This window comes from Calothrix sp. CBUCES-K 9914 (assembly GCF_059640475.1).
The window spans coordinates 1-57,671 of sequence record NZ_JBXXZH010000010.1 but is presented as its reverse complement, the minus strand read 5'-3'; the positions used below and the strand labels follow the sequence as shown (position 1 = coordinate 57,671).

The 57,671-nt window shown below is 38.9% G+C and carries 47 protein-coding genes (1 of these 47 running past the window's edge); 30 read left to right on the top strand and 17 right to left on the bottom strand.

Annotated elements, in window-relative coordinates:
* Nucleotides 1–1,966, bottom strand: partial view of a trifunctional serine/threonine-protein kinase/ATP-binding protein/sensor histidine kinase gene (locus tag AC2JBO_RS03895; RefSeq protein ID WP_496952312.1) — the beginning only. 3,410 nt of this gene lie to the left of the window's left edge; the window shows 1,966 of its 5,376 coding nt (coding positions 1–1,966); the start codon lies at nt 1,964–1,966; its stop codon lies beyond the left edge, outside the window.
* Nucleotides 1,967–2,181: 215 nt separating this feature from the next.
* Between AC2JBO_RS03895 and AC2JBO_RS03890 the strand changes: the two genes are divergently transcribed.
* Entirely contained in the window at nt 2,182–3,036 is an 855-nt protein-coding gene (locus AC2JBO_RS03890) for an Rpn family recombination-promoting nuclease/putative transposase (RefSeq protein ID WP_496952311.1), read from the top strand.
* A gap of 188 nt (nt 3,037–3,224) precedes the next feature.
* On the opposite strand, the gene AC2JBO_RS03885 is transcribed toward AC2JBO_RS03890, so the two are convergent.
* The gene (locus AC2JBO_RS03885) at nt 3,225–4,145 is read right to left on the bottom strand and encodes an undecaprenyl-diphosphate phosphatase (RefSeq protein ID WP_496952310.1); all 921 of its coding nucleotides are present in this window, start codon (nt 4,143–4,145) and stop codon (nt 3,225–3,227) included.
* 44 nt (nt 4,146–4,189) lie between these two features.
* Nucleotides 4,190–5,539 carry an LCP family protein gene (locus tag AC2JBO_RS03880; protein ID WP_496952309.1) on the bottom strand — a complete coding sequence of 450 codons (1,350 nt, stop codon included), beginning with the start codon at nt 5,537–5,539 and terminating at the stop codon, nt 4,190–4,192.
* A gap of 519 nt (nt 5,540–6,058) precedes the next feature.
* Between AC2JBO_RS03880 and AC2JBO_RS03875 the strand changes: the two genes are divergently transcribed.
* The 7 genes from AC2JBO_RS03875 to AC2JBO_RS03845 all read left to right on the top strand — a co-directional run bounded on the left by AC2JBO_RS03875 (nt 6,059) and on the right by AC2JBO_RS03845 (nt 13,515).
* Entirely contained in the window at nt 6,059–6,295 is a 237-nt protein-coding gene (locus tag AC2JBO_RS03875) for an RRXRR domain-containing protein (protein ID WP_496952308.1), read from the top strand.
* 576 nt (nt 6,296–6,871) lie between these two features.
* Nucleotides 6,872–8,686: a group II intron reverse transcriptase/maturase gene (gene ltrA, locus AC2JBO_RS03870; RefSeq protein ID WP_496952307.1), complete on the top strand. Its 1,815-nt coding sequence runs from the start codon at nt 6,872–6,874 to the stop codon at nt 8,684–8,686.
* A 21-nt stretch (nt 8,687–8,707) separates the two neighbouring features.
* Nucleotides 8,708–9,718 (top strand): RRXRR domain-containing protein, encoded by a 1,011-nt coding sequence (locus tag AC2JBO_RS03865; protein WP_496952306.1) that lies wholly within the window; start codon nt 8,708–8,710, stop codon nt 9,716–9,718.
* Between the two features lie 76 nt (nt 9,719–9,794).
* On the top strand, nt 9,795–10,430 hold the full coding sequence (locus AC2JBO_RS03860) for an HAD-IB family phosphatase (protein ID WP_496952305.1): 636 nt from the start codon (nt 9,795–9,797) through the stop codon (nt 10,428–10,430).
* Nucleotides 10,431–10,434: 4 nt separating this feature from the next.
* Entirely contained in the window at nt 10,435–11,082 is a 648-nt protein-coding gene (gene mtnB / locus AC2JBO_RS03855; protein WP_496952304.1) for a methylthioribulose 1-phosphate dehydratase, read from the top strand.
* Nucleotides 11,083–11,107: 25 nt separating this feature from the next.
* Nucleotides 11,108–11,398: a putative quinol monooxygenase gene (locus AC2JBO_RS03850; RefSeq protein WP_496952303.1), complete on the top strand. Its 291-nt coding sequence runs from the start codon at nt 11,108–11,110 to the stop codon at nt 11,396–11,398.
* A gap of 395 nt (nt 11,399–11,793) precedes the next feature.
* Nucleotides 11,794–13,515 carry an alpha/beta hydrolase gene (locus tag AC2JBO_RS03845; protein WP_496952302.1) on the top strand — a complete coding sequence of 574 codons (1,722 nt, stop codon included), beginning with the start codon at nt 11,794–11,796 and terminating at the stop codon, nt 13,513–13,515.
* A 73-nt stretch (nt 13,516–13,588) separates the two neighbouring features.
* On the opposite strand, the gene AC2JBO_RS03840 is transcribed toward AC2JBO_RS03845, so the two are convergent.
* Entirely contained in the window at nt 13,589–14,506 is a 918-nt protein-coding gene (locus AC2JBO_RS03840; protein WP_496952301.1) for a hypothetical protein, read from the bottom strand.
* Nucleotides 14,507–14,751: 245 nt separating this feature from the next.
* On the opposite strand from AC2JBO_RS03840, the gene AC2JBO_RS03835 reads away from it, so the two are divergent.
* Nucleotides 14,752–15,330: a prolyl hydroxylase family protein gene (locus AC2JBO_RS03835; protein ID WP_496952300.1), complete on the top strand. Its 579-nt coding sequence runs from the start codon at nt 14,752–14,754 to the stop codon at nt 15,328–15,330.
* 66 nt (nt 15,331–15,396) lie between these two features.
* Here AC2JBO_RS03835 and AC2JBO_RS03830 read toward each other — a convergent pair whose 3' ends face one another.
* Entirely contained in the window at nt 15,397–16,986 is a 1,590-nt protein-coding gene (locus AC2JBO_RS03830) for a S8 family serine peptidase (RefSeq protein ID WP_496952299.1), read from the bottom strand.
* 105 nt (nt 16,987–17,091) lie between these two features.
* On the opposite strand from AC2JBO_RS03830, the gene rpe reads away from it, so the two are divergent.
* From rpe to AC2JBO_RS03810, 4 genes are all read left to right on the top strand, one after another.
* Nucleotides 17,092–17,799 (top strand): ribulose-phosphate 3-epimerase, encoded by a 708-nt coding sequence (gene rpe, locus AC2JBO_RS03825; protein ID WP_496952298.1) that lies wholly within the window; start codon nt 17,092–17,094, stop codon nt 17,797–17,799.
* A gap of 339 nt (nt 17,800–18,138) precedes the next feature.
* A complete protein-coding gene (locus AC2JBO_RS03820; protein WP_496952297.1) occupies nt 18,139–18,918 on the top strand; it encodes an HAD family hydrolase in 780 nt (259 codons plus the stop codon).
* 161 nt (nt 18,919–19,079) lie between these two features.
* The gene (locus AC2JBO_RS03815) at nt 19,080–20,279 is read left to right on the top strand and encodes a DNA double-strand break repair nuclease NurA (protein WP_496952296.1); all 1,200 of its coding nucleotides are present in this window, start codon (nt 19,080–19,082) and stop codon (nt 20,277–20,279) included.
* Between the two features lie 330 nt (nt 20,280–20,609).
* The gene (locus AC2JBO_RS03810; RefSeq protein ID WP_496952295.1) at nt 20,610–22,982 is read left to right on the top strand and encodes a response regulator; all 2,373 of its coding nucleotides are present in this window, start codon (nt 20,610–20,612) and stop codon (nt 22,980–22,982) included.
* 53 nt (nt 22,983–23,035) lie between these two features.
* On the opposite strand, the gene AC2JBO_RS03805 is transcribed toward AC2JBO_RS03810, so the two are convergent.
* From AC2JBO_RS03805 to AC2JBO_RS03795, 3 genes are read right to left on the bottom strand one after another with little or no spacing between them, the layout of a single operon-like run.
* The gene (locus AC2JBO_RS03805) at nt 23,036–25,402 is read right to left on the bottom strand and encodes a PAS domain-containing hybrid sensor histidine kinase/response regulator (protein WP_496952294.1); all 2,367 of its coding nucleotides are present in this window, start codon (nt 25,400–25,402) and stop codon (nt 23,036–23,038) included.
* Between the two features lie 48 nt (nt 25,403–25,450).
* A complete protein-coding gene (locus tag AC2JBO_RS03800) occupies nt 25,451–25,975 on the bottom strand; it encodes a Rab family GTPase (RefSeq protein WP_496952293.1) in 525 nt (174 codons plus the stop codon).
* 28 nt (nt 25,976–26,003) lie between these two features.
* The gene (locus tag AC2JBO_RS03795) at nt 26,004–28,304 is read right to left on the bottom strand and encodes a BON domain-containing protein (protein WP_496952292.1); all 2,301 of its coding nucleotides are present in this window, start codon (nt 28,302–28,304) and stop codon (nt 26,004–26,006) included.
* Nucleotides 28,305–28,336: 32 nt separating this feature from the next.
* On the opposite strand from AC2JBO_RS03795, the gene AC2JBO_RS03790 reads away from it, so the two are divergent.
* The gene (locus AC2JBO_RS03790; RefSeq protein WP_496952291.1) at nt 28,337–28,543 is read left to right on the top strand and encodes a hypothetical protein; all 207 of its coding nucleotides are present in this window, start codon (nt 28,337–28,339) and stop codon (nt 28,541–28,543) included.
* On the opposite strand, the gene AC2JBO_RS03785 is transcribed toward AC2JBO_RS03790, so the two are convergent.
* Nucleotides 28,506–29,150, bottom strand: a complete 645-nt coding sequence (locus AC2JBO_RS03785; RefSeq protein ID WP_496952290.1) for a hypothetical protein — start codon at nt 29,148–29,150, stop codon at nt 28,506–28,508. The two genes, AC2JBO_RS03790 and AC2JBO_RS03785, sit on opposite strands and share 38 nt — an antisense overlap.
* Nucleotides 29,151–29,405: 255 nt before the next feature.
* Between AC2JBO_RS03785 and AC2JBO_RS03780 the strand changes: the two genes are divergently transcribed.
* A complete protein-coding gene (locus tag AC2JBO_RS03780; RefSeq protein WP_496952289.1) occupies nt 29,406–30,650 on the top strand; it encodes a response regulator in 1,245 nt (414 codons plus the stop codon).
* 182 nt (nt 30,651–30,832) lie between these two features.
* On the opposite strand, the gene AC2JBO_RS03775 is transcribed toward AC2JBO_RS03780, so the two are convergent.
* Nucleotides 30,833–31,069 carry a hypothetical protein gene (locus AC2JBO_RS03775; RefSeq protein ID WP_496952288.1) on the bottom strand — a complete coding sequence of 79 codons (237 nt, stop codon included), beginning with the start codon at nt 31,067–31,069 and terminating at the stop codon, nt 30,833–30,835.
* A 371-nt stretch (nt 31,070–31,440) separates the two neighbouring features.
* Here AC2JBO_RS03775 and AC2JBO_RS03770 point away from each other — a divergent pair, with 371 nt between their 5' ends.
* The 4 genes from AC2JBO_RS03770 to AC2JBO_RS03755 all read left to right on the top strand — a co-directional run bounded on the left by AC2JBO_RS03770 (nt 31,441) and on the right by AC2JBO_RS03755 (nt 36,853).
* On the top strand, nt 31,441–32,247 hold the full coding sequence (locus AC2JBO_RS03770; RefSeq protein WP_496952287.1) for an FHA domain-containing protein: 807 nt from the start codon (nt 31,441–31,443) through the stop codon (nt 32,245–32,247).
* A gap of 42 nt (nt 32,248–32,289) precedes the next feature.
* Entirely contained in the window at nt 32,290–34,536 is a 2,247-nt protein-coding gene (locus AC2JBO_RS03765; RefSeq protein ID WP_496952286.1) for an ATP-binding protein, read from the top strand.
* Between the two features lie 48 nt (nt 34,537–34,584).
* On the top strand, nt 34,585–35,037 hold the full coding sequence (locus tag AC2JBO_RS03760; protein WP_496952285.1) for a response regulator: 453 nt from the start codon (nt 34,585–34,587) through the stop codon (nt 35,035–35,037).
* A 157-nt stretch (nt 35,038–35,194) separates the two neighbouring features.
* Entirely contained in the window at nt 35,195–36,853 is a 1,659-nt protein-coding gene (locus AC2JBO_RS03755; RefSeq protein WP_496952284.1) for a GAF domain-containing sensor histidine kinase, read from the top strand.
* Nucleotides 36,854–36,901: 48 nt separating this feature from the next.
* Here AC2JBO_RS03755 and AC2JBO_RS03750 read toward each other — a convergent pair whose 3' ends face one another.
* The 3 genes from AC2JBO_RS03750 to AC2JBO_RS03740 all read right to left on the bottom strand — a co-directional run bounded on the left by AC2JBO_RS03750 (nt 36,902) and on the right by AC2JBO_RS03740 (nt 40,736).
* Entirely contained in the window at nt 36,902–37,645 is a 744-nt protein-coding gene (locus AC2JBO_RS03750; protein ID WP_496952283.1) for a LabA-like NYN domain-containing protein, read from the bottom strand.
* 980 nt (nt 37,646–38,625) lie between these two features.
* Nucleotides 38,626–38,832: a heterocyst-inhibiting protein PatX gene (patX, locus tag AC2JBO_RS03745; RefSeq protein WP_496952282.1), complete on the bottom strand. Its 207-nt coding sequence runs from the start codon at nt 38,830–38,832 to the stop codon at nt 38,626–38,628.
* Between the two features lie 95 nt (nt 38,833–38,927).
* Nucleotides 38,928–40,736 (bottom strand): FAD-dependent oxidoreductase, encoded by a 1,809-nt coding sequence (locus AC2JBO_RS03740; protein WP_496952281.1) that lies wholly within the window; start codon nt 40,734–40,736, stop codon nt 38,928–38,930.
* A gap of 65 nt (nt 40,737–40,801) precedes the next feature.
* On the opposite strand from AC2JBO_RS03740, the gene AC2JBO_RS03735 reads away from it, so the two are divergent.
* A complete protein-coding gene (locus tag AC2JBO_RS03735) occupies nt 40,802–41,674 on the top strand; it encodes an NAD(P)-dependent oxidoreductase (protein ID WP_496952280.1) in 873 nt (290 codons plus the stop codon).
* Nucleotides 41,675–41,703: 29 nt separating this feature from the next.
* Here the strand turns inward: AC2JBO_RS03735 and AC2JBO_RS03730 are convergent, their stop codons facing one another.
* Nucleotides 41,704–42,552: a GNAT family N-acetyltransferase gene (locus AC2JBO_RS03730; protein WP_496952279.1), complete on the bottom strand. Its 849-nt coding sequence runs from the start codon at nt 42,550–42,552 to the stop codon at nt 41,704–41,706.
* 364 nt (nt 42,553–42,916) lie between these two features.
* On the opposite strand from AC2JBO_RS03730, the gene AC2JBO_RS03725 reads away from it, so the two are divergent.
* Together AC2JBO_RS03725 and AC2JBO_RS03720 are read left to right on the top strand one after the other, a co-directional pair.
* A complete protein-coding gene (locus AC2JBO_RS03725) occupies nt 42,917–43,306 on the top strand; it encodes a hypothetical protein (RefSeq protein WP_496952278.1) in 390 nt (129 codons plus the stop codon).
* A gap of 445 nt (nt 43,307–43,751) precedes the next feature.
* Nucleotides 43,752–46,097: a WD40 repeat domain-containing protein gene (locus tag AC2JBO_RS03720; RefSeq protein WP_496952277.1), complete on the top strand. Its 2,346-nt coding sequence runs from the start codon at nt 43,752–43,754 to the stop codon at nt 46,095–46,097.
* 423 nt (nt 46,098–46,520) lie between these two features.
* On the opposite strand, the gene AC2JBO_RS03715 is transcribed toward AC2JBO_RS03720, so the two are convergent.
* On the bottom strand, nt 46,521–47,381 hold the full coding sequence (locus AC2JBO_RS03715; protein WP_496952276.1) for a M48 family metalloprotease: 861 nt from the start codon (nt 47,379–47,381) through the stop codon (nt 46,521–46,523).
* A 209-nt stretch (nt 47,382–47,590) separates the two neighbouring features.
* On the opposite strand from AC2JBO_RS03715, the gene AC2JBO_RS03710 reads away from it, so the two are divergent.
* From AC2JBO_RS03710 to crcB, 3 genes are all read left to right on the top strand, one after another.
* A complete protein-coding gene (locus AC2JBO_RS03710; protein ID WP_496952275.1) occupies nt 47,591–48,052 on the top strand; it encodes an aspartyl protease in 462 nt (153 codons plus the stop codon).
* A gap of 248 nt (nt 48,053–48,300) precedes the next feature.
* Complete coding sequence (locus AC2JBO_RS03705) at nt 48,301–48,759, top strand: aspartyl protease (protein WP_496952274.1); 459 nt, start codon at nt 48,301–48,303, stop codon at nt 48,757–48,759.
* Nucleotides 48,760–48,767: 8 nt separating this feature from the next.
* Nucleotides 48,768–49,169 (top strand): fluoride efflux transporter CrcB, encoded by a 402-nt coding sequence (gene crcB / locus AC2JBO_RS03700; protein ID WP_496952273.1) that lies wholly within the window; start codon nt 48,768–48,770, stop codon nt 49,167–49,169.
* A 5-nt stretch (nt 49,170–49,174) separates the two neighbouring features.
* Here crcB and AC2JBO_RS03695 read toward each other — a convergent pair whose 3' ends face one another.
* Complete coding sequence (locus AC2JBO_RS03695; RefSeq protein WP_496952272.1) at nt 49,175–50,914, bottom strand: alkaline phosphatase D family protein; 1,740 nt, start codon at nt 50,912–50,914, stop codon at nt 49,175–49,177.
* 441 nt (nt 50,915–51,355) lie between these two features.
* On the opposite strand from AC2JBO_RS03695, the gene AC2JBO_RS03690 reads away from it, so the two are divergent.
* The 5 genes from AC2JBO_RS03690 (at nt 51,356) to AC2JBO_RS03670 (ending at nt 56,868) form a co-directional block, all read left to right on the top strand.
* Complete coding sequence (locus AC2JBO_RS03690; protein WP_496952271.1) at nt 51,356–52,063, top strand: TIGR04283 family arsenosugar biosynthesis glycosyltransferase; 708 nt, start codon at nt 51,356–51,358, stop codon at nt 52,061–52,063.
* A 58-nt stretch (nt 52,064–52,121) separates the two neighbouring features.
* A complete protein-coding gene (locus AC2JBO_RS03685) occupies nt 52,122–52,814 on the top strand; it encodes a TVP38/TMEM64 family protein (protein ID WP_496952270.1) in 693 nt (230 codons plus the stop codon).
* 31 nt (nt 52,815–52,845) lie between these two features.
* On the top strand, nt 52,846–54,420 hold the full coding sequence (locus AC2JBO_RS03680) for a mercuric reductase (protein WP_496952269.1): 1,575 nt from the start codon (nt 52,846–52,848) through the stop codon (nt 54,418–54,420).
* A 163-nt stretch (nt 54,421–54,583) separates the two neighbouring features.
* Nucleotides 54,584–54,838 (top strand): hypothetical protein, encoded by a 255-nt coding sequence (locus AC2JBO_RS03675; protein ID WP_496952268.1) that lies wholly within the window; start codon nt 54,584–54,586, stop codon nt 54,836–54,838.
* A 311-nt stretch (nt 54,839–55,149) separates the two neighbouring features.
* Nucleotides 55,150–56,868 (top strand): N,N-dimethylformamidase beta subunit family domain-containing protein, encoded by a 1,719-nt coding sequence (locus AC2JBO_RS03670; RefSeq protein ID WP_496952267.1) that lies wholly within the window; start codon nt 55,150–55,152, stop codon nt 56,866–56,868.
* A 36-nt stretch (nt 56,869–56,904) separates the two neighbouring features.
* Here AC2JBO_RS03670 and AC2JBO_RS03665 read toward each other — a convergent pair whose 3' ends face one another.
* Nucleotides 56,905–57,429: a tetratricopeptide repeat protein gene (locus AC2JBO_RS03665; protein WP_496952326.1), complete on the bottom strand. Its 525-nt coding sequence runs from the start codon at nt 57,427–57,429 to the stop codon at nt 56,905–56,907.
* Nucleotides 57,430–57,671 lie beyond the last annotated feature (242 nt).

Here is a 57,671-nt window from a genome sequence, read left to right as displayed (position 1 = left end):
GAATTGCTTCCCATAGTGCAGTCGCAGTCTCATTCTGACCGGATACCGTAGATAATATGTTTAAATCAACTAAATCAAATTGATTACCAATACAAGCTGCTAGTTTTAATATATCTTGAGTTGCAGTTGGTAAAGAAAGTAACTTTAATACCATAAACTCAACGACATTATTACTTAAAGGCAAGTTGTGAGCAGCGTCAAGTTCCCACTGCCATATACTTTTTTCGTAATCAAAGTAAATAACTCGCTCTTGATACAATGCATTTAATAATTCACGGATAAAAAACGAGTTACCTTGAGTCTTACTATATATATACTGCGTTAACGAATAAGTTTCATCTACACTACTATTTACAGTATCAGCCACGAGTTGATTTACAGCATCGAAACTCAAAGCGTTTAAAGTAATCGTTTCTATCGTTCCACCCGCATTATAAATATCATCGATTGTTAACATTAATCGATGCGTACTGCTGACTTCATTATCGCGATAGGCGCCGATAATTAATAAATACTCAACAGCTTCGACTACTAACAGATGAATTAATTGTAATGAAGCAGCATCAGCCCATTGTAAATCATCTAGGAATATTACAAGCGGGTGTTCAGGACTGCAAAAAACGCGAATAAACTTTAAAAATACTAAATTAAAGCGATTTTGCGCTGCTGTTACATCTAACTCTGTAGATGGTGGTTGTTTACCAATGAGTAATTCGATATCAGGAATAACATCAATAATGACCTGTCCATTATCACCAACAGCATCCAATATAAGATTTTTCCATTTTATAATCTGAGATTCGCTTAAAGCTAATAACTGTTCGATTAAATCACGAAATGCTTGCACAAACCCGAATAATGGCACATTGCGCGCGAACTGGTCGTATTTACCTTTGATAAAATAACCGTGATGCTGGGTAATTGGCTTTTGAACCTCTTTGACTAAAGCAGTTTTACCTGTTCCTGAAAACCCGTGTAATAAAGCTACCCCCTTCTGAGGTCGGTTCATACGCGCGAATGTTTGTAGCAAAGTATTAACTTCTGCTTCTCGACCATATAATTTATCGGGAATTAAGAAACGGTCGGAGATATCTTTTGTTCCGAGAGAAAATAGAGTATTGCTGGCGCCTACGCTACCTTGGTATAAATTTAAACAAAGCAGTAGGTCATACTTCAAACCCAGCGCGCTTTGATAACGCTCTTCGGGGTTTTTTGCCATTAACTTAGAAACCATCACCGCTAAAGCTTTGGGAATATTTTTGTTAATAGCGTCAACAGGGACGGGTTGCTTGGTAATATGACAATGCGCCAACTCGCTTGGTTCATTACTAGTAAAAGGTAGTTGCCCAGTTAGTAACTCATAGAAAGTTACACCTAAACTGTAAAAATCGCTGCGATAATCGATACCTCGGTTGATACGTCCGGTTTGTTCAGGTGAAATGTATGCTAACGTCCCTTCTAATATATTGCGTTGCAGTTGTTGAGTTTCGCGTAGAAGTAAAGATGAAATACTAAAGTCGGTAATTTTGACTTGCTGGGTGTCTAGATTAATTAAGATGTTGGCAGGTTTGATATCTTTGTGAATAACACGGTTACGGTGTAGCAGGTCAAGAACGGTTGTAACTTGAATGGCAATAGACAGGAAGTGAGGTATTGATAACTGGGTGGATGCTAACCAATCTTTCAAAGATATTCCACCATACTCCATTATTAACGCATAACCGTTGCCATATGTCTCTAAACTGTAGGGTTGAACGATACCGGGAATATCAAGGTTAGCAGCAATGGTATACTGGTTGCGAAAGTAAACTATCTCATCGAAGCTGGGGTCTGGGTTTCGCATTAACTTGATGGCAACAGGCGCCTGGTTACAATCGCGTACAGCTTTATATACAATTGTTCTAGTACCAACATAGATTATTTCTGTAATGCTGTACCCAAGAATCTTAATTGCTGCTGTAACCATTACCACTACCCGTCTTAGATTAAGCTACCTTTACAAAGTTATTATTCCCACTTTAAAAAGATTTATATCAGGTTTATGAAAAATTGGGTTTTAGAATAATTAAGTATTGAATTTCATAAAAATCATCTGTACTTAAAGATTTAGTATAGGCTAGTGCAAACAATACATATTTATTAGATACTCGATTAATACAAGTTTTGGATTTCTCAAATCAAATGAGAACAGACACAATCTTCTACCAATTGTTTCAAACAGTGCCAAGCGTTTTATTTGAACTGATTGGCGAATCAGAATCAAATGTTAACGGTTATGAGTTTACATCAAAAGAAGTTAAAGAGTTAGCGTTTCGCTTCGATGGCATATATTTACCACCACGCAAGGATTTGAAAAAACCCATATATTTTGTTGAAGTTCAATTTCGTAAAAAAAGGGCTTTTTACTGGGACTTGTTTGGAGAAATATCTTTATATCTGAAGCAGTATAAACCTAAACATAACTGGCGTGCTGTAGCAATTTTTGCACGTGAGAGTCTAGATACTGGTAAATTAGCTCAGTATGAGGAATATTTTGAGAGTGGGCGCCTGATAAGGATATATCTGGACAAGTTACCAGAGAAATCCTCATCATCGCTTGGGCTAGGAATGGTAAAATTAGTCGTAGAAGCTGAAGCAAAGGTTGGTGAGAAAGCCAGAGAGTTGATGGAACTAACCAGAACGCAAGTTGCTGATGCAGACGCGCAAGAGAAAATTTTGGAATTAATCGATAAGATATTGGTATATAAGTTTCCGAAGTTAAGTAGACAGGAGTTAGAAGTTATGTTTGGGTTAGATGATTTGAAGCAAACACGGTACTTTCAGGATGTAATGGAAGAAGGTGGTTTGAAAACCGCACGTAAAAATATATCATCAGTTTTAAAGACACGGTTTAATAATGTACCTTCAGATATTGGGGAAACATTGAATAATATTAAAGATTTATCTTTTCTGGAAAGTCTGATTATACAAGCTGTGACTGTTAACAATATAAATGAGTTTCAGCAGTCACTAAAAGAAGTAACAGGTAATAACTAGTTCATGTAGGTTGGGTTACGCAAAGCCTTCACCCAACCTATAGTTTTTAAATACTGCTATACAAGTTTCCGCACGTTAAATATACAGGAGTTAGAGCTTATGTTTAGGCTAGATGATTTGAAAAAAACACGCTACTTTCAGGATGTAGGTGCCTGTTCCACAAGACTGCTCCTGAAAGATTTGTGATTTTAGTGTAGGAAGCCTGCTATTGAACCGACTATTAGTAGGACTCCCATTGCTAGACGATACCAAACGAAAATCCATGTGTTGTGTTTTTCTAAGTAGCGTAGTAGTCCGTATATTGCTAGGAATGCGGAAATGCTAGCAGAAGTAAGACCTATACCCAGAACCATCCAACCGTGTGCATCTAAACCTGCTTTGAATAATGTATGTAATTCTACTGCTCCTGCTAGTAATACTGCTGGTAAACCTAGTAGGAAGGAGAATTTTGCTGCTGTTTCTCGTTCCATTTCTAGAAAAATGCCTGTTGTTAATGTGGAACCTGAACGGGATACTCCAGGTATTAACGCAAATGCTTGTGCAACTCCTACTAGTAAACCATCGCGCGTGTTTAGCTGGTTAAAAGTGCGTTTGTGATGAGTACGTTTTTCTGCGTAAGCTAGTAATAGTGACATTACAATAGATGCGGCGCCTATTACTATTAAACTTCTAAATGGAGAATTTGGTACGTTTAATGACTTTTTGAATAAGGCGCCGAGAATAATTAAAGGTATTGTACCTACTAATATACCAAGTGTAAGTCGAAAGGCACCACTATCAAAATTTCTAGATTCAATTGCCCGAAATGTACCTCCAGCTAATTGTTTAATATCTTTCCAAAAATAAGCGATAACAGCAGCTAACGAAGCAAGTTGCATGGCAGCAGAAAACGCTGAACCTGGGTCTGTCCATCCTAGTAATGCTGGCACTATCCTTAAATGAGCAGTACTGCTAATTGGTAATAATTCAGTAATCCCTTGCACAATTCCTAAAATTATAACCTTAAACCACCCTAATTCTACAAACCCTAAATCTACATCACTATTAGCAGAAGCTGTAGCGATAAATGTATCAATGAAGTTGTTAATCATACAAGTTGTATAAGTCATAAAAATTACTAACTTTATGGATAATCTTACCACCCAATGAATATTTATTTACCAAAATCTTGACCGATTATAACTGTAACGTCAGAATATATATCCCCAATTGAATCAATTTCTACTTCTCCAATTCCCAAAGTATCTCTAACAGCGTTTGCTGCTTCTACATTACCTTTCTGAGCTATAATCTTTGTTTTGGGAAGAGGAAAATTCTCTGCGTCCACTTCATGATTTGAAACATAAGCGCGCGGGAAACCGTGTTCAGTTAGAAATGTTGCAGCTTTTCTAGAAAGTTTAGATTCTTCAGTTCCATTCGATATCGCTAACTTGATTTTGCTTTTTTGAGTGTCGGTAATTTGAGTATCGCTATTAGCTACTTGGTCACTCTTAACATCAAAATAGTTTGCTAGTATAGGCGGTATCCCTTCACGGTTCGCTATCCAATAGCTGAGTTTATATTCACTGCGCTCACTAAAACGACCAGGTAACATTACTAAACTAATGCTTTTACGGTCGCTGTGACTGAGAAACTCGAATATACCTAAGATTTCGCCAATTGAAAAGTCAGTGTCTACATTATTTTTGATGACACCAAGTAATTGCGGTATTTTCGCCACTGTCTCAGGTTTTAAAAGAGTTTGCAACAGTGCTTTTAAAGCTTCCTGCTGTCGTTGAACTCTACCAATATCACCTAGTTCATCGTGACGAAAGCGGACGTATTCTTGAAAGTGCTGACCGTTAAGCTTTTGTTTACCTGCTTGAAAGTCTATATATAATTTCTGGGTTTTATCTACATAATGCATTGGTTTAGCAATGTTAACTTCCACGTCTCCCAAAACATTGATTAATTCTATAAAACCCTCGGTGTCAACCCTGACATAATGGTCAATTGGTATATTAGACAACAAACTACTAACTGCTTTTGCCGCTGCTTCGGCGCCACCTATCACATTAGCATCATTAATTTTGTCTATTCCCTTTCCCGGTAATTCCACAAGTGTATCCCTAGGAATTGACAAAACATTAATTTTATGGGTGTCAGGCATCAAACGTACTAGTAACATTGTGTCACTGTTACCTGCTAATGCTTGAGTATGTGTCGGGTCTTGGGAGTGGGGATGACCGGAGTTATCTATACCTAGAAATAGAATGTTTACAGGACGAGTTAACGTATCGGGAATTAAGGAGTCATTGCTACGCGCGTTAGGTAGATGAGCAGAAATACTTTTTCTAAACGGAGTGCCAGCAAGTATAGATGCTGATATCAAGCTAAATAGAAAACAGCCAGTCACAATACTAACTGCTAAGAACCAAGAGAACTTACCTTTATTTTTCTCAATATTCTCATCTTGCTTACTCTCATCATTATTTACATTTCTTTGCTCTTTTCCTGTTCCCATATTTCATCCTCACACTACATTATGTAGACTCACTCAAGGTCATCAAATACTGGTGTTAAGTTAGTAAAAACTTGTTGTATACGAGAAAACATCTAAGAGTTTATCTATACAAAGCTTCACCAAGAATTTGACTACCTAGATTGTGGATTATTTTTGCAAAAATAACTATAAATTATTCGCAAGTTTTTTTAATCTTGTGAATGGTATAAAAAAAACTTATTCAGTTTCGGTATTGTAATGAAAATTATAATTTGTTAATATTTTTGACTACGTGACCAATGACAGTAGGGTTATGGGTTCAACTACCCCACCCTACGGAGGGTGGGGATTGTAGGGGGTAAGCCTTACGACTTTAAGTGTTGAATAGCCCATTGAGACGCGGTTCTGCAAAAACTACCGGATTCTTCCCTAGTCCGGATTAAATTTCAGCCATCTTATCAATGGTGTTGGGTAGAGCCAAGACATCATAATCGCGTTGGGCAAAGGGACTATTAACTTTACTCGGAGGATTATCTCTCTATGCGAGTACCTGTATTATCGCCTGATGGCAAAGCATTAATGCCGACAAAACCAAGTCGGGCACGTCGATGGTTAAAACAAGGTAAAGCTAAAGTGGTGTATAACGACCTTAGCATTTTTCAAATTCAATTAATTGAACATCCTAAAACTACCAACGCACAACCAATTGCTGTTGGTGTTGACCCAGGCAAACATTACACAGTGCGATTCGTTCCCGTACAAAGTGCGGCTGCATAAGTCGTAATGTATACGGGGTAAGGCTCTCAGCCTCTCGTAATGGTTGAAACAAACCTTAACAACTTGCCAATCATGTAGGTGTAAAACCTACCCCGCAGGTGTAGGCGGTGACAGCACTTCCCTTACGGTAGAGAGTGGTCTTCAATCCGTAAAGCAGGGATGAAAGACGGTATCTGGTAGCCTAATCTGGAAACCCGGCAAGCAAAGAGCCTATGAGTAGCGTAAGCAAAGGTGACACCAACCATCGTAGTTGAGCACTAGTGAAATCAGGCTGATACACTAGAACCAAAAGGTGAAGGATATGGGGCTGGCTGCTTGTGTACAGACCAGTTTACACCCCCGATAAACCCGGTGGACTGCACCACTCTAAAGGCTCAAAGAATGATTAGCAGGAACGAAGTAACCCTCGATAAAGCTCTCGGCTGCCAATAAGTCGAGAAATCAACCAAGATGCAAACTCTGGAAAAAACCAGGCTTATCGAAGGAAAGATTGAGTCTCAAGCGAATGCCTTGCTGTAATGGCAAGGATATGCAGACAGACTCACGATTAAGTGAAAGGAAAGGTTGTAAGTAGCGATGAATACAGCAAAAGCCCACTCAAATGTGAGGATTGCATGGGAAAACGACATACCCTACCCAGTTAGTATGCTGCCAACTTGTTGGCAAGATATCAATTGGAAAAAAGTAGAACGTCGTATTTTTAAGTTGCAAAAACGAATTTTCCAAGCCTCTGCTCGTGGAGATGTCAAAACAGTTCGCGGACTCCAAAAACTGATGCTGAAATCCTGGTCAGCTAAGTGTTTAGCGGTACGAAAGGTTACACAAGACAACACAGGCAAAAAGACGGCAGGTGTGGATGGAGTTAAATCTTTGTCCCCAACAGCACGTATGCGTCTGGTAGGGCAACTCGAAACCACAGGCAAAGCTAAACCAACTAGAAGAGTTTGGATAGATAAGCCAGGGAAAGAAGAAAAACGCCCCCTATCAATACCTACAATGCACGACCGCGCACTACAATCACTAACCAAATTAGTATTAGAACCTGAATGGGAAGCTCGATTTGAGCCAAACTCCTTCGGTTTTAGACCAGGGCGCTCGACCCATGACGCAATTGAAGCAATTTTCATATCCATCAATCAAAAGGCAAAATATGTCTTAGATGCCGATATATCGAAGTGCTTCGATAAAATTAACCACAAACAACTGTTAGAAAAACTAAATACCTTCCCCACCTTACGGAGACAAATCCGAGCTTGGTTAAAAGCTGGTGTGATGGATGGAAAACAGTTGTTCCCAACATCCGAGGGCACGCCACAAGGTGGAGTATGTTCGCCACTTTTAGCTAATATTGCCCTCCACGGTTTAGAAGAAAGAATCAAACAGTTTGCTGATACACTTCCGACCAGAAATGGATTTGGAAAAAGGGACAATCGTAAAGCCCTAAATTTCATTAGGTACGCCGATGATTTTGTTCTTCTACATGAAGACATAACCGTAATCACTAGATGTAAAGAGACAATTATCTCGTGGTTAAGTGACATGGGACTAGAATTGAAACCAAGTAAAACACGGATTACCCACACTTTAAACGGATATGAAAATGAAGAACCAGGATTTAATTTCCTCGGGTTTCATATCAGACAAATTCCGGTAGGTAAGTACCAATCGGGAAAAAGAGCAAAGGGAGTCGGGTTGCTAGGTTTTAAAACCAGCATCACCCCAAGCAAGGAGAAAATTAAGGAACACTACCAACAAATTGTAGAGATAATAAACGCTCACAAAGCAGCCCCTCAAGCTGCGTTAATTAAACACCTAAATCCTGTGATTAGAGGGTGGGCAAACTATTACTCTAGTGTAGAAATTTCAAAAATACTTGGAAAATTAGATTTCTTAATTTTTCGGAAACTACAAGCTTGGGCACGCTTTCGCCATCCAAATAAATCCAAAACATGGATAAACAAAAAATATTGGCAAAGCATTGATAATGACAACTGGGTTTTCGCAACTTCAGGAGACAATCCTCTAACACTAATAAAATATGCCCACACTAAAATTGAAAGGCATATTAAAGTAAAAGGGGAAGCCTCACCTTTCGATGGAAACCTGGTTTATTGGAGTACAAGAATGGGTAAACACCCTGAAATGCCATCTCGAGTGGCATTCTTGTTAAAACAACAAAAAGGGAAATGCGCCCACTGCGGATTACACTTTAAAGATGGAGACATAATCGAAATAGACCATATCACCCCTAAGTCGAAAGGCGGAAAGGATGAATACAAAAATTGGCAACTTCTCCATCGACATTGCCATGATAGAAAAACCGTCAGCGATGGCAGTTTTGGCGCAAAATCTGGCTGTAATAGTGCCAAGCCTAAACCACCCTTAAATTGAGGATAAAGTTGGTTATGAGGTATGTTTGACAAACATCACTTTTTCGAGGAGCGGAATGAGGGGAAACCCTCACGTTCCGTTCTGGAGAGCAGCGGCTCTCGTGAGGGAGTCGCTGACTTTACTGGTATCGGTGTACAGTCTGCCAAGTTTACTCTGTGGCTTACTCATATACAATTACCATTCCAAACGGTCTTTGATAGAATGAAGCAACGACGCATGATGCGGAGAAATCGCAGAGGTAAGCGTATTAACCGCAAATTACCTTTTAAGAAACGCGCGCATCGAGAAAAACGATTTGATAATCGTAAGAAGCGTAAAATACCGCCAAGTATTCGAGCTAACCGCGAGCTTGAATTGCGCGTAATTAAAGAATTATCATCAATTTACCCAATTACCAATGTTGTTTACGAAGTAGTAAAAGCGTCCGGTGATAAAGGGTTTAGTCCGGTGATGGTTGGTCAAAAATGGCAACTGGAAAACCTAAAAAAATATGGTGAGGTAAAACATCTAGAAGGTTGGGAAACTGCTAACATCAGGCAGCAATTAGGGTTGTACAAACAGAAAGATTCTAAGTGTGATGCAATTCCCGCAACGCACGCAGTAGATGGGGTCGCACTTGCCTGTAGCGTTTTCATCAAGTACGGCATGGTTGACAGTCAATCAATGCGATGGAAGGGTGAAGTAAAAGTTACACCTGCACCATTTACTGTGATTCGTCGTCCACCTGTATCACGGCGCCAACTTCACTTGATGCTGCCTTCAAAAGGTGGAAAACGTCGTAAATATGGCGGAACTACTACTCGTCATGGTTTTAGAAAAGGCGATTATGTCAAAGCGACTCAAGGCAAGAAAACCTTTTTTGGTTGGGTAAGTGGTGATACAAAAACGGCTGTTTCCGTGTCTGACGTTAACTGGGAACGGTTAGGTCAGTGTACCAAAAGCAAAGTCCAATTAGTGAGGCGCAACACAGGATTGATTGTGCTACCAAATCGGAAATTATCAAATTTGATGGCATCGAACCATCAAATTTGATTGCTATCCCTAAGAGACCTACATAGTCGAGGTCGGGGTATCTTTCCTTCGGAACACTGCGTGAACGCAAAAAAAGATGAAAAATATAGTTTTTTGTGACTTTGATGGTACTATAACTGCTCAAGAGACTTTTGTTGCTGTTTTGAAGGAGTTTGCGCCTCAACTGGCGGCTGAGTTAATACCTCAAATGTATGAATTGAAAGTGACGTTACGTGATGGTGTGCGTCGCATACTGGAGTCAATACCATCCGAACGTTTGCCAGAAATTATCGAATTTACTCGGTGCCAACCAATGCGCGCGGGACTTCCGGAATTATTAGATTTTCTTCAAGAACGGGATGTGCCGTTCGTGGTTGTATCAGGTGGGTTACGTTCGATGGTTGAAGTTGTATTAAATTCTTTAGTACAACGCACTCACGCTATTTACGCGATAGATGTAGATACGAGTGGTTCGCATTTTCGTGTTGTATCACCTTATGAAGGTGAAACTGAGTTGGTTGATAAAGTCAAAGTTATGGATTTATACGACGCAACGAATATTAAAATAGCAATTGGTGATTCTGTCACCGATTTAAATATGGCATTGACGGCGCCTACTGTGTTTGCCCGTGACCGTTTAGCAAAATATCTCTCAGAACGAAACAAACCTTATATTGCTTTTGATGATTTTTTTGATATTCGCACTGCTTTAATACAAATGTGGGATGCCTAATAAAATGAAGCAAGAATTACTTGATACAGTTAGTACCAATTATGACCCTCGTCCAGAACTTATTGACGCTGCTACTTATTTCCACGCACAAGGTTGGATGTTAGGTACAGCAGGGAATATTTCGGCAAAAATGCCCGATAACAGTTTTTGGATTACTGCCAGCGGTAAGTCAAAAGGAAAACTAACTAGCGGAGATTTTGTACGTGTTTATCCTGATGGTAGTGTAGAGGTGCCGTTGGAAGCATCAATAAAACCATCAGCAGAAACCTCTATTCACTCGTGCATTTACGAACTATTTCCCGATGCACAAGCTTGTTTTCACGTTCACTCAGTCGATGCGAATTTAGTATCGCACTTTGTTGAGGGTGACAAATTACCGTTACCACCTTTGGAAATGATTAAGGGTTTGGGTATTTGGGAAGAAAACCCTAATTGTATGATGCCTTTGTTTGATAACCATTTAAAGGTTCCAAAAATTGCTGATGATATCAAAACCCGCTTTTTAACACAAAAACCCCAAATACCCGCTTTACTAATTCGTAACCACGGTGTTACAGTCTGGGCAAACTCGCTTGAAACCGCGCGTAATTATATTGAGATTACAGAGTTTGTGTTTCGTTATATGGTCGCGGCAAGAAAAGCTGAAATTTAGCTAGATATTGAACTAAGTACTACTTATGACCCTTCGCGTTGTTGCCCGTGTTGTCACGTTACCCGGTAAGGAAAATGACTTTAAAGCTTTGGCATTACGTCTTGTCGAAGCTTCAAGAGTTGAAGCAGGATGCGTTAAGTATGAACTGCTGCAAAATTTAGAGGACTCGACTGATTTTACCTTTGTCGAAGAATGGACTGATGATGCTGCTTTGAATTTACACTTTCAGGCGCCGCATTTTGCAGAAGCTGCTGGAAAACTGGATGGTATCGTTGCTGTGGCACCTGATATTCGTCGTTATGAATTGGTGTATTAATTTATTATTCCATACCATACGCTCGAAGGGTATGGCTACACGAGCGAAGCCTGCCTTCGCAGGCTTCATAAGATGGGAGTTAAGTAATTTTACTGTAATGGTATTTATAATTTGAGCAACCTTGCTGTAACAAGATTGCTCAAAATGGTTCAGTATATAGTTTGGCTTTAGAAGGTTCGCAATATATTCATTTTATAGAATATAAATATTTGAATAAGCTTCAGTAGAAATACTAGAAATTTAATTCTGTCGGGTGCCTTATCCGAGAATATACGTGATACCTCCATTATTTAAGGTCTCTTATGCCAAAATCAACCATTACGGTGATGTTAGCGCCTTCATAACCGTGAAATAATACGTTTATGCGATTATACTCGGCTAGTATATTTATGGTTATGAGTTCTAATATTACATCTGCCGTTACATTTCAAACCAAAACACTACGCTTGCGAAATAGCGTACTCAAAGCTTTGAGTTTCGGTATAGTATCAACACTCGCGACTGCAACTCCAGGATTCGGCGCCGACCGTATAGCTTTTTATTATCCTCCATTCGGTGAGTTTACGATATCTACCGATGATATTGCAACTTATGCGGAGTCCGGTCGCGTTACTGACGACTTTGCTTTTTATCTAAACCGTGTTCCTTCTGCACAACGCGCGCAATTTCGGCAACTACTTAGGACTCGTTTCAAATTGAGTCGAACTTTAGTGTCGCAAGTTACATATGCACAGTTAGGGGAGAGTGTGGTGCGACGGTTGTCTGAGTTGATAATGACGGAAACAAGGGAAGGCAGTTTTTATGCTTTGCGTTCGTCATTGATATTGGGAACAACTGAAAAGGGAGAATTAAATATCGTTGATGTAATTCGTCGCTACCCCTCTAGTACTATTCGTCTCAACCTAACTGAGGGACAGGAAATACTTTCTAATCTTTCTGAGTTAATAAGAACGAGGGATAAGGTTGTTGAGGGTCTAAAAGAAGTAGCTTCATCTCAAACTGCTGCTGTAACTACTGATTTTTCTCAACAGCCAGATTTGCGAGTTCCAGGTAGTTTTGGGTTTAGGGTAGTATCTTTGGAGATGAATGATACTTCTCGAGGTCGCACGTTTCCTGTTGATTTATACTTGCCACAAAATAAAGATAACAGTTCAGGGGGCGCCTCAACTTCCATTAAACCACCATTTCGACTAATTGTTATTTCTCACGGTGTTGCTGAAGACCGCGAAACTTTTGCTTATGCTGCAAAGCATCTTGCTTCCTACGGTTTTGCCGTCGCAGTTCTCGAACATCCAGGTAGTGACGCGAAAAAAATTCAGCAGTACTTTGCAGGTTTAGCAAGTCCACCAGAAGCGCGCGAGTTAATTAACCGTCCTTTAGATATTAAATTCTTACTCGATCAACTGCAACGCCTTAATCAATCGGGTTCAAATTTTGTCGGACAACTTAATGTCCAAGAAGTTGGTGTAATAGGACACTCTTATGGTGGTTATACAGCTTTAACCCTAGCAGGCGCCACAATAGATGCTAGGTCGGTTCTTCAACAATGTAATCCGAATAATTCCTTAAATTTATCAGTATTTCTACAGTGCCGTGCAAATGAATTATTACGGCAGAGAATTCCAATTCCACCACTGCAAGACACGCGCGTTAAAGCAATAATGGCTTTAAATCCTTTAAGTAGTGTTGTATTAAATCAGAAAGGAGTTAGCCAAATTCAAGTTCCTGTAATGTTAATCGGTGGTAGTCAGGATGTGATAACACCAGCAGTTCCCGAACAGGTAATTCCTTACTCATGGTTAACGACGCAAAATAAGTATTTAGGATTAATCGAGAAGGGGACTCATTTCTCAGTGTCAGAAAAATTAAATGCTACCGAAAGTGTTCTACCAGTACCGAGGGGATTAATTGGTCCTGACCCAGCAATTGCCCAAACATATGTTAAAGCATTAAGCGTTGCATTCTTTGAAACCCACTTATCAAACCAGCAGCAATACAGTCCATATTTAAGTGCTTCCTATGCTCGCTATATTAGTAAGGCGCCGGTGAATATAGATTTAGTGCGTTCATTAACGAATGAGCAAATAGAGAAAATATTCGCGAATAATGGCAGGTAAAAAACGTAGGGTGCGTGACGCTACGAAAAAACTTCAACGCAGTTATAGGACTTGTAGCGTCACGCACCGACTATTAATTGTGATTAAATCTATCTAGTAACTCAGAGCGCGATAACTGCTGTATCAAGGGTATAAACTCCTCTTCTCCCAATGCTGACAAAGGTTGAATAATTTGATTGAGTTCGTCATCTAGAGAACCAAACCTAAATTGCAGTAGCTTTTCAAAAAATCTATACAGAGCTTCCTGACGCTCCTCTTGGCGCCCTTCTTGGCGCCCTTCTTGTCTAACTTCTTCTAGCTTTTGCAAATAAATCGGTGATAAAGTCATAATTAAATCCCTGCCCTCTTCTTCTGGGGGTTCTTTCAGTTGTAAGGTAGCCTTTAAACTTAATAGTAAGTTAACAGCTTTTTCCCGTAATGGGTTATTTAGTGGTAATGCTTCTAATTCCTTTATAGCTCGTTTTTGAGTTCCATCTCGACCCAAAAGCCTTAACCATAATGTTTCAGGTATCTCAGGCAGCTGATGAACGGCAATAATTGCACATCTAGTCTTTTTGCCAAGGAAATGTATTCCTATACACCAGTTTTGTTGGTCGAGTTTTGCATTGAATCCATCATCCAGCAATTCTTCCGATGCTGTCGGAGATATAATCCACAACCGTGGTAAGTCATCCATTGATAAGGGAGTTTCTGTTCGTCTGCTTTTTCGCTCTGCTTCGGCAAAGGTGGAGAATAGTTTACCTATACAACTACAAACTTCTAACGGTTGTACTGCATTCCGAAACGGTTCAAATAATGCTGCTGTATGTGCGAATCGTCCTAATAACCCTAATTCTACTGAAGATTCAGGTGGATGGGGAAATGGTGCAAAGTATACATCGATTTCTCTAATTTCTGATGATACTTTTTTGTCTGTCTTTACTTCTCCTACTGTCCCTAATAGTGCTTGTAAATAATTTTTGGAGAACTCGTCGTATGGGAATTGAGTCATTTCATGATTATTTTGAATACACCAGAATTATTTTATATACAAGTATCCGTATAAAGGTACTAAACAAAATAATAATTTAATTGAACATTCCGGTTAAAATTTCAGTTATATTTTTAAATGATGTTTGTATTTTATATTACTTTGGTTGTTGAGGTAAAATAGGGATTATAAGAAGATTGGCAACGGATTATGTAACGGATTTAACGGATAGATTTATCAGTTATTTTTGATACATTTGTATAAATATGAGTAAAAAAGATTTATTTCGTAACCAAATTTTTACGGTAGAGAATTTTCTTTCACCAACAGAATGCGCTGAGTGTATTAATTTTACTGAAAATCTTGGTTACACCGACGCTCCTATTACTACCAACAAAGGATTTGAAATGCGTCCCGAAGTGCGGAATAACCAGCGCGTTATTGTTGATGATGAGGAGCGTGCGGTTTACCTATGGCAGCGCTTATCAGATTATATTCCCAAAACTATTAATAGACGAGGCACCGTTGGATTAAACGAACGCTTTCGTTTTTATAAATATAGTCCGGGTCAACGTTTTGCTCCTCACAAAGATGGTTCCTACTTGAGAACTAATGGCGAAGAAAGCTTTTTAACTTTTATGATTTATTTAAATAGTGCCTTTGAGGGAGGGGAAACTTGTTTTTATTTACCAAACGCTTCTGGTACTCGTACTTTATCTGTTATTCCTAAAACGGGTATGGCTTTGTGCTTTTTTCATGAATTATTACACGAAGGCGCCTCTGTTATTCAAGGGCAAAAGTATGTTTTGCGTACAGATGTTATGTATGAGCAATATAAGTGCTGAGTATTGAGTGCTGAGTGCTGAGTAAAATACAATATTCTTTACTCAGGACTCAGCACTTTCTACTTTCTACTGTACAGTCCACCATGCTAATGCATAGGGTTGTTTTGCTTCGTTGACTTGTTTTGTGTATTGAACGCGAATTTTGTATTTACCTGCATTTGGAACTGGGCAAAATATATGTTCGACGCTATCAACTTCGCTAACTGAGGAACATGCTACCGAAGTGGCGCCGTTGGGAGTGTCTTGAACTAAGTATAAATCTAAATTATTTAAACCTCGGTCGCGAAAGCTTTCTCCATCATCGTACATTTGATTATTATTTTTATCTTCGAGTTCAACTAACCTATCCCAACTCAAAGTTAAAGATACAAAACTATTTGCTTTGAGTGGTTTTGCTAATGGATAATCTACTGAACTATTTGCTGTTATTGTATTGTAATCCCAACCTAAAGCGGGTACTTGTTGGTTCGGTTGCCATTGTCCTGCACTAAATTGTTGTAAAGCGCGCGATGCGTTTAAGTGTCCAGCCCCCATTTGAGCATGAAGTGGTATTTTTGGGTTTTTATAAGCATCTGAACTCAACCAGTCTAAATTCTGTTTGTCAATAATAGTCCGAGTCATCCCTAACCGTAACCCATCACCATTGTCTTTGATTTTATCGGCAGAGTTTAGTAATATTGCTTTCATGACTTCGTGGTGCCGTGAAGCTATACTCCAATTAGGCTGTTTTTTTCTCAACTGTCTATCGCCAAACTCTTGCAACAAAGCTATAGTTCCCGTCACGTGAGGCGCCGCGAAACTTGTACCTGTAACTTTATTTACCTTACCATCAGGATTTAACATCCGAATATTACTGCCGGGAGCGAGAATACCGACCGAACGGCGAACTCCTATGTTAATTTCTTTACCAGCTAAACGAGCAGCTACGCCTTCGTTTGCCGCAGCTAGGTTGGAAACGTCTACTTTTGTAAACATATCACCACGACGCGAAGAAAATGCGACATTCAACGCATTAAAATTATCGGTGGGAATGGGAATACCACCTTTACCTTGATTTCCTGCAATAATGTATAGCGAATTCTGAGTTCGACTCAACCAGTCAATGCACATTGTTAGTAACGCATTGCCATCGAGAACAGGGTCGGGACGGGGGTCACGGTTTAGTGGTTCTCCAAAGCTAAAATTAATCGCGCGCACATCACCACCATTTTGTGATGCAATATGCTGCGCTGCTATACATTCTTCCGGTTGTCCTTGGCTTTTCGTCGAACCAACTGCTGAAGAATAAAGTCTTGCATCGGGTGCAACCCCTGGAAACGCTTTGTCGTTACTTACCATCACACCCGCCACATTGTGTGCATGAGGATCAACACCGCTATTCGACTTTGCTGGCACAGTTCGCGAAAATACTGCCACAGGTGATAAAGCTCGATTATTTGAAACTGCTTTATCGACTCCGAACTTTCCTGGGCGCCCAATTTCAACTTGACCAATGGCAATTTTCCGCCCAGTTAAATTATAGGGAGGTTTATGCAGCTTGAGCGCATCGATTCCATAACTGTCTATTGAACTACTGAATTTAATTGCTAGAACTGGTGTACTCAATAAAGCTGTACTTAATAATCCCCAAAATACCCAGGTTTGTTTTTTCGCCATTTGTCTTTGTGAATGGTTAATGTAGGATGAAATTATGTAGATGAGCATAGGCTCATATTTTGTTACAATGCATACAGAAACTGAACGCATCTTAAGCCACTAGCCATGACCCATACGCCATCCGAAAAGCCCATTGTAATTGCTCCGTCTATATTATCAGCAGATTTTAGCCGTTTAGGAGAAGAAGTTCGTGCCGTTGATGAGGCAGGAGCTGACTGGATTCACGTTGATGTAATGGACGGACGTTTTGTTCCTAATATAACCATAGGTCCGCTGATAGTGGAAGCGATTCGTCCAGTTACAACAAAACCACTCGACGTTCACTTAATGATTGTTGAACCAGAAAAATACGTTGCTGATTTTGCCAAAGCTGGCGCCGACCATATTACGGTACACTGCGAGCATAATGCATCCCCGCATTTACACCGTACCCTTGGTTTGATCAAAGAGCATGGCAAAAAAGCAGGTGTAGTTCTGAATCCTTCAACTCCGCTGGATTTTATTGAGTATGTGCTTGATCTTGTTGATTTAGTATTAATCATGAGCGTTAACCCTGGTTTTGGGGGTCAAAGCTTTATTCCTGGGATGGTGCCCAAAATTCGTAAGTTGCGTCAAATGTGTGACGAACGCGGTTTAGACCCTTGGATCGAAGTTGATGGTGGACTAAAAGCGAATAATACTTGGCAGGTTTTGGAAGCTGGCGCCAACGCCATTGTTGCAGGTTCTGCTGTGTATAATGCTCCTAATTACGCAGAAGCTATCGAAGCTATCCGTAACAGCAAGCGTCCAACTCCGGAATTAGCCAAGGTTTAACCAAAAGGCTTTATAAACCAAATCTACATATCATAGATTACAAGTGGGCTGCTACTAGCAGCCTATTTTCATAATTATTTGTGGATTTGTGGATTTGTGGCACAGGCATCACGAACTGTGACTATTTATTTTACTTATGCTTCGCCACAGGTTATCATATCTATACTATTAATGCCTTATTTAACTCCCGACTATTTACTGGAGTCAGGAATATAAACGACTTGATAAGTTTATATAAATCAATTTATATAATTAATAAATGCTTTTCAAAGACTATTTGATAAAGCAAAATTAATTTTAATTAATTACAAAGATTGTTAAGTTTCAGGTAAGACAACAATGATAGTAAATACTCCAACAATTTTAGCGTCAGATTTTGACGGTGTTATTTGCGACGGTATGGTTGAGTATTTTGAGGTTGCTTGGCGAACATATTGCCAAATTTGGGCGCCGACTCAACAAATAGCATCTGATGATTATGCCGCCAGATTTTATAGTCTTCGACCAGTGATAGAAACAGGTTGGGAAATGCCAGTTTTAATCAAGGCAATAGTAGATAATATATCAGAAGACAATATATCGAAAAACTGGGCAAATATCAAAGAGCGAATTTTAACAGAACACAATCTTCAGTCATCGAACGTTGCACATAAACTTGATACATTACGCGATGAATGGATTGAGAATGACTTAGAAGATTGGATGAGTCTACATAGATTTTATCCGGGAGTTGCCGACAAAATTAGAAGTATAATTGCGAGTGGTATAAAAATATATATAGTCACAACAAAAGAAGGTAGATTTGCACACAAGTTGTTGCAAAAAGAAGGAATTGATTTACCGCGCGAAGTAGTTTTTGGAAAAGAAGCAAAACGTCCCAAATACGAAATATTGAGAGAATTGAAAGCAAATGCAGAAAACGCGAATATTTGGTTTATCGAAGACCGCTTAAACACCTTACACTTAGTTGAGCAGCAAAGCGACTTAGATGATATTACCCTATTTCTTGCAGATTGGGGTTACAACACTCCATCTGAACGATTAACTGCCCACAACGACCCACGTATACATTTGTTATCATTAGCACAATACTCACAAGATTTTTCCAAATGGGTTTAGAAGAGTGCTGAGTGCTGAGTGCTGAGTGAAGAGTGGAAGTATATAATGTTTGACATGATTAATTGGCAATATTTTAACTAACAATTTCTAACTTTTAACTTTTACTTAGCACTCAGCACTCAGCACTTTCTACTCCTACTCAGCACTTTTTACTTATTTTTATGCTTGACTTAACAAAACTCTCGCGTCAAATTCAAGGTTTGAGTCAACATCTGACGCAGGAAGCTGCCGCAGGGCAAAAGCGTTTAGAATTAGCGTCGAAATATTTAGTTGATGCGTTTTCGCGTCAGGATGAATTTGTCGAGAAGCAAGATAAGTGGAAAGACCGGATTATTTTTGCGAATGCGACTCCTATGGAACCGCTTAATAGTCGCATTGATATCCCTGTTCCACCGAAGGTACACACCGTTATTGCTACTGATGGTTCGCAAATAGCACCCAATCACCACGAAATCGCTTACTGTTACCTTATTAATATTGGACGAGTTGTTCTGCATTACGGACAAAATAAGCATCCACTTCTCGATAGTTTACCTGAAGTGTTTTATCGTCCTGAAGACTTGTATGCTTCTCGTAAATGGGGAATACGCACTGAGGAATGGATGAGTTTTCGACGCACTGCTTCCGAAGCAATGGTTTTAGCGGAGTTAGCTTGTGGACTTCTCGACGCACAAACCCCGCTCTTAAATCCGCGCGTTCCAACGCTGGCAATGGTGGATGGTTCCCTTATTTATTGGTTTCTCGAACAGTTACCTCTAGAAGCGCGCGAACATATTTTACCACCTATTCTCGAAGCATGGGGTCAAATGAAATCCAGTCGCGCGCCTTTAATGGGTTATCTCAGCGCTTCACGTAACGTTGAGGGAGTCAACTTTTTACGATTGCTTGCCTGTACTCACCCTGTTCCTGATTGTCTTAGTTTTTGTCCTAACCAAAACGATAAAGTCCCTTGTAAAGTTTTTGACCCGCTACGCGATAGTACCCTTTGGGCTACCCAACTCCAACCTGGACAGCGTGGACCCCTGTGGCGTAGTAACGCACGTATTCTCGAATTGTACCAAGACCAGCAAATCTATTTCTGTTATGTTCACGTCGGAACCGAAATTGCACGGATTGAAGTACCAAGGTGGGTTGCAGAAGATACAGAACTATTTGACGAATCTCTTGGATTAATGTTAGCTCAGGTCCAAAAAGGTTATGGTTATCCTGTAGCAATTGCAGAAGCACACAACCAAGCTGTTGTTAAAGGTGGAGATAAAGCGCGCTTTTTCTCGGTTTTAGAACGGCAAATGATTAAAGCTGGGCTAAAAAACGTTGGAACTTCCTACAAAGAAGCGCGTAAACGAGGAAGTATTGCTTAAATAATTGATCCCCCCAACCCCCCTTAATAAGACCTACAGTGTACACACATCTTTGAATAACACCCCTTTTTTCCTCTCTTTGTGTTCTTTGTGCCTTTGTGGTTTATCTTTTTAAGGAACCACAAAGACACGAAGGACACAAAGGAAGAGAAGAAAAGTAACTTTGAGAGACTTGTGTGTACACGGTAAGGGGGTTAGGGGGGATCATCATGCGTCAAATCATTCTCTTTGTAACAATTCCTTGTTTTCACGGTGGTTGTAATATAATTTTTACCTTAAGCTACTTAACAAGTATGGTAGCAAACCATCGAGAATGTACTACGTAAATAAATGAGAATTCTGCTTGTTGATGATGACGAAATATTTTCCGAGCTGCTGAAAGCCAATTTAGTCGAGCAGAATTATGTTGTTGATGTTGCTCCCGATGGAATTGACGGTTGGGATTATGTTGAGGCTACTAGCTATGATTTGATTGTTTTGGATGTTATGTTACCAAAACTTGACGGTATTAGCTTTTGCCGGAAGCTACGCGCGAAGGGTTTACAGGTTCCGGTGCTGCTTCTAACTTCTAGGGGTGTGAGCGATGATAAAATAATGGGTCTTGATGCAGGTGCCGATGATTATGCAGTCAAGACGATATCGCTACCAGAACTCGAAGCACGTATTCGCGCGTTGCTGCGTCGAAAAGCAAATACAGCTTCTCCAGTCCTAGTGTGGGGAGATTTACAGTTAGACCCTAGCAAATGCGAAGTGAGGTATGGGGAAATATTGCTTAACTTAACTGCGAAAGAATATGGCTTACTCGAATTATTCATGCAGAATAGCCAAAAAATTCACAGTCAGACGAGTATTCTAAGTAAATTATGGTCGTTAGAAGATGAACCTCCAAGTCCCGAAACAGTAAGGGCACTTATTAAACGGTTACGACAAAAACTCAAATCTGTCGGCGCCTCCGATTTGATCGAAACTGTATATGGAATGGGATATCGTCTTAACCCAGCTTTTCAAAAAGCACTATCCACTAAAACTACTATCCCAATTCCAATAATTGACAATAAAATTCAAGGAAAGAAATCCTTACAGGCGCCTTCTGGTAATTCACAACAAAGACGCGAAGAAATGTATCAAGAAAGTAAATTAAGTATTCTTGAACAAGTCACGCTGTTAAAATGCGCGGTTCGAGATGATGTAAACACAGCTATAAACGAAGCTCACAAATTAATTGGTTCACTCTCAATACTAAATCTACCTCAAGCCAGTTTAATTGCTCAAAATATAGAGACGCTTTTGCAAAACCAATTACCCTTAACATCACAACAACTTCAATTAGTAACTAATCAAGTCGAGACGCTACATACTCTCGTTCAATCTGCTTCCCAGCCAGATACTATACATCAATCTCAAACTCAAACTATAAAACCTCCAAAAAAACCTGAAGCAAAGGTAATGGTGCTAGATGACGACAAGCTGGTTTCACGTCTAGTACGAACTTTACTTGAACCTTGGGGATTACAAGTAACTATTCTCAACGACCCACAGCGACTTTGGGAAGAATTAGAGGCCGTCATACCCGACTTGTTAATTCTTGACGTACAAATGCCCCATACAAATGGCATTGAGTTGTGTCAAATGATACGCAATAATTCTCAATGGGCATGGTTGCCGATATTATTCCTAACAGGACAGCGTGATGCAGAAACGATACAAAATGTGTTTGCAGCAGGAGGAGATGATTATGTGAGTAAACCTGTTGTTGCACCGGAGTTGATAACGCGGATTTTCAACCGTTTAGAGCGCGCGCGTTTGCTGCGTGAGCAAGCAGAAACCGATACGTTAACAGGTCTACCAAATCGTCACCGTTCGACTCAAGATATAGATAAGTTCCTGCATTTAGCTTCCCAATATCAGCAGCCGTTTAGTTTGGCAGTATTAACATTAGATAAATTATCCCAAATCAATCGTGATTATGGACATCGACTCGGCGACCAAATGCTACGTAAGTTAGCTCATCTTTTACGTCTAGAATTACGGAATGAGGATATTGTTTCACGTTGGAACGGCGCCGAGTTTATTATTGGTATGTACGGTCTAAATCGCGGTGAAGGTGCAGACTGGTTAGCAGAAGTGTTGGAATTACTGCGACAAATTCAGTTTGATGTAGACAATATTACAAGCGTAAACGTTACTTTTAGCGCTGGTGTAGCTCAGTACCCAGATGACGCTAAAGACATTCAACCTCTTTATAAAAAAGCTGTATCGACATTAGAACAAGCTAAACAATCTGGATGTCAAGTATTATCAGCTACCTGGCAACCTATAAAAACCCATCCAATACCGTTAATGGATGTTATTTTACTACATCGCGATTCAGAATTCGCTAATCAAATAATGGGCGCCCTCGAAATTAGAGGTTATCATGTCCGATGGATACAAGATGGACAACGCGCGATGGATGCTTTGGCGCCTACCCCTAGTTTGTACGGTAAAGTTATTTTACTAGAGGATAATCTGCCAGATATATGTGGTTTAGATTTACTCAAAGAGTTTAAACGCGCGAAAGTTACACAACGTACAAAAGTTTTGTGGCTGTCTACTCAAGCTCAGGATGTTGAGACAGCGTTAAACTTGGGATGTTTTGATTATATTAATATCCCTTGCAACATTTCCGCTTTTATGCATAGGTTGCGACAAACTTTATTGTAACCCCCCAAAATTTTTAATGTTGGGTGATGTTGGGTTCCGTTCTGAGACCCAACCTACAATTCGTATTTTTGGCGTTCTGATAAAAGTGCTGTTTGAACTTGTTGGTATTCAGCTTCGATTTTATCGAGTTTATCCTCAATTCCAATTAAAGTTCCGCGCGTGAGCATCTCTTCTACTTTTTTGCATAATTCTCCAAAATGATTTGCTCCGAGTGTAGCGCTAGTGGATGATAAGGTGTGGGTTAGTCGTTGCAGGTCTTTTAAATTGGTTTGCGAATGCGCTAGCTTAATTTCTCTTAATAGTCTAGGAGCGTCATCAAGATATAAATCTATTGTCTCAATTAGAAATTCTGCGGGGTTGATTGTAGGATTAAAATCTGCTATCTGGAGAATTTCTTGTAGAGCGTTGGTGTCAATAGGGGAATTTGAATCTGAGGAATTATTTAAGAGATTATCTTTATTTGCTGTTTTATTTTCTATTTGATCTGGTTGAATCTCTAATCGCTGGCATTTTTTCAAAGCTTCGACGAGTTCATTAATACGAATGGGTTTACTAAGGTAGTCGTCAAAGCCTGATGCTAAACAGCGTTCGCGTTGCTCCCACATTGTACTAGCTGTCAGGGCGATAATTGATGGACGTTGAAAAGGCGCCCATTGTTGTTGGATATGTTGTGCTGCTGTCAACCCGTCCATTTCTGGCATTTGCATATCCATCAAAACTACGTCATAGGGTTGACTACGTAGCGCATTGAGTGCTTCTAAACCGTTATTTGCCAGTGCTGGTTCATAACCCATACGCTGCAACATCAACTTAATCATTCTCTGATTAATGGCATGGTCTTCGACTAACAATATTGTTAATGGATGTTTCTGTGCGATTAATTCAATTTTTGCATCGACAGTAATATCTAATCCCTCTACTGTCAGTGGTTCTGCACCTCGATGAACAACACTAGCAACACTTTCAGGAATTGCATCAACCTCGATTGTGAAGTAAAAAGTACTGCCTTTGCCTTTTTTGCTCTCAACCCATATTGTACCCCCCATCAACTCGCAAAGCTGCTTACATATCGCTAACCCTAAACCAGTACCTCCATATTGCCGTGATATTGAAGAGTTAACTTGACTGAATACTTTGAATAAGCGCTCTTGCTCTGCTGTCTCAATTCCTACACCTGTATCTTTAACTGCAAATTCCAGTATTTGTATATTTGATTGATTCTTATTAATATCAGCTTTTGATTTAGGAGTAACGTAAATTTCAATGCTGCCAGTACTGGTAAATTTAATGGCATTACTAATCAAGTTGACTAAAATCTGACGGACTCGTGTAATATCCCCAACTACCATTTTGGGAGTTTCTACGGAATCTACAAATTTTAACTTTAATCCTTTTTCTTTGGCTTTAGGCGCCAATAAAGCAATAGCTTCATGAATGCAACGTCTAACTTCAAAGGGTTGTGTTTCTAACTCAAGTTTTCCAGATTCGATTTTAGAAAAATCAAGAATATCATTGATGATTTTATGTAATGCAATACCACTAGTGTAAATCGTTTCGACGAAATCACGCTGTTCGGAAGTTAGTTCTCCGTTTAATAATAAAGTTGCCATTCCAGTTACTGATGTGATTGGAGTTCTAATTTCATGGCTAATCATTGCCATAAATTGCTGTTTAGCAAGTTCTGCTTGCTTACGCTCGGTCATATCACGAACAATGTACACATAACCTTGAAAATGTTCAATATCGGTTTGCAGCATTGAGCAAGAAACAGCAACAGGAATAATTTTACCGCTTCGAGTTTGACAGCTAGCTTCTACTTCACCAAAAGCAGCAGCTTCAATTCCTTTAAATATACTTGTTATATGCCTTCCAATTACCTCTGTTTCCTCATATTCTAAAAGAATAACTGTAGCTGGATTAATTCTTTTAATGTTCCCTGATGGTGTTGTCGTTAACATAGCATCAGACATCGAAGTTAGAATTTGCTCGATGTATTGCTTTGATGCGGTTAGATTGCGTAATAAAAAATTTGCCTGATTTGCACTTTGCATGAGCGATTGTTCCATTACCATTCGCTCAGTTGAATCGACAACGAAAACTATTAGTTCTTTTTGAGAAGATTCTTTTTGATTTTTTATTATATGTAAATCTATATATAAAGGCGAAAATGTGTCGAGTGAACGGCTTATTCCTTTGATTGGAAAATGCTTCTGCTCACCATTTAATATTTCATCTAAGGTTTCTTCAGTTCCAGTTAGTTCTGGAAAAGTGATCCGAATATCGCTACCTAGTTTTACTTGGTTAGGATTATCTGCAAAATGCTTAACTTTTGGAGATATTTCGACAATTTTATAATCTTCACAGATAATTAAATATTCTATGACGTTAATGGACAATAGGTCATTTATTAATGTGTTCATATTCTATACGTATAATTTATTTTCTTGGACAGAAAACTGCTGAATAAGCTAAACTAAAGAATGGGCTAATAATTGAAATATTTCATCTACATTTTTACCTGTTTTTGCAGAAGTTAAATACGTAAATAACACGTTTATATTACCATCATATTGATACATCTGTTGTATTTTATCCAAATATTCAGCCTCAATTAAGTCGGATTTATTTAATGCTACAACTATACACGCTTTCGGATTTACTACTAAAAAATTTTGGATATGGTCAGTAATACTCGTCAACGTTTCCTGTTGAGTAACATCACCAACAATAATGGCGCCGCTTGCCCCTTGAAAATATGTTGAAGCAATAGCCTTAAATTTATTGCTGCCTTCAATATCCCAAATTAATAGCTGTAATTCCTTTTTCTGCTGTGGGTCTGCGTTAATTAATTCAATAGCTTTACGTGAAATTTTTACTCCAACTGTAGATAAATATTTATCGCTAAATTGTCTATCTACAAATCTTCTAATGAGACTGGTTTTCCCAACTCCAAAATCCCCAATTAAACATATTTTTTTAGATACTGTTGACATAATAATTTTTCACTTTGAGCTTAACATCCTAGGTTTCTGCTTTTAATACTACACAACGCCTTTGCCATTCAGGTTGAGCGGTATCAACCCCAGGTGGTAAGCTAGTACTAGCAATAATTTCTAAACGCGCGCTATCGACACCTTTAGCAATTAGCGCTTGCTTTACAGCTTGCGCGCGCAAGCGTGCTAGCTGTTGGAATTCTTTTGCTCCATTCGGAGAATAGCTATAACCCGTTATTTTCAAACGCTTGGTTGGATACTGGTCTAGAAACAACTTAACTTGCTTAACTTTTGATTGGAAATCTTCTGTCACAAGAGTTTCAGAATTAGCACTAAAGTAAAATCTAATACCCATTTTTGCAGGTGGTACTTCGATAGTACTAGAAACAAGCCTAACACCTGGGATTTTTTCAAATGCATTTTGAATCATTGTAACGTCCAAACTGTTTCTAACACTACCTTGAATCAAAACTCGATTATCTATATATTGAGTAGAAATAGCTGTGCCTTTGTATGAATTAAAAACGTCGGTGACTCGTTTGACTTCAGCGGCAGCAATTACAGGGTCTGGTGGTACTTCGACTGCATATATTTGATTATCTATTGACCACTTGGGAGCAGCCGCAGCAGCAATTTCTCCAGCTTTTTGACTTAAAAGTTGATTGGGAACTCGTCCTGTTAACTTGAGTTTGCCATGATTTTCCTTGACATTAAGACGGTATACTGAAAGGGATGGCGCCGAAGCTAAAGCTTCTTCGGTCTTGTTTTCAACACTCTGAATTAGTCCTCTATGATATTTCCAAATACCTAAAGGAATAAAAATGGCGCCGAGAATCCCAACGCTAATAACTAGTAAGGGGGATGGTTTATTTTTATGATTTTTATCTAATTTTTGATGCTCATAATCTTTGAGAGTTTCGAGGGTAAGATGAATTCCATTAGGTATATTTGCTGGGTCGCCATCAAAATTTTCGATGATATTTCCATGCTCTCGAACTATTTGAATTAGCTTTTGCCGCATTTGATGTAAAAATTGTTTTGGTGGCTCGCCTTTGACAACAATAGCTAGATAACAATAGCCAGCAACTTCTAAAATTATTTTGGAAGTACCGTATTCGATAGCATCCAATTCCGAAGAGGCGCCGGATTGACTAATACAATCGTTCGCAAAACTCCGAATAGCAGTTAACATCCCGGCAATCATTTCTGATTCAAGTCGTTCAGTATCGGAACGTTGAATATCTGAAATAATTAAACCCGATGTTTTATGAATTAAGAAGATAGCTTGAACAGTAAAATGTATTGCTTCTCTAAAAATTAATTCTGCTTCGGAGATGCCTTGTAGTTTAGCGCGGATTTTACGTTGGATACCTTTGACACTAAAAGTATCCTCAATTTGCTGATTAATCGCGCGGATAGTTTCACCCATATATTTAGAAATCGTACTACCGATAATAGGATAAAGAGCATCAACTACTGTATCCTGTTCAAGTTCGATTTGTTTTTTTATTGCTCGTCCCATAGTGGGAGCAAGAGCTTCGGTAATTTCTTCAGGTGCGTTATGAATTTGTTGAGAAATTGCTTCAGGGAGAATTGGAGCGAGAGCTGTACCCATACTAACTTTATCTTGGTCAGTACGGTTTTGAATCACCTCATCGATAATTGGAGTGATTACTTTTACTATATCTTCCTTCGACTCGCCGATTTTGAGTCTTAATATTTCGTGAATGCAAGGTACAAGTAACTCAATTAAAGCTGAGGGTTCATAAATTTGATGCTCCAATTTGCTTAGACTTTGATTTAGTTTTTCTGTGATGGCTTGTAAATCTGTTAATTCGGCGCCAACTAAAATGTTTTGTAATTGTTCAAATGCAGCATTTGATTTATCGTCATTTGAATAACCTAACCCCCCGACCCCCTTCCCTTCAAGGGAAGAGCGGGAGTTTATTTCTTCTTTTTTTTGTTCTTGAGGATTAATTACTGCGTAATCTACATCAGTAAATAAATTAGGCTTACTACTAGAATTAAAATGACATTCTGTGATGTCGATAATATTACTTGGTTTTGAATCAGATGTTGAATGGAATTCTAAATTGGTTGAGGTTGGTTGATGTAATATTTCTTCATATTCAATAGTTGGTATATCTTCAGAACTTGAGGTGACAGTCTCAGGTGGGTCAATAATTTTGAGGTCAGCAAGAAGACTTATAAACCCCTCCAATATTAGCTGTTCCTCGTTTGAGGTTGTAGGTTGATTATTCAATTGATGACTAAATGTGCTATTAGATGTACTGCTAGATTTACTATCGAAATTTGCCACCTGAGCCATATCACTAAACTTTATTTGATAACACTGGGTAAATGCTTAATGGTTATTTACTAATTTATACTGTATTTCAAGACGCGATTAATCGCGTCTCTACACGACCGCACTCAGCACTCATTACTCAGCACTCATTACTCATTACTCAGCACTCAGCACTCATTACTCAGCACTCATTACTCAGCACTCAGCACTCATTACTCAGCACTATTGACCGTTGCCGTTGCCGTGTTTTAATACTTTAGAGGCGCCTTCCATAATGAAGGGTAAAGACTTGTAACCTTTAGAAGCATCATCTCCAGCTTCGCGTAACTTAGGTATAAACTCTGTACCACGAATTCGCATTCCTAGGGCAAATAAGGTTTCGGCAATATCCTCTTTAGAAACTTTATCCTCTGTTAAGGCGCCAAAACGTTCCTCAAGCTCTTGTAAAACCAAGTCACGCAGTCCTGAGATGTCTTCTTGTAGTTTACCTTTGGTTTGAAATAGTTCTTCTCGTATCGAGTTGGTTTGAGTATCTAACTCTTCATCCAGGGTCTGAAAACTGCTGGTAAACCTACGGTTGACTCGATCAAGCTGCTGTCGTAAGTCGGCAGTTTCTTCCTGACTAGTCAACGAGAGTGTTTTGAGCTTTTTCTCCATTATCTCGCTTGTTGCTTTCAACTCAGCGGAAAAATTTGCTTTTAGTTGCTCGAATGTCGCGCGCATTTCTTGCTGTATCATCGAAATGTCTTTTTCGAGCTTGCCAAAACGACCATCATAATCGCGAATTTGAGTACCAAAGATAATATCGCGAATTTGGTCAATATTGCCTAGCCGTTCACGCACATCGTCCTTTGTCATCTGACTCATTGAAAAACCTGCCTTGTAATGATAGATTAGCTACCGCATTTATGGGAATCAAAGTATTTCTACTTGGTCATTTCAGAACCTAGGGAACCCTGTTGATGGCTTCTTCGTTTATTGTTCCCAGGTTTTTATACTTTTTATCAAGCTTGATGAAATTTGTTTGAGAATCGATTTTTTAGATAAACCCGGTTTTGTCACAACTTTGTCACAACTCTCAAACTATGCTAAATAACTATAGCCGAAAAAGGAGGTTATCTGATGGTGCTGCATTCTGTGTCAATTATCCCTGTTACCTTACTCGACGAATTTAAGACTTGTACTCGCTTACAATTCAATGGCAGGCTTGAAATTCAATCTTGTAAAGGTTATAAGTTCTCATTTTATTACCGTTTAGGACGAATCGTTTGGGCAACTGGCGCCGCACATCCATTTCGACGCTTTTTGAGACACATGGCACAGTATTGCCCACAAATTAGTCTTGATGCAATGCAACTGCGTGCGGAAGATACGGCAGTTGAACATTGGGGATATACTGTTTTAGAAACTTTGTGCAAGACCGATAAGATCAAACGTCAGCAAGTAATCGCAGTTGTCGATGCTACAATAGCCGAACTTCTATTTGATTTAGCACAACAAGTCAATTGTACTAGTTTGAGTTGTCAGCGCAGCCAAGACGTAATTCTGGATGCGCCAATGAGTCTATCTAGTACTGATATGTCACTTAGTTATATGTATCAATCATGGAATTCTTGGTGTGAAGCTGGTTTAGCAAATTTTTCTCCTGACTCTGCACCCGTTCTAAGACAACCTGAACAGCTTCAACATTTAGTTAATCCCACAGTATACGCAAATTTCGTCAAGGTATTAAAAGGTAAATATACCCTGCGTGACTTAGCTGTCAAAATGAAGCATGATGTTTTAACGCTAACTCGTTCCTTACTTCCTTACATTTTAAGAGGAATTGTTGAATTAGTTGAAGTGGACGATTCTCCACTATTTTCCAAAAAACCAATAGAAGAACACATTAGTTCATATCAAAATACATCTATAACACCGCAAGTAAAATCTTCAAAAACTCCTTTAATTGCTTGCATCGATGATAGTCCTCAAATTTGTATGCTCATGGAGAAGATTATCGTAGCCAATAGCATGAAGTTTATTGCCATTCAAAACTCTTTAAATATTTTACTCACATTAATTGAGACAAAACCAGACTTTATTTTCTTAGATTTAATCATGCCAGTCAGCAACGGTTATGAAGTTTGCTCACAAATACGTAGGGTATCAGCTTTTGCAAAAGTACCTGTTGTTATTTTAACTGGTAGTGATGGTTTTTTTGACAGAATGCGCGCGAAAGTTGTTGGGTCAACAGATTTTATCACTAAGCCAATAGTAGAAGAACAAATTATTAATATAGTAAATAAATATTTAGTTGCTAATACAAATATATTGCCTAAACAATCAATGGCGCCGAAATCTTTATCTATAAGTTATGCGAGTTAATTTTGATGCCCGTAGTAAGCAATGCGCGTGCTTTAAACACGGGGTGGTAAAGTAGAAAATTTAGAAATATAATTGTTTATATGAAAAATAATTAGTCAATAAACGGTGCGTTTCAACTCATGGTGTCCGATAACCTACTTGACGAACTAAGACATTGTACGCAGTTCAAGTATAGCGGTAGTTTAAATATTCAATCGTACCAAGGTCATAATTGGAGTTTCTATTACCGATACGCCTGTAGTTATCTTAACTGGTAGCGATGGTTTGGTAGATAGAATGCGCGCGAGGCTAGTTGGCTCCACAGATTTCATGTCCAAACCTGTTATCGCTGAAAAAGTTTTATCTACGTTACGTAAGTATTTACACTCAATTAAAACGAGTGCTGAGTTTTGAGTGCTGAGTGCTGAGTAGCAACTCATAACTCTTCTACAAACGTGATATATCTTGCTTTACCAGCACTTTCTAACTCAACCCAGCACTCAGCACTCAGCACTTTCTAACTCAACCCAGCACTCAGCACTCAGCATTTTCTACTAATTAATGTCACAACTTTGTCACATTTGGTTTTGTATATTGAATATGTGGTTGATGAAGAAAAAATTTCCAGGTAGCATTAACCATTCTGATAAAACCCCAGTTGAATAAAATAACTAGATTATCTATCGTCTCGTTTAATAACCCAAAACTCACGAAGTTCTGGGTTTTTCTCCTTTGAACACCAACAAAATACTACTATCCAAAGATGGAATAAAGCTAAAATGTACTCACCACTTGCGTTTAAAAACAAGTTATGCAAGAAGATACAGATGTTGTGAGTCTAACAAATCCGCTTGAACTAGTTCATCTTCAAACCAATACGCTGTTTGAATTGCCACAGCAAGATGTAATACGTATCGGTAAACCTAATGATTTAATTGTACCGGAGGTTAATGTCGCTCGCTTGCCGAACACTGATATTGTATCGCGCCAACATGCGTTCATCCATTTTGATGGTAGCAATTATTACCTTGTTGATAATGCCAGTGCCAATGGGACTTATCTCAATGGTCAACTGTTAGAACCATTGCAACGCTCTAGAATCAAGTTAGGTGATAAAATTTCACTGGGAAAGGAAAATAAAGTTACATTTGTACTACAACATAAAACCAAGGCGCCATCAGGGTCAACAAGTTATATACCATCCTCTCAAACTGTGTTCCAACCAGAAGCCAAAAATATAGTCGCACAAAAACAGCTTTCAACCCAAGTTGACAAAACGAGTAAATTCGCGGGTTTAGCTTTGATAGTTGCATCGATAATTGTAATTGCGGCTAATACTCAAGTCGGATTTTTCGTGCGTATTCCCGGTTTGATATTATGCATTGCTGGCGCTGTCTTCCTACTTCAGAGACGATTTAACCGTAACCTAGGATGGATTTTAATTGCACTCGGTCTAGCTACAATCATGTTTACTGGTAATTTCTTTGCGTCAGTAAATTTACTGTCTGTGATTTGTGCTGGAGCATTATTTGTTGTGGGATATTTATTAATGACCACTGGTAAAGTGTTTGGTTATGGATTAGATACTCTAACAAAACCAAAGTTTTTGAAGAAATAATTTAAACAATTAAAAAGCAAGTTGTTTCCGTCACTATCATACATGACCAGCACGATATCTGATATCAATAACTACGACCATATTCACATACCTGGCTCTATTCAACCACATGGAGTTCTGATTGCACTAAGCGATGAGTTAGAAGACTTGCGAATTGTGCAAATTAGTGATAATGCAGAAGAATTCTTGGGTAGAAAATCTCAAGACTTACTCAACCAACCGCTCTCTACTTTATTTGGCGCCAACTATCTGAGTGCGCTTCGAGATTTATTACAGGCTAAAACTAATTTGGATTTTTTGAAATTAACACTCACTACTCCTGAAGGTGAGAAATGCTTTGATGCGGTAATTCATCAAAGCGAGGCAAGTATTATTCTGGAGTTGGAACCGACGGTCTCAAAATCAGAAATGAGTTTTTTGAGTTTTCGTTCTTTGATAGGTGATATTATATTACAAATTCAACAAACTTCTAAACTCGATGATTTTTTTCGTATAGTTGTCTCGAAGGTACAAAGTATTACTGGTTTTGATAGGGTTGTTATATATAAATTTGACCATACTGGTTCCGGGGAAGTAATAGCCGAAGCGAAGCACGAAGAATTATCATCATATTTAGGACTACATTTTCCAACTACTGATATTCCTGAAGCTGCTCGAAAAATATATACACAGACTTCGTTACGCTACATCCCAAACCTGAATGTTCAATACAGTAATCTCATTCCGCTCGATAACCCACACACCAAACAACCTCTAAATTTAACAAAAGCATTACTGCGAAGTATCGACAAATGCTGTGTTGAGTATCATCAAAATATGGGCTTAAGTGCGCTCTTAGTCATTTCAATTCTTCAGGAACAAAAACTTTGGGGCTTAATTTCTTGCCACAACTTAACTCCCAAATATATACCTTTGGAAATTAGAAAGGCTTGTACATTCCTTGGACAAGTTATTTCGCTTGAATTGGGGAATAGAATTATTCATCAAAGACTTGATTATAAAAGTAAACTCCAATCACTACAATCGCAATTCATTACTTCAATATCTAGTGCTAATAATTTTCTTGATGCACTTGTGTCCCCTCAACCTCGTCTACTTGATGTAGTTAGCGCACATGGTTGTGCCGTTTGTTTAGGTGATGAAATTACTTTGGTTGGCGCCACACCTTGTATTGAAGAAGTTCGTAAACTAATCGAATGGATTCAAAATACTATCGATGATGATTTGTTTCATACCAACTCATTACCAAAAATTTACCCAGAATCTCTCGCGTTTAAAGATACAGCTTCTGGCTTGCTAACATTGCGTATTTCTCGTGTACGTCGCTATTATATTCTCTGGTTCCGTCCTGAAGTTTTGCAAACAGTGAACTGGGGAGGCGCACCCGACCCCATATATAAAGTAACAGAAGAGGGTAATTTAAAAGTTTCTCCACGTAAATCATTCGCATTATGGCAAGAAACGGTGAAGTTAACTTCGCTTCCTTGGTTGGAGTGCGAAATCGATAGCGCTCTTAATTTAAGAAACGCGGTAGTTGGTATTGTTCTTAATAAAACCGATGAACTAGCGAAAATTAACCTCGAACTTGAAAGGAGTAATTTAGAACTAGATTCTTTTGCTTACGCAGCTTCCCATGACCTAAAAGAACCGTTACGAGGTATCCATAATTACTCGAATATTTTAATCGAAGACTACGCGCATCTACTCGATTCAGAAGGGGTGGAGTTATTAAATACTTTACTCACTTTAACTCAGCGTATGGATATGCTGATTAATGTTTTACTGCGATTGTCTCAATTAGGACAAACCGAACTTAGAACACAATCAGTTGATTTAAATGATTTACTTAGACAAGTAATAGAAATGTTTCGTGCGAGTCGGCAAGGGGATAATTTTGACATTCGTATACCTAAATTACTTCCTTTGGTAGATTGTGACCCAGTTTTGATCTCTGAACTATTTACAAACTTGATTAGTAATGCCTTCAAGTATAACGACCAAGCAGATAAATGGGTTGAGGTTGGCTATCTTGATTCCACCGAGCAACTTCAAAAGGGCATTGACACAGATTCATTAATATTTTACGTTCAAGATAACGGTATTGGTATCCAACCTCATCACCAAGAAATTGTTTTCCGTTTATTTAAGCGACTTCACACCAGAGAAAAATACGGTGGTGGTACTGGTGCCGGATTAGCGATTGCCAAAAAAATTGTTGAGCGACATGGGGGTAAAATCTGGGTAGAATCTACTTATGGACTAGGTTCGACATTTTTCTTTACAATATAATAATTAAATTAATATTTCTTATGGAATTTAAAAAAAAACTATTGACTCATGATAAATAAAGATCAACAAGAAGCCTTGCTTGTCGTGGAAGATAGCAACGAAGACTTTAACATCTTGAAGCGACTGATGCGGCGCCTTGACGTTAAAAATCCTATATACCGCTGTAGTGATGGAGATGAAGCTTTAAGTTATCTCTATCGTGAGGGCGTTTACGATAATCCTGAAATAGCACCTAGACCTTCGGTTATTCTTCTAGATTTGAATTTACCAGGTATCGATGGTCGTTATGTTCTTGAACGAATTAAGCAAGATATAACCTTTAGAGAAATCCCCATAGTTGTATTTACCACATCCGCAAACCCCAAAGATATTCAACTTTGCTACCAAAAAGGTGCTAATGGGTATCTAATTAAACCAATGGACTACCAAGAGCTTCATAATATTATGCGCGCGTTCGTTGATTACTGGCTAGATTCAAACGTGGCGCCGAAGAACGAATAGTTTGATTGAGTTTTAATAAGATTTGTTACAAAGTAGTGTGATTATCACTATATTGTTTGTGTATATATTTAAATTATATTTATAATTTATTTAGAATTTTGATTAAAAAACTGTCTATAAAAGGTTGGCGGAGATAAATTATCTCCCTATTGCTGCTATGTCAGATAACAGGACGCTTTTAATCGTTGATGATTGTGTGGAAGATAGAAAAGTCTATCGTCGATACCTCTTGAAAGACCCCGACTTCAGCTATGAAATAGTGGAGGCAGATTCGGCGGAAACTGGGCTGGCACTATCGCAGCAGATGCAATTTGATGTGGTTTTGCTTGATTTACATCTGCCGGAGATGAGCGGCTTTGAGTTTTATCAGTATCTTACAAGTCAAGGTTTACACGAAAGACCTTGCGTAATTATGTTGACTGGTCGTGGCGATGAGGTATTGGCGGTACAGGCAATGAAGCTTGGAGTCCAAGATTACTTAGTTAAAAACAATTTAAAATCGGATGTATTGCAGTTAGCGGTTAGAAATGCAATTAAGCAATTTTCCTTGCAAGCGCAGTTGAGTAAAACTCAAGAACGGCAGCGCTTAATTGCAACAACAGCGTTAAGAATTCGTCAATCGCTTGAGTTAGAGGAAATTTTGTATACGGCGGTAGAAGAGTTACAGAAGTTGCTTAAGTGCGGTGTTGCTGTGTATCAGTTTGCGTCAGATTTTTTTAGTGACGCGCAGTTGATGGAATCATCTTCTAGCCCACATGCTCAATTATTTGGGAGTTGTAAGCAAGTTGAGACGACAGGCACCCATTCTCATTGGCAATGTTCGGGTGCAGTCAGTAGTATTTATGAATCTGGTTTGAAACATCCGTATCAGTTAATTCTAAATCATCATGAACAAATAGATTTAGTTATCCCAATACATATAAGTCATGAAAGTCGGTTGTGGGGTGTGTTAGTTGCCCATCACGCTTCATCAGACAGGCTTTGGCAACCTGACGAAGTTGAAATTCTCAATCAAGTTTCAGTACAGCTAGCAATTGCGATTCAACAAGCTGAACTATTAGCGCAAACTCAAGCATCGCTTGTGAAAGAAAAGCAACTTAATGACTTTAAGTCCAAATTTATTAGTACAGTTTCTCATGAGTACCGCACACCTTTAGCTTCGATTTTGGCATCAGCATCGACGCTTCATAAATATGGTGATAAATTGGACGTGTTAAGACAGCAGCGTTTTTTAGAAATAATTGAGCAAAAAGCTCGACATTTGTCAAAGCTTGTTGATGACATGCTGTTCGTCAACTCTGTTGAACTCGATAAAACCAAGTTTAAAGCGGCGCCTCTCGACTTGACGCATTTTTTCTCCGATTTGTTAGAACAACACCGCTTGGTAGTAGGCGACCATATCGAGTTAATTTTTAAAGTTACTGGTAGTAGTGAATCATTTTGGGGGGACAAGGGGTTATTGCGACAAATGTTTACAAATTTGCTATCAAACGCGATTAAATATTCTCCTGATGGTGGAAACATAACCGTTCACGTGCTAAATAAAGAAACAGAGATAATACTTTATATTCAGGATGAAGGTATTGGTATTCCAGACACAGAACTGAAAAACTTGTTTCAATCATTTAATCGTGGCAGTAACGTCGATACAATTCCAGGTACAGGTTTGGGATTATTGATTGCTTCTTCCTGTGTTGAATTACACGGTGGCACTATTAACCTTGATAGTCTGGTTGGGCAGGGGACTTTAGTGACTGTTTATTTACCTAAAAACAAAAAATTGGCAAATAAAAATCCTGAAAAGGCTGGTTCGTAATTACCAGCCTTTAGTTGATTTTTGGATGATTTTTGGATGATTTTTGGACTACTTCTGGATTTCTTCGCGAAGCTGCTCTAAATCAATATAGCTATCGGCAACGTCAATCAAACTTTCGCTTGTCATCGAACTTAAACTGACTACTTCTACCTGCACTCCTTGGTATGCGACTGCATTGACAGCATAAGCTAAATCACCATCCCCACTCAACAATATCAACGTGTCGCAATATCTCGCTAGTGTCAGCATATCCACTGTAATTTCGACATCCATATTGGCTTTTTTGGAGCCATCAGGAAGATATACCAAATCCTTTGTAAATACCCGGTAGCCGTTTCGGCGCATCCACAATAAAAACCCTTGCTGTTTATCGTTACCATTATCGACTGGTGTATAAAAATATGCACGTAATAGCTGACGTCGTTTGACCAGACTACGCAGCAACTTAGTATAGTCAATTTCTAAATTCAAGTGCATCGCCGCATAAAATAGATTCGCACCATCTATAAATATTGCTACCTTTTCTTCGCTTGGATCACCGTTCGACCGAGTTTTACGACGTCCACGTCTCATTATCGCTGGAAAATTTTCGGTCGTACTCAATTCCATAATTCCGGGCATTATCGAGTCTTCCATAGGTGAAACTGCGCGAACTTTAGGATAACTTGTAGACTTTACGTCTGTAATCTCTGCATTACTCTGAATTTCTTCTAACTTCGGCTGTTGCTGCGCGTTTGACTCTATTTTCAATGGTAACTTTTTATTATTCCGAGGTTGTGGAAGCAGCTGCATAACTTTGATAACGCTCCTAGCGCGTATATTTTTTCACTCTTTCAAACGGCAACTGCTGTAACTATAGCAGTTGCAGGCCTCTATCGCTCTTAAAAAAGAACTATCGGCGCAAATGAACTTCTCGTTCTATATTTCCGAACTTACAAATTAAAATCAACTAACATAAATTTATAATTTAATATTTTCTTTATTTTTCACTACCTTTCAGTATTCTAATTGCAATTTTACAAAAAAGTATACAAAGTTTAATTATTTATTCACATAAAATTACTTTAATTTTCTTCGTAAGTAGAAAACATCAGGCTATTTGCTTGATAATACTATGTTATAGTGCATGAAATGCACTTAGATGCAATAAAACCTAATTTATTTATATTTTCTTAACATTACTAACATTTTATTTATATAACACAAATATTTATCAGTACACATGTGTTGATAGTTGTTAATAAAGTTTGTACTTAAAAACTTTAAATTTGTATTACTTTGGGTACTGAAATTCATCTATGATAGCATTTATTTTTGAAAATGGGTTATAGCCTATAGTGAGCAAAATATGCTATTCTGAAACCCCAATTTTTAATTTGGAGAACTGGTACAGAACAGCATTTTGTCAAAAATTAGTCAAAAATTCCAAGTAAACAATACCAAATTGTTTGAATCAACAGACTAAACTTGTAGCGGGTATTGATGTAAGGTAGATAGTGAACGCGCGTTCGTGTTGTAGCGAAGTGAGTATACTTGCGCTGTCGGCGCCATCCGACAATGCATTAATGGAAGACTAACAAATCACACACTGCTCAAAACAAAGTATTGAGGTTAGCGCGTAAGTAATTGATGTCTTAAATATTATCTATTTGAACTCTATTCTTGTTCAGTAATTCGTGCGTGGAGTATTGATTGTGACACAGACTATTATTTCTTAGTGCATTAAATGCTACAACACGAAACAATTTGTTAAGTACACATAACGGTATAACTTAGACAATAGAGGAATTGCTAGTAAAGTATTCCATCATCTGTCGGCGTCCGCTACCGCGATAGGGGATTGGCGATTGTGGCTTTTTGGGTCTGCCTTTTGATGCCATCATTATTGAAGATGCATCGGAGTGCAAGCTATTTTGGCACTCGAATGCAAAAGACCCAAAGCAGAATGAAGCTACCAAAAGTGAAATTACAGTACGCATAGCAGATGTTTATTTTAGAACTCTCCATCCACTAGTACTTAGTTTTATTTAGTGCATCCGGATGATTCAAAAAAAAGTATTTTTTTTTACTGCAACTAAAAACTTGATTCACTTTCTATATGTTCAGCAAGTAACCAATTGCCTGCTGAATTATAAGTACCCCAAACCTTTAGTGACTGACCGTTAATAGTTTTTGTGAGTTTGTCATTAATGTATGGATGTAAAGTAACAAGTTGCCAGGTCTGTCCTTGGTATTCGGAGGGTGTTTTGACGGTAAATACGTAATTTTGCTGATGATCAACATAGATAGTTCCAACTTTGAATTGATCTTTACGTGAGTTTACGTAATCTTTATGTCCGTCTAAATACTGAGGAATTTCCGAGCAACTTGAGGCGCCGCTTACGGGATAAGCTGTGGGATAATGTATATAATACTTTTGCCATTTTAACCATTCAAAATTGTCGAGGGTCAAGTTAAAGAATGGAACGATTGCAGCAGGAAAGTGTGAATTTTCGATTAAGGCAATTTGTAATTTCTCTACGGGTAAATACCTGGGATTTATATTAAGCTCGATACATATAGCAGCGGCCATACCTACAGCTTGACCAATATTCATGACAACAGGTTGGAGTCGAGTGGCGCCATTAGCGATATGAGATACAGAAATATTTTTTTCACAGGCAAAAAAACCGTCGATGTCAACACTTACTAGAGAACGATAACTTACAGTGAAAGGAGTTCCTGTCCAGCGTCCACCCCAACGAATCGATTTTGGTTGCAATGGAAACTCAATACCGGGATAATGATGGTCATTAGCATAGTTACCAATAGCAATAGCATCTTCATATAAAAATGCTGCGTTACCACCTGGTGCTGGCAGTATATCTTGTTCGCGCACCGTTGTTAAACCAATCAAACGTCGGCTCTCCCGATAATATGGATGTAATGCAAAACTCGTGAGTGCTGAGTGCTGAGTGCTGAGTTGAGGAAAGACGTTTGGTGCTAAACCGTAGCGGCGCCCCCCTGAACGGTTTAGTTGTGATTGAATGAAATGGGCGAAATTTAGACTGTGCCAGAAGCATTCCTGTAAAAATTCCTGACGTTTTGCTGACTCTGCAATTAATCTTTCTGCATTTACACCCCAATCATTACCTTTAAGAGGCCAGTTAATCATAAATCGATTCCCTGGTAGGCGCCCGTAGTTCATGAATTTTTCACCACCATAATTATCCCAGGCGCCAGTAAATAGCGATTCATCGTAATTAGGAGCTTTTGGAACAAGGGAAGCAGTATCTGAACCAAAGTCCTGCATCACTACTACCCACGTGGGCGCCTGTACAGAATATTTTGCAGTCAGAGAATTATATTCAACAGGGGCACTTTTTTCACCAAACTCAGATTGAAGCTCCCAACCCCAACGATGCGGTATTTCTCCTAAAGCAAGTAAATCACCTAGTTCCGTTCCATCGATAGTTATCTTGGCATGAACTGTAAAATCTGCAAATCTTACACCTGTAACGCAATTACCTTGACGCAGCACTTCTAATGGTATATGTCCAGAAATCCACTGTAAATTTGGTAATGCATTCACCCAGTCTGCGAATATTTGGGCGCCGATACGTGGTTCATAACTAAAAAAGCTAACCCAACTATTATCTAACCCTCCAGGTTGTCTTAAACGTAACTCGCGTAAAAATTCACCCCATAAACCCGTTTGAAAAGCTTCAAGTTCGTTACCATCAGGCGCCGTAACTCCTGCACTCGTAAGCATTCCACCTAACCAAGTAAATTCACTCACTAAAATTACTTTGGCGCCTCGTCTTGCCGCTTGTATCGCTGCCGCTGTTCCCCCTGTTCCACCACCAACAACTAATACATCTGTTGTATATATTTGATTATTCATTTTGACCTATACCTAATTAATTTCAAATATTGTAGGTTGGGTGAAACTCAACACACACCAGGAAGATGAAAATTAGTTTTATTGGTCTAGGAATTATGGGAAGTCGAATGGTAGCTAACCTACTCCGTCAAGGCTATGAAGTAGTAATATTTAATCGCACCAAAGATAAAGCTAGTTCTCTAATCAACAATGGGGCTATATGGGCAGATACTCCTAAAGTTGCAGCGAAGCAAGTTGAGATTATTTTTACCATGCTGGCAAATCCAGAAGCCATTATGAATGCAGCACTTGGAGAAAATGGCTTCTTAGATAACTTGGCGCCAAATTCTTTATGGGTAGATTGCAGCACAGTTAATCCCTCATTCTCACGTCAAATGGCAATGCTTGCTCAAAACAAGCAAGTTAGATTTTTAGATGCTCCTGTAGCTGGTTCTAAAAACCAAGCCGAAAAAGCACAATTAGTATTTATGGTGGGAGGAGATGCAACCGATATAAAAACTTGCCAACCTTTATTTGAAGCGATGGGAAGCAGGTTTATTCATGTTGGAGAACATGGCATGGGAATTTCTTTAAAGTTAGCAAACAACTTATTACTGGGTACAACAATGGCAGCATTTGCCGAAGCAGTAATATTAGGGCAAGCTTTGGGCATTTCACAAGAAATGTTACTCAAAGTTTTATTGGGAGGAGCAGTTGCGGCACCATTTTTATCAACAAAGAAAGAAATGCTTGAACAGGAAGATTACGAAGCTGAATTTCCTCTACAATGGATGCAGAAAGATTTACACATGGTAGCAATCGCAGCACATGAATCAGGAGTAGCAATACCAGTTACAAGTAATGTTAAAGAACTATATCGTTTGGCAATACAGCAAGGATTAGGAGAAAAAGATTTTTCAGCTATCTACAGCTTTCTAAAACAAGGTTCTAACTCTTAACTCTTGTAGAGACGCGACATGTCGCGTCTCTACACAAAGGAATACTCATAACCATCACCTGCTGCTTTATATCCAATAGTTTGATAAATATGGTTTGAAGTTGGGTTTGCTAAATCGGTATATAAGAAGCAGTATTTATATCCTTTTTGGAGATAATATTTACTTAACGCCGCAACACAAGCACTGGCATAACCTTTACGACGATATTCACTTGGGGTGTACACTACGCTTATTCCTATACCATTGGGTGTAATTCTGTTTCGATAAGCTAGTGAAACAGGTACTTCGTCTTCCCATACAAAAGCAGTTTGGTTGAGCAAACTATTATTTACCCAGTTTTCGGCATTACCGTTCGTGATACCAAGTGCTTCGAGTGAAAATGCTACTACCCACTGTTTAAGGATTTCTTTATCTTTCTCGGTGGCGACTCTAAAATATCCTGGTGGTTGAGCAAGTTGCTGCACTTTTTCGAGTTGAAACGCGCGCAGTGCCATTTTTAATTGATATGATTGACCAGTTATCGATGCCCAGGATGAAGCAAAAGCTTGTGACTCTGCAACAGGTGCATTTACACCTGGTAATAATTGTTGACGACTATGTAAATATTCAACTAAATCTTGCGCTATTAAATCTATTGCCGCTAAATTTTGAAATACTGAAAGTAGTAATGGGTGCGGCAGTGGGCATATTGCTACAGCAACTACCTGTTCATCAGCTTCAACTGTTGCTAGATATGGTAGAGAATTGAACTTCTGCGGGTTTTGAATTAATGAGTCACAAATGCCTAGCTGTACAGCATGTATGGCTTCGTGACGCAGCAAGTAATCTTTCACACGCGCGTAAAATTGACTTACATCTTGATATTGCCGAAGTATCATCTGATTTAACAAGGCTACAGAGTAACTACAGCAATTTTAAATCATTTGTGATAATAGTATGATGTAGGGATGCTTCGAGGTAATGTTTTTACAAGAAAGAAGGAAGAGTCATAGGCGGTTGTCGGGCACATAGTCAATGGGAAATCCGTCATTATCGTTGGTATAACATCAGCATTTAAGGACTTTCAAATAAAAAAATACCTAAAATGTTCTTGTGGGGTGGGCATAGAAACCCTGCCCTGAATAAAGGACGGTTGGGGACAGCCGTTCCACAAGATAGATGGAGAATTTAATTTTTGGAAGTTCCTTAGTATAAGTGCTGCTATAAAGATTACTGAAAAGTCATTATTAGAGGAGTTGGACGGTGAAAACTGCGCTTATTACTAAAACGCTTATTGCAACGCTTGGAATATTTACTTTATTTACACCATCACGCGCGTCTGCTCAACTTATACCCCAACCTTGGGTTTCTGTTGGTGGTAATGAAGGTGACGTAACTTACTCGGTTGGCGCCCGTGCTTTCGATATAGGTGCCGAACTTGGCTTTGGACCTGATGGTTCGACTGGGGTAGATGTTCTGAAGTTCTTATCTTTACCTTTTGTCTCTCCGTATGTTGGGTTGGGCTACTATTCCGAAGATAAAGGTGTTGCTTTTTCTGGTGGTGTCCAAGTTCGCGCTAGTGATAACTTTTTTGTAGGAGGCGGTTACAATTCTGTACGTGGTTTTAATGGACAGTTAGGAATTAGGTTTTAGTAAAACCCCAAACCCCCCGTACTCTTTTGGGGGGCTTAAGGAGCAAAGGGAATGAATAACATAAGTTAACGCAAATTAAGATAATATCCTTTACACAAATAAAAATACTTAAAGACAATTTTTGAAAAAATTGCTAGCATTTTTAGGTAATGATGGTAAAGTTTGTAAGGTCATTCAACTACCTTAAGGAATACGTCCAGTTTATGATGGTCTGAATTTATGTCGTGGTGTGTCTACCACTAAAAATTTGTAGCTAAGAAAGCAGTTTTAAACAGGCGTGTTGCAACTATATGTATCAATCGCGTGATTGTAATAGAATCAAAAAGTTGTAGAATCAACTTGTCTGGATTATTCCAGAATAACAGCAGTAAAGAGTGAAGTACAAAGTAAAGCGTTTAAGACAGCAAATCTCTTTTAATGCGATAAATTTAAATGGAACCTCCTTATGGAGCAAGGATTAAGGGTATTAATTCAGCTTGTACTAGAATTTGCACCCGTAGTGGCAAGTTTAGTACAAAAAAGAAACCAAGCAAGTTTAGCGCTTGCGAAACTTCAACCACCCAAAGAAGTTCAAGAGTTTCTCGAAGTCATAAATAATTCGCTCTCTGAAACTAATGCATCAGAATTAGAGGCAGTTGAGTTTGAACGGGAAAAGACAATTCAGCAGCAACTAGCTGTATACAACCGTCAAACTCAATTACATATAGCCAAGTATGAGCGGGAAACTGCACTAAATTTACCTGAAGTCAACCGAATACTTGATAGTTGGCCTCTACGGTTATATCCATCGCAAATTCTTGAATCTCACCATAGCAGTAGCGCGCGAACTCCGTTAAAAATATTTGTTGCTCCACCTAAGATTTTATTTGATAAATTTGATACTCGTGAAGCGGATGTTGCGGAAATTGAGCCTCGGTTAGCTGAGGGTTTGCGTGATTTTCTTAATTGTTATTACTCGCTACATAACCCGGTTCGTCCAACTGAATTTTTAGCAGGCGCCTGGTATAGTAAGAGGTTTCATAGTGAATCGAGTATTAAGGCTCTGTTTGGGATGTTAAAATCGGAGCCAATATTAATATTAGAATCAGAAACTGACGGAGATTATATTAATTTTCGTATCGGTTATTGGGGTTTAGGTCAAGACAACTATTATTACAAGACCATATCGCGAATATCGTATCGCGATATTATTTATCAGTCGGCAAAGAACCGCGCGCAACAGTGGAGGCAAATTCGCTCGGAATTGATAATACTGGGGGAAGATATAGACGAGATTAATCAAATGGGGGGCGATAATGTTTATAATTTAGACCTTTTAGAGCGCGAGGAGAAATGGAAACACAAAGGTATTGATACAAGTCAAATTTCTTTAAATTACCGAGTTAATCGTCAGGACTTTGATCAACTGTGTCAGGTACTAATTAACTGTCACTGTCTGGTTGCTAGCTGGATATCTGATGTATACCATTTGGTGTACCATGATGTTTCCCCATTACTACCCGAATTATTGCCGAGTTTGGTAAATGGTGGTATCGATATTCCTTCAGTTGGCGCCATTGCCGAAGGATATAAACAAGTTTATCAGGCATTGGAAAACGAGCGTCGCTACTGGGTTCCCGAATTAGCGCTACAGTTAGCAAACAGTCTATCGAGTTTGAATGACCCAACCTGGGCAAACGAACAAGTAACTTACTCACTTGAGACTTGGTTGCAACTCCATCAAATTTCCCCGGACGAGACTAGTAACCCGCTCAAGGAAATGTTAAACGCAGTTAAAATCGAAGACGAGAAATATATAAGCAGCTTGAAAGATTATTTTACTGCGGTTGGAGATACACAAAATCTGAATCTAGTAGAGGAAATGCTAGCGGCAATTAACGATTTAAAAAAACTGCGTTCTTCTGAGTATGCATACGTCATCAGTACTTTGACCGGACACGCTGAAAAAGTAACATCCGTCGTTGTTAGTCCTGACGGTAACACAGTTGTTAGTGGATGTGCTGACAGAACGGTAAAAGTATGGAACATTCACACAGGCAAACTTATTCGGACAATATCTGGACATTCGGGGGAAATATCTTCTGTAGCAGTTAGTCCTGATGGTATTTTTCTGGCTGTAGGGATTTCCGATACGCCTCGTAGCAATGTGAAAGTTTGGCATCTGGAAACAGGCAAATTAATTCATACGCTGCTTGGGCACAATAAACCTGTTAATGTCGTAAGCATCAGTCCCGACGGGCAAATACTAGCTAGTGGTAGTAACAAAATCAAAATTTGGAACCTGCAAAAAGGTGACAGAGTTTGCACGCTTTGGCATTCGTCGTCAGTTAACGCAACTGCCATTACTACTGATGGCACAATTTTAGTTAGCGGTACTAGCGATAACAAAATCAAACTATGGAATCCTCAAACAGGCGAACCGTTACGAACCTTTATGGGACATTCGGGAGAAGTTAAAGCTTTAGCACTTCATCCCAACGGACAAATTCTAGTCAGCGGCAGTACAGACAACACTATCAAAGTATGGGATTTGAACACAGGCAAAATCTTACACAACTTAATCGAACATGCTGGTGAAGTTAAAAGCCTTGCAGTCAGCCACGATGGTAGATTAATCATCAGTGGTAGCAGTGATAAAACAATTAAAATTTGGCACTTACCAACCGGAGAATTACTACAAACTTTAGATGGACATCAAGGTACGGTCAATTCTATCGCAATTAGTCCTGATGACCGCTTGATTATAAGCGGCTGTTCTGACAAGACTATAAAAATCTGGCAATTAACCTGAAAACTTTGTTTATATGGAAGTTTCAGTTTTTTTATCAGCTAAACCACATTCCGTAACTTTTGCTGCAATCTTGATGATTATTAAACAGTTATGCTTATACGGAATTGATAGTTCAAGGTTAAAAATACAAAAAGCTTGCTTTTCATTTTAGCTAGCTGTATAATTTTTATCAACGCCATCAATTCAATCAATAACTAAATACGTTGTAAATGCCATAGGCACCACAACACAACATGCTTTGTCAATTAATTGTAGTCAAAATTTTTACCAAGGAAAAGGTAGATGAATCCCTGGTATTGAATGTTAGAGTCTTGTGATTATATATCAATCTACCACAATTAATTGAAATTGCTATGTAAAAAAATAAGATTCCCAACTTCTTTAAGAAAGTTGGGAATCTGTGTCATTATATATCTACTGTATCTACCTAACGGGTAGTTCTTTTTCGATTTGAAGTAGGGCTTCGATACGTTTTTCGGTAGTTGGGTGAGTTCTAAACAAGTTTGCCAGAGACTCAGAAGAAAATGAATTGATAATTAATAGTGGTTCAAATGCGGGGTTTGCTGAAGCTTGTGGCATTTGTTTTGCCGTTGCTTCTAAACGTTGCAACGCGCGTGCAAGTGCGCGGGGGTTGCCTGTGATACGCGCGGCGCCGGCATCAGCAGCAAACTCACGAGTACGAGAAATAGCCATTTGAATAACAGTGGCACTTAGAGGCGCCAATATCATTGTTAATAGTACACCAATAAAATTACCACCACGGTTCTCATCATCACGGGAACCACCCCCGAACCAAAACAGGTTTTGCGCTAAGAAAGAAATGGCGCCAGCAACGGTAGCGGCAACAGCTTGTGTTAAAGTGTCGCGGTTAGCAATATGTGTAAGTTCGTGTGCAATAACAGCTTCGAGTTCATCTTCACTTAAAATGCTCATAATGCCTTCGGTGACAGCAACTGCTGCATGTTCAGGGTCACGTCCAGTAGCAAAAGCATTTGCAGTTGGTCCAGCAACAATACATACCCGTGGCATTGGTAAACCCGCGCGTTGGGATAACTTCTGCACCATCCGATAAAGTCTAGGTGCTTGTGCTTCCGTTACTTCTTGGGCGCCATAGACCGCTAAAGCAATTCTATCTGATTGATACCAAGAAAATAAGTTAGTAGCTGCTGCCAAACCAATACCGATGACCAAACCACCAGTTCCACCGATAAAGTAATAGCTAATTGCAATCAACAGACCACTTAGCGCAGCAAGCAAACCTAGAGTTTTGAATTGATTTCCCATATTTTTATATTCTCCTGAAGACTGCTATATTATTTCTTAACCTTAAGAGCCAACAGTACAATCTCATCACATCTTGATTGTATCAACTCAAACAAGAACTCTTCAGGTAGAAATTGCGCCATACTAAAGTACGGTTTTCCGTCTTATTTACTCAAAATGAATTAAGATATAGATGATATAAATATTCAGTTATATTACCGAGGCAGGATATGATAAGGAAATTATCGATACCAGATTTTAGAGAAAGACAAATGGGGCAAGTATTAGCTAATTTAGAAGTCACTAACCAGATTGATCAAATATTAGCCGAACGTGGTTTTATTTCAAAAGAAGAAGTCCGTTCCGTTACATTGACAGATGTTTTAGTGGATACAGGCGCAACATTATTATGCTTACCTTCATCTATTATCACTCAATTAGGTTTAGCTCAACTAGGAGAAACAGACGTTGAAACAACAGCAGGGCTACGAAAAGGGCGAATATTTAAAAATGTTGAATTGTGTATTGAAGGGCGCCTAGGTATTTTTGAATGCTTAGAACTTACCGAAGTACCCTATGCTTTATTAGGTGTAATACCAATGCAACGTTTAGGACTAGAGCCTGATTTAAAAAATCATCGCTTGCGACTACTACCAATGAATTCTGAGCAAAGTTATTTGACAGTTTTATAAATTAACAAAGTGACAAATGACCAAGAAATAAGAAATGTCATAGCAGTGAGTTTTGGCGCCATCGCAGGTGCTTTAACTGGTTACTACTTGTCATTATGGTTTGTACAAAAATTTGGTGCCAACTCAAACAAGAACTCTTCAGGTAGAAATTGCGCCCTAATAGAGTACGGTTTTCCGTCTTATTTACTCAAAATGAATTAAGATTTAGATGATATAAATATTCAGTTATATTACTGAGGTAGGATATTATGATGAAGTTACCGATACCGGATTTTAGAGAAAGACAAATGGGGCAAGTATTAGTTACTTTAGAGGTCACGAATCATATCGATGAAATTTTAGCCGAACGTGGTTTTATTTCAAAAGAAGAAGTTCGTTCCGTAACATTAACAAATGTTTTGGTTGATACAGGTGCCACATTATTATGTTTACCTTCATCTGTGATTACTCAATTAGGTTTAGTGCAATTTGGAGAAGCAAGCGTAGAAACAAGTGCAGGAATGAAACAAGGACGAATATTTAAAGACGTTGATTTGTGTATTGAAGGGCGCCAAGGTACTTTCAAATGTTTAGAACTTACAGAAGTGTCTTACGCTTTATTAGGTGTTATACCAATGCAAGATTTAGGACTAGAGCCTGATTTAAAAAATCATCGCTTGCGATTATTACCAATGAATTCGGAACAGAGCTATCTTACTGCTTTATAAATTAATAAATGGCAAATGAACAAGAAATAAGAAACGCAATAGCAGTAAGTTTAGGCGCCATCGCAGGTGCTTTAACTCGTTACTACTTGTCACTATGGTTTGTACAAAAATTTGGCGCCAGTTTTCCCTACGGTACATTTTTTATAAATATTACAGGCTGTTTAATTATGGGATTCTTTGCCACTTTAGCATTAGAGAAAATCCCAACTATGCCTCCAGAGATTAGATTACTTGTTGCAGTTGGTTTTTTAGGTTCATATACCACATTTTCAACTTACGGGTTAGACACTATTAATTTATTACGTACAGGTAACTTACTGCGCGCGGGTTTTTACTGGGCAGGTAGCGCTATACTTGGAGTTATTGGTGTGCAATTAGGTGTGATTATTGCGCGCGGGTTGTGGAAATGATTTAATTAAGTTTTGGTGATTTCAAAACCTAGAATACGACGAACGGCGCCTGTTTGTTCTGGTTCGAGAAATGTGTTAGCTGCGTAAGAGTTGATGCCATAGGTATTTACAGATAATGTTTTACCGTCAGCACTAATATCAAGCGTCACATAGTTAAATGTGTCTGGACTAAAAAAATCTATTGGTTCGCGGTGTTGGTCTGCTTGTGGGTCTCCTTCACGAAATACTTTTTGCAGTCCTCTGAATTTTGGGTCTAAACCAATAGGGTTAATGTTTTTGGCTTTTTGTAATGTGACAAGACCATCAGTTAAAAATTGAATTGACGCAAAGTCGTGCTTGGTAAATTTATCTGGACCACCGGCGCCTATTGGTCCTGCGACAATGGTAAAAGCGTTTGGACTGACTTTACCAGTGTTAGGATTGTTAAAATCTGTTAAGTAAGTTAAGTCGTTAACGCGGTTTTGATGGTCATCTGTAGTAAGAAAAACTACGTTCTCTATTTTGTTGTCGTCGATAAACTTGAGTATTTCATTGCGTTCTGCCCGATAATTACCATACCAAGATTTACCAGTATCATTGCCTATTTGATCAATTGGAGATGAAATTGCAACTATTTTCCAGGGTATACGTTTTTTCTGGGCATCTAAAAGCGTTTGCTTAAACCAGTTTAATTGAGTTTTGCCCAACATTGTACGCTTCGGATTATCTGCACGGGCGCCAATATCATCTCCGCTCTTCTCTGTTTTGATTCGAATATCGCGATAAGAACGGTCGTCTAAATTGATAAAAATACTATTTGCACCCCACTGCTGGGCAAAATAAAGCTGTTGCGTTTTATCTGTACGAGGGTCATTTGTTAAGGAAATCGTTTTCTCTCGAATTGGCTCATACTCACTATAAGCTTTAACTAAGGTTTTGAAACCCTCAGTTTTATTAAGAAATTTAGTGGCAGTGTTGACATCATATTGTGAGTCAGCAGCATCTACACCCTTACCTTCGGGAGTTCCCGCAGGCGCCCCACCGTTGATAAATTGTTTATTAGCAAGTTCATGGTTATCGATAAGCGTGTAATTACTGTTTGCTGCAAATAGCTTTTGTAAACCTGTAAAACCACCTGCTTTGACTGGTTCTAACTGTTCACGGTACTTACGACGGTAATCTAATAATGCTTGAGATTTATTGGTAAAAGGATCAGCAGTTGCTTCGGATATGGCACTTTTGGTTTCGTAGATTACATCACCCAGCAAAATAAAATAATCTAAATTCAGCTTGTCAAAATTTTGCGTCGAAGGGTATGGGCGCCATTGACCGTCAGCATCTCCACTAAATGCTAAACGTACAGGTACTTTTGCACTATTTAATGGCGCCGTTTTGAAGGTGCCAACTGGACTGGTTTGATTTTTGCTTAAAAACCTGTAATAGTAACGTGTACCACTTTTTAAACCTTTAATATCAAGCTTGGTAGTATAATCGCGCTTATAGTCTGTAGTAGTTTTTGTAGAAGAAACGATATTGCGAAATTTAGAGTCTGTGGCAATTTGGGCAGTTAAATTACTCACAATACCTTGCTTCGTAGCGGTATCAATAGCGCGCGTCCATAGAATAATACTGTTTTGAGTGGCATCTCCTGACGCTACACCGTTAAAACTGATGGTTGTTACAGCAAAACTTGGAGCAACTATAATTAGTATGGCGCTAGTTATTATCGCTAGACTTATAATGGTTAAATGCTTGAGTTTAAACACGGTATTTTAGCTTTATTGTTTGGCTCAGTAATTATATTGTTATAAAACGAACAAGCTTGATAAATTTAGCTTTTTTTTATTCTATACGGTTGATGAATCCCCCCTAGCCCCCTTAATAAGGGCAGGGCTGTTTCATTCTAAAAATAAAAATCGCTATTGCCCTTTGTGTTCTTCGTGTCTACCCTGCGGGAAATCCTCCGGATTATGTGGTTCTTTAAAGAAATAAACCACAAAGGGCACAAAGGGCACAAAGAAAAGAAGAAGTTACGTGTAATTTTGTAGAAAATTTAAACTGAACCTAATTTCCTTCCAAGAATGAATCAGCCCTGCCCTTATTAAGGGGGGTTGGTGGGATCAATTAACTCAAAAGTAACAATAAAGTCATTTTTATCCAAATTTCGTATTACCCTAAATAAGTCAACAAACTTAAGTAAGTGGCAAATGCGTGAGTCCTATAGCAATACAAACAAAATATCTATTATTATCCCAGTTCTCAATGAAGAAAAAAATATATTAGCAACTATTACTACTGCTCAAAAAAGTACAAATACGGAAATCATTGTAGTAGATGCAGGCTCAGAAGATAATACCTGTGATATTGCTAATACAACTTGTGTAAAAGTTATAGCTTCAGACCGAGGACGCGCGATACAAATGAACGCAGGCGCCGCAGTTGCAAGTGGAGATATTTTATTATTTCTCCATGCTGATACTTTGTTGCCGCCTAAATTTGATGATATGGTTCGTCAAGTTTTACAAAGACCTGGAGTTACGGCAGGTGCATTTGAACTAAAAATTAATGGCACACCTTGGGGCTTAAGATTGGTAGAATGGGGAGTTAAGGTGCGCTCCAAATATTTTCAGCTTCCTTATGGAGACCAAGCTATTTTTTTTAAAAGTGAAGTTTTTAATAAAATAGATGGTTTTCCTGAATTACCAATAATGGAAGACTTTGAATTAGTGCGACGCTTGAAGAGTATTGGAAAAATTGCGAGTATTCCAAAACCTGTACTTACTTCTGGGCGCCGATGGTTACAGCGTGGAATTTTCAAAACCATTTTGATTAACCAAATCATAATTATAGGGTATTTTCTGGGTGTTTCACCAACTCGATTAGCAAGTTGGTATCGAGTCAAAAAATTAAGATAAGTTTAAGACTGATTTTCTGGTTTTACCGACTGTGTTTGATTAAACATAATATAACTATATGGGCAAACTAAAAATCAAATTTGTGATTAAAATTTTATTAGTATGTCTTGGTGCCGCCACTGTGATTTTTATCGCAAAAGCATTAAATTTTCAAACCTTATTACAGCAAGCTTTAATTTGGGTGCAAAGTCTTGGTGTAATCGCTCCTGTAGCCTTTATGCTTATTTATAATTTAGCTACAATATTATTTATACCGGGTTCAGTTCTGACTTTGGGTGGAGGTGTTTTATTTGGTGTGTTTTGGGGGTCGATATATGTGTTTATTGCAGCGACTATTGGAGCGACTATAGCATTTCTAATTGGACGCTATTTATCACGCGATTGGGTATCACGACAACTTGAAAAATATCCAAAATTTCAGGCTATTGATTCTGCTGTTGCGCGTGAAGGTTGGAAAATAGTTTTTTTAACCCGCTTATCACCTTTATTTCCATTTAATTTATTAAATTATGCCTTTGGCATCACACAAGTTTCTCTTAGAGATTACGTATTAGGTTCGATAGGCATGATTCCCGGAACTATTATGTATGTTTATATTGGTTCGCTTGCGGGAGATATTGCGATGATTGGTATGAAGCAATCTGCGAATCCAGCATTACAGTGGGCTGTTCGCATTATTGGTTTTATCGCTACTGTTGCCGTAACAATTTATGTTACAAAAATTGCACGGAATGCATTAGAAAATAAGTAATTATCTATCCATAATAAAAATAATAAATATTATGTCAAATTCTGAACTTCCAAATTTTGAACCAAATTTTGAATCTCATCCAATTTATTTACGTCCAATGGATGAGTCTAACCAAAGACTTGTTTCTTTTACGCATCCACCAGATTGGGTTAACCCACAACCCGCCGATTATTATGATTTAGTTGTTATCGGCGCCGGTACTGCTGGTTTAGTTGTAGCAGCAGGCGCCGCTGGGTTAGATGTAGGGTTAAAAGTTGCGTTAGTCGAAAGGCATCTCATGGGTGGAGATTGCCTGAATTATGGCTGTGTCCCTTCTAAAACCATTATTCGTTCCGCGCGGGTAGTTGGAGAAATACTTCGCGCTAGGGATTTTGGTATTTCTACTTCTCATTATATTGAAGTTGATTTTCCTGAAGTAATGCAAAGGATGCGACGAATACGAGCTGCAATTAGCCATAACGACTCAGCAGAACGGTTTCAAAAGTTAGGTGTGGATGTTTTCTTAGGTAACGCGCGGTTTGCTTCGAGCGATACTGTGGAAGTTGCTGGAAAGTCACTGCGATTCAAAAAGGCTGTAATTGCTACTGGCGCCAGAGCTTCTCAATTAGAAATACCAGGTATTGAAACAGCTAAATATCTAACGAACGAAACAGTGTTTTCACTTACCCAACAACCACAGCGCTTTGCAGTCATTGGTGGTGGACCAGTTGGTTGCGAAATGGCACAGACGTTTAGAAGGTTGGGGTGCAAGGTGACATTATTCCATAACAGTTCACGCATCTTAAATAAAGAAGATGAAGATGCGGCACAAATTGTTCAAAATGCTTTTGTCTCTGAAGGGATACGTTTGGAACTCAATTGCCAAGTTGAACGAGTTGAAGCAACGAGCGATGGCAAACGAATTTATTTTAGTAGCAATGGTCGGCATGACACGATAACGGTTGACGAAATTTTAGCGGGTACTGGGCGGGTGCCAAATGTGGAAGGATTAAATCTGGAAGCAGTTGGTGTTGATTATGACGCACGTCGTGGCGTAATAGTTAATGATTATTTACAAACAACCAATCCAAAAATATATGCCGCTGGAGATATATGTATGGACTGGAAATTCACCCATGCGGCAGATGCGGCTGCTAGAATTGTGATTAAGAATGCTCTGTTCTCACCGTTTGGTTTATCAAAGCAGCGACTCAGCAGTTTAGTCATGCCTTGGGTAACATACACTGACCCAGAAGTCGCGCATGTTGGAATATACAGTTCACAAGCTCTAGAGCGCGGAATAAATACAAACACGATTAAAATTCCCTTCAGCACTTTGGACAGAGCTATCGCAGATGGAGAAGAAGAAGGTTTTGTAAAAATTCTTCACCGTCAAGGTTCCGATGAAATTCTTGGTGCTACAATCGTCGCGCGGCACGCAGGTGAAATGATATCCGAGATTACAACGGCAATTGTTAACAAACTTGGTTTAAACAAGCTTACCAGCGTTATCCACCCCTACCCGACTCAAGCTGAAGCAATTAGGAAAGCTGCCGACGCATACCGTCGCACCCTACTCACACCTCGGTCTAAACGACTTTTAAAGCTCTTGACTAAGGTATCGTGACCCATTGAAAGGGCTGGCAATGCCCACCCTACTACTACTCTACTCTTAAGTTTTGTAAAGGATATATTTAGATTTGTGTCGAATTAAAAATAAAATGTAAACTTTACAGACTAAGATAGACTTAATAACTTAATATTGTCTTAAGGTTTATGGAAGCACTGCTATGCTAGAAACAAAAACAAAGGCTAACGCAATGCGGGTATGTCCTATCAATTCTTCATTACTGCGCCACCTATGGTCAGTGGTCGAAGAAACCCAAGCTAATATCCTTCTGGGTTTTAGCGATACGGAACTCGTACAACAGCTACTCAGACAACTTCAATTTAGAGGAATACTAAGTACCGAAGAAATTGCTGCGTTAAGCGTTTATATCGATTCACGCTTAGTTCTGATTCGTGATTTGGCTTCATCTCGATAGTTATTTATCAGGTGCATTATCTACGTTTAGCTACTAAAATATGATGCAAATTATTACGCATAAACCAATGGCAACGGATACAACGGATGTAACGGATGGTTTGGTCGTTACAAACATCGTATAACATTCAGGCGCCAGTTAATAAATCCGTAGTATGGTAAATAAATCACCTATCCGTTACATCCGTTACATCCGTTGCAAATATTTACCCCCAGTAAACGTATACAGAATTACATACAAAGTTCCAAAGTTTTGAACAAAGTGACACAATTTAGAAATAATTCTTAGTGCCACAAGTGAAGTTCAAGCAGATGATACTTGGAACACAAATACTGCCTTTTCAAGGCTTATACGATATAGCTACTATCTTGTTATTAAGCTGTAATCTTAAATCGCGAGTTAAAAAGATAAGATTAGCAAGATTACTCGTCGCGGGACTAGTACCTATAATTACATCATTTCTAATTCAAGCCTCAATCTTTGCGGTTGAGTTACCACCCAAAACGGAAAAAAACAATCCAATCCAAATAGAGAATATTAAACCAGGGACTTCTGACTGGCAGTTGAGGAAACCAGCTATAAATCACGAAATTGAGGGATATGCTTCGCTGACAAGTGTAAATCGTGGTGATGAAATTAAGCTGTTTGTCAAGACTAAAGACCCTGCTTATACGATTGAGCTTTACCGTATGGGTTGGTACGGTGGTAAAGGTGGGCGCCAGGTAGCACCTGCAATATTTCGTAAAGCGGTAAAACAGTCGGTGCCGATAGTAGACGAAGCAACAGGGTTAATCGAATGTGATTGGAAAGACCCATATGTATTAAAAATACCTAATAATATCGATGACGCATCACAATGGGCAAGTGGGTTTTATTTGGCGAAGTTGACGGGTAGTCGAAGCGGCAAACAAAGCTACATTATTTTTGTTGTCCGCGATGATGGGCGCCCATCAGATATATTATTTCAATCGAGTGTGACAACGTACCAGGCATATAATAACTGGGGTGGTATGTCGCTTTATCGCTGGAATAGTAGTGGTAAGCAAGCGTCGAAAGTTTCGTTTAACCGTCCTTATGCAGCTAGTCCAAACAAAGCTGCTGCATACGGTGTAGGTGCTGGAGAGTTTCTAACCAACGTCCAACCCAAGCGCCGAACCTATAACGCAGGTTGGGAATATAATATGGTGCGCTGGTTAGAAAAAAATGGCTACGACGTTACCTACTCTACTAATATAGATACTCACGAAAACCGTTTAGATGAACTAAGCGGCAAACCATCGCTGCTGTTACACAAAGCATTTTTATCCGTAGGACACGATGAATACTGGTCTTGGAAAATGCGGCAAAACGTTGAAGCAGCGCGCGATGCGGGTGTAAGTTTAGGGTTTTTCTCAGCGAATACATGTTACTGGCAAATACGATTCGAGCCAAGTCGTATCGGTCGAGATATTAACCGCATTATTGTTGGGTACAAAGAAAGCAAAGCGTTAGACCCTTATGGACGTGATGAAAACCAAGATAATGATTATCTTGTAACAACGACATGGCGCTCTGAACCAATTAACCGTCCAGAAGATGCATTAATTGGAGTTATGTATGACACGTTCCAGGTAAATGCTGATGTTGTAGTTCCAAACACGGCGCCGCAATGGTTCCTTGCTGATACACAATTAAGTCAAACTGCAAGCCAAGCATCAAATAAATTATTAGCCTTCTTATCTCCAGACAAAGAAGAAATGCGACTAACCGGGTTATTAGGGTATGAAGTTGACAAAATGTTTAAATCGGCGCCGCCAACAACAATTCGTATCGCTCATACACCTTATCGTCACAGCGGTAGAATCAAGTATTCCGATATGACAACTTATACAGCCGATTCAGGAGCAACCGTATTTGCAACAGGTACAATTCAATGGAGTTGGGGTTTAGATGATTTTAACGCACCACAACTACGTCCTCAACTACTAAGTAAAGACGCGCAAGCAATAACGCGCAATGTACTAGCAAAAATGATAAAGAAAAAAGAATAGTCCCGCCTGACCGAATGCACAGGCGGGACGCCTATGCTACGCTGAAACTAGGCGCCGTAAAGATTCCGCTCGACGTTTTGCAATTGTGTTCTTTGCATCATACTTGAGTGCTTCTTCATACATTTCCAGCGCTTGCGTGGTTAGCTTTTTGCGCTCATAAGCATGTGCTAGGTTGTTGTAAGCAACAACATAATCACTCTTATATTTGATTGCTTCTTTATAGTTGCGAATTGCTAGGTCATACTGTTCTTGAGCAAAGTAGACGAAACCAAGTCCGTTGTAGATAGGGGCAACGCTTTCCTCACCTTCTTCTTCAGCGGTCTTTAAAGCTTTTTGAAATAAGGAAATAGCTTGTGAGTATAGTTTCTTCTCGGAATAAATGCTCGCAAGCTCATAATACTCCTGTGTTGTGCCTTTTTCTTTTGTCAACTTGTTCCGGAGTTTTGAGAAAGAACTTTCAACCCGACGAGTTTTAAAGATTTGCCGTACCACATTAACCAGTACGAATGCTAGTATCCCTACGAAAAAAGAGAGATAAACAACCGCTAATCTACTATCCATTGTTTTTATTAAACGTATCTTCGTTTTTATTATCGCCTGAAGTGATGAGTGCTGAGTGCTGAGTGCTGAGTTAGGAGTTAGGAGGTAGGGTGCGTGATGCCATAACAATCGTAAAGTCAGACTAATGAACTAGTAGCATCACGCACCTTACAAGTTAGGAGTTAGAAATTAAGAGTTACTACTCAGCACTCAGCACTTTCAACTCAGCACTTTGGAAGGTGGAAGTCCCCAGTACTTGATAC

Bases quoted from the DNA above. Each gene is read 5' to 3' on its own strand.
- AC2JBO_RS03705 (WP_496952274.1), top strand. From the start codon at position 48,301: ATGATGAAGTTACCGATACCGGATTTTAGAGAAAGACAAATGGGGCAA.
- AC2JBO_RS03775 (WP_496952288.1), bottom strand. From the start codon at position 31,069: ATGAGTTGCTACTCAGCACTCAGCACTCAAAACTCAGCACTCGTTTTA.
- patX (WP_496952282.1), bottom strand. From the start codon at position 38,832: ATGCGTACTGTAATTTCACTTTTGGTAGCTTCATTCTGCTTTGGGTCT.
- AC2JBO_RS03720 (WP_496952277.1), top strand. From the start codon at position 43,752: ATGGAGCAAGGATTAAGGGTATTAATTCAGCTTGTACTAGAATTTGCA.
- AC2JBO_RS03740 (WP_496952281.1), bottom strand. From the start codon at position 40,736: ATGAATAATCAAATATATACAACAGATGTATTAGTTGTTGGTGGTGGA.
- AC2JBO_RS03820 (WP_496952297.1), top strand. From the start codon at position 18,139: ATGATAGTAAATACTCCAACAATTTTAGCGTCAGATTTTGACGGTGTT.
- AC2JBO_RS03835 (WP_496952300.1), top strand. From the start codon at position 14,752: ATGAGTAAAAAAGATTTATTTCGTAACCAAATTTTTACGGTAGAGAAT.
- AC2JBO_RS03865 (WP_496952306.1), top strand. From the start codon at position 8,708: ATGTTTGACAAACATCACTTTTTCGAGGAGCGGAATGAGGGGAAACCC.
- AC2JBO_RS03685 (WP_496952270.1), top strand. From the start codon at position 52,122: ATGGGCAAACTAAAAATCAAATTTGTGATTAAAATTTTATTAGTATGT.
- AC2JBO_RS03805 (WP_496952294.1), bottom strand. From the start codon at position 25,402: ATGAACACATTAATAAATGACCTATTGTCCATTAACGTCATAGAATAT.
- AC2JBO_RS03735 (WP_496952280.1), top strand. From the start codon at position 40,802: ATGAAAATTAGTTTTATTGGTCTAGGAATTATGGGAAGTCGAATGGTA.
- AC2JBO_RS03675 (WP_496952268.1), top strand. From the start codon at position 54,584: ATGCTAGAAACAAAAACAAAGGCTAACGCAATGCGGGTATGTCCTATC.
- AC2JBO_RS03680 (WP_496952269.1), top strand. From the start codon at position 52,846: ATGTCAAATTCTGAACTTCCAAATTTTGAACCAAATTTTGAATCTCAT.
- AC2JBO_RS03800 (WP_496952293.1), bottom strand. From the start codon at position 25,975: ATGTCAACAGTATCTAAAAAAATATGTTTAATTGGGGATTTTGGAGTT.
- ltrA (WP_496952307.1), top strand. From the start codon at position 6,872: ATGAATACAGCAAAAGCCCACTCAAATGTGAGGATTGCATGGGAAAAC.
- AC2JBO_RS03830 (WP_496952299.1), bottom strand. From the start codon at position 16,986: ATGGCGAAAAAACAAACCTGGGTATTTTGGGGATTATTAAGTACAGCT.
- AC2JBO_RS03665 (WP_496952326.1), bottom strand. From the start codon at position 57,429: ATGGATAGTAGATTAGCGGTTGTTTATCTCTCTTTTTTCGTAGGGATA.
- AC2JBO_RS03755 (WP_496952284.1), top strand. From the start codon at position 35,195: ATGTCAGATAACAGGACGCTTTTAATCGTTGATGATTGTGTGGAAGAT.
- AC2JBO_RS03810 (WP_496952295.1), top strand. From the start codon at position 20,610: ATGAGAATTCTGCTTGTTGATGATGACGAAATATTTTCCGAGCTGCTG.
- AC2JBO_RS03780 (WP_496952289.1), top strand. From the start codon at position 29,406: ATGGTGCTGCATTCTGTGTCAATTATCCCTGTTACCTTACTCGACGAA.
- AC2JBO_RS03875 (WP_496952308.1), top strand. From the start codon at position 6,059: ATGCGAGTACCTGTATTATCGCCTGATGGCAAAGCATTAATGCCGACA.
- AC2JBO_RS03815 (WP_496952296.1), top strand. From the start codon at position 19,080: ATGCTTGACTTAACAAAACTCTCGCGTCAAATTCAAGGTTTGAGTCAA.
- AC2JBO_RS03885 (WP_496952310.1), bottom strand. From the start codon at position 4,145: ATGACTTATACAACTTGTATGATTAACAACTTCATTGATACATTTATC.
- mtnB (WP_496952304.1), top strand. From the start codon at position 10,435: ATGAAGCAAGAATTACTTGATACAGTTAGTACCAATTATGACCCTCGT.
- AC2JBO_RS03790 (WP_496952291.1), top strand. From the start codon at position 28,337: ATGCTTAATGGTTATTTACTAATTTATACTGTATTTCAAGACGCGATT.
- AC2JBO_RS03845 (WP_496952302.1), top strand. From the start codon at position 11,794: ATGAGTTCTAATATTACATCTGCCGTTACATTTCAAACCAAAACACTA.
- AC2JBO_RS03840 (WP_496952301.1), bottom strand. From the start codon at position 14,506: ATGACTCAATTCCCATACGACGAGTTCTCCAAAAATTATTTACAAGCA.
- AC2JBO_RS03785 (WP_496952290.1), bottom strand. From the start codon at position 29,150: ATGAGTCAGATGACAAAGGACGATGTGCGTGAACGGCTAGGCAATATT.
- AC2JBO_RS03795 (WP_496952292.1), bottom strand. From the start codon at position 28,304: ATGGCTCAGGTGGCAAATTTCGATAGTAAATCTAGCAGTACATCTAAT.
- AC2JBO_RS03850 (WP_496952303.1), top strand. From the start codon at position 11,108: ATGACCCTTCGCGTTGTTGCCCGTGTTGTCACGTTACCCGGTAAGGAA.
- AC2JBO_RS03760 (WP_496952285.1), top strand. From the start codon at position 34,585: ATGATAAATAAAGATCAACAAGAAGCCTTGCTTGTCGTGGAAGATAGC.
- crcB (WP_496952273.1), top strand. From the start codon at position 48,768: ATGGCAAATGAACAAGAAATAAGAAACGCAATAGCAGTAAGTTTAGGC.
- AC2JBO_RS03730 (WP_496952279.1), bottom strand. From the start codon at position 42,552: ATGATACTTCGGCAATATCAAGATGTAAGTCAATTTTACGCGCGTGTG.
- AC2JBO_RS03860 (WP_496952305.1), top strand. From the start codon at position 9,795: ATGAAAAATATAGTTTTTTGTGACTTTGATGGTACTATAACTGCTCAA.
- AC2JBO_RS03770 (WP_496952287.1), top strand. From the start codon at position 31,441: ATGCAAGAAGATACAGATGTTGTGAGTCTAACAAATCCGCTTGAACTA.
- AC2JBO_RS03670 (WP_496952267.1), top strand. From the start codon at position 55,150: ATGATACTTGGAACACAAATACTGCCTTTTCAAGGCTTATACGATATA.
- AC2JBO_RS03715 (WP_496952276.1), bottom strand. From the start codon at position 47,381: ATGGGAAATCAATTCAAAACTCTAGGTTTGCTTGCTGCGCTAAGTGGT.
- AC2JBO_RS03880 (WP_496952309.1), bottom strand. From the start codon at position 5,539: ATGGGAACAGGAAAAGAGCAAAGAAATGTAAATAATGATGAGAGTAAG.
- AC2JBO_RS03890 (WP_496952311.1), top strand. From the start codon at position 2,182: ATGAGAACAGACACAATCTTCTACCAATTGTTTCAAACAGTGCCAAGC.
- AC2JBO_RS03690 (WP_496952271.1), top strand. From the start codon at position 51,356: ATGCGTGAGTCCTATAGCAATACAAACAAAATATCTATTATTATCCCA.
- rpe (WP_496952298.1), top strand. From the start codon at position 17,092: ATGACCCATACGCCATCCGAAAAGCCCATTGTAATTGCTCCGTCTATA.
- AC2JBO_RS03765 (WP_496952286.1), top strand. From the start codon at position 32,290: ATGACCAGCACGATATCTGATATCAATAACTACGACCATATTCACATA.
- AC2JBO_RS03750 (WP_496952283.1), bottom strand. From the start codon at position 37,645: ATGCAGCTGCTTCCACAACCTCGGAATAATAAAAAGTTACCATTGAAA.
- AC2JBO_RS03710 (WP_496952275.1), top strand. From the start codon at position 47,591: ATGATAAGGAAATTATCGATACCAGATTTTAGAGAAAGACAAATGGGG.